At 40.6% G+C, this 57,671-nt stretch carries 44 protein-coding genes and 3 pseudogenes (1 of these 47 running past the window's edge); 27 read left to right on the top strand and 20 right to left on the bottom strand.

Features of this window, described 5'->3' with window-relative positions:
* The 3 genes in view from ACFE93_RS01185 to ACFE93_RS01175 are tightly spaced (at most 29 nt apart) and all read left to right on the top strand, a layout consistent with a single transcriptional unit that may run on beyond the window.
* Positions 1 to 137 carry the final stretch of a VWA domain-containing protein gene (locus ACFE93_RS01185; RefSeq protein WP_375471638.1) on the top strand. It extends 1,120 nt beyond the left edge of the window, so only the last 137 of its 1,257 coding nucleotides appear in the window; the start codon falls outside the window, past its left edge; its stop codon occupies positions 135 to 137.
* Between the two features lie 12 nt (positions 138 to 149).
* The gene (locus ACFE93_RS01180; RefSeq protein WP_375471637.1) at positions 150 to 1,430 is read left to right on the top strand and encodes a VWA domain-containing protein; all 1,281 of its coding nucleotides are present in this window, start codon (positions 150 to 152) and stop codon (positions 1,428 to 1,430) included.
* Between the two features lie 29 nt (positions 1,431 to 1,459).
* Positions 1,460 to 2,158, top strand: a complete 699-nt coding sequence (locus tag ACFE93_RS01175) for a hypothetical protein (RefSeq protein ID WP_375471636.1) — start codon at positions 1,460 to 1,462, stop codon at positions 2,156 to 2,158.
* Between the two features lie 203 nt (positions 2,159 to 2,361).
* Here the strand turns inward: ACFE93_RS01175 and ACFE93_RS01170 are convergent, their stop codons facing one another.
* On the bottom strand, positions 2,362 to 2,973 hold the full coding sequence (locus ACFE93_RS01170; RefSeq protein ID WP_375471635.1) for a hypothetical protein: 612 nt from the start codon (positions 2,971 to 2,973) through the stop codon (positions 2,362 to 2,364).
* A 573-nt stretch (positions 2,974 to 3,546) separates the two neighbouring features.
* Entirely contained in the window at positions 3,547 to 3,660 is a 114-nt protein-coding gene (locus ACFE93_RS01165; RefSeq protein WP_375471701.1) for a hypothetical protein, read from the bottom strand.
* Between the two features lie 93 nt (positions 3,661 to 3,753).
* On the opposite strand from ACFE93_RS01165, the gene ACFE93_RS01160 reads away from it, so the two are divergent.
* Positions 3,754 to 4,140 (top strand): VOC family protein, encoded by a 387-nt coding sequence (locus ACFE93_RS01160; RefSeq protein WP_375471634.1) that lies wholly within the window; start codon positions 3,754 to 3,756, stop codon positions 4,138 to 4,140.
* 133 nt (positions 4,141 to 4,273) lie between these two features.
* Here ACFE93_RS01160 and ACFE93_RS01155 read toward each other — a convergent pair whose 3' ends face one another.
* Together ACFE93_RS01155 and ACFE93_RS01150 are read right to left on the bottom strand one after the other, a co-directional pair.
* Positions 4,274 to 4,873 carry a Uma2 family endonuclease gene (locus tag ACFE93_RS01155; protein WP_375471633.1) on the bottom strand — a complete coding sequence of 200 codons (600 nt, stop codon included), beginning with the start codon at positions 4,871 to 4,873 and terminating at the stop codon, positions 4,274 to 4,276.
* A 46-nt stretch (positions 4,874 to 4,919) separates the two neighbouring features.
* Complete coding sequence (locus tag ACFE93_RS01150; RefSeq protein WP_375471632.1) at positions 4,920 to 5,489, bottom strand: hypothetical protein; 570 nt, start codon at positions 5,487 to 5,489, stop codon at positions 4,920 to 4,922.
* Between the two features lie 288 nt (positions 5,490 to 5,777).
* Here ACFE93_RS01150 and ACFE93_RS01145 point away from each other — a divergent pair, with 288 nt between their 5' ends.
* Positions 5,778 to 6,797, top strand: a complete 1,020-nt coding sequence (locus ACFE93_RS01145) for a saccharopine dehydrogenase-like oxidoreductase (RefSeq protein WP_375471631.1) — start codon at positions 5,778 to 5,780, stop codon at positions 6,795 to 6,797.
* Between the two features lie 86 nt (positions 6,798 to 6,883).
* Entirely contained in the window at positions 6,884 to 7,828 is a 945-nt protein-coding gene (locus ACFE93_RS01140; protein WP_375471630.1) for an alpha/beta fold hydrolase, read from the top strand.
* A 142-nt stretch (positions 7,829 to 7,970) separates the two neighbouring features.
* On the opposite strand, the gene ACFE93_RS01135 is transcribed toward ACFE93_RS01140, so the two are convergent.
* Positions 7,971 to 8,336 carry a phospholipid-binding protein gene (locus ACFE93_RS01135; protein WP_375471629.1) on the bottom strand — a complete coding sequence of 122 codons (366 nt, stop codon included), beginning with the start codon at positions 8,334 to 8,336 and terminating at the stop codon, positions 7,971 to 7,973.
* Positions 8,337 to 8,605: 269 nt separating this feature from the next.
* Here ACFE93_RS01135 and ilvN point away from each other — a divergent pair, with 269 nt between their 5' ends.
* The 4 genes and pseudogenes from ilvN to ACFE93_RS01115 all read left to right on the top strand — a co-directional run bounded on the left by ilvN (position 8,606) and on the right by ACFE93_RS01115 (position 12,518).
* Positions 8,606 to 9,124: an acetolactate synthase small subunit gene (gene ilvN / locus ACFE93_RS01130; protein WP_104905365.1), complete on the top strand. Its 519-nt coding sequence runs from the start codon at positions 8,606 to 8,608 to the stop codon at positions 9,122 to 9,124.
* Positions 9,125 to 9,556: 432 nt separating this feature from the next.
* Positions 9,557 to 11,101, top strand: a complete 1,545-nt coding sequence (locus ACFE93_RS01125) for a protein kinase (RefSeq protein WP_375471628.1) — start codon at positions 9,557 to 9,559, stop codon at positions 11,099 to 11,101.
* A gap of 251 nt (positions 11,102 to 11,352) precedes the next feature.
* Positions 11,353 to 11,562: pseudogene (locus tag ACFE93_RS01120) on the top strand (transposase); the annotation flags it as partial.
* 257 nt (positions 11,563 to 11,819) lie between these two features.
* The gene (locus ACFE93_RS01115; RefSeq protein WP_375471627.1) at positions 11,820 to 12,518 is read left to right on the top strand and encodes a hypothetical protein; all 699 of its coding nucleotides are present in this window, start codon (positions 11,820 to 11,822) and stop codon (positions 12,516 to 12,518) included.
* A 13-nt stretch (positions 12,519 to 12,531) separates the two neighbouring features.
* Here ACFE93_RS01115 and ACFE93_RS01110 read toward each other — a convergent pair whose 3' ends face one another.
* Entirely contained in the window at positions 12,532 to 13,038 is a 507-nt protein-coding gene (locus tag ACFE93_RS01110) for a hypothetical protein (protein ID WP_375471626.1), read from the bottom strand.
* 559 nt (positions 13,039 to 13,597) lie between these two features.
* Between ACFE93_RS01110 and ACFE93_RS01105 the strand changes: the two genes are divergently transcribed.
* A complete protein-coding gene (locus ACFE93_RS01105) occupies positions 13,598 to 14,185 on the top strand; it encodes a L,D-transpeptidase (RefSeq protein ID WP_375471625.1) in 588 nt (195 codons plus the stop codon).
* Positions 14,186 to 14,239: 54 nt separating this feature from the next.
* On the opposite strand, the gene ACFE93_RS01100 is transcribed toward ACFE93_RS01105, so the two are convergent.
* The 5 genes from ACFE93_RS01100 to ACFE93_RS01080 form a co-directional block, all read right to left on the bottom strand.
* Positions 14,240 to 15,373, bottom strand: coding sequence for a YbjN domain-containing protein (locus ACFE93_RS01100; RefSeq protein WP_375471624.1), 1,134 nt, complete (start codon positions 15,371 to 15,373; stop codon positions 14,240 to 14,242).
* Between the two features lie 104 nt (positions 15,374 to 15,477).
* Positions 15,478 to 16,809, bottom strand: a complete 1,332-nt coding sequence (locus tag ACFE93_RS01095) for a hypothetical protein (RefSeq protein ID WP_375471623.1) — start codon at positions 16,807 to 16,809, stop codon at positions 15,478 to 15,480.
* Between the two features lie 46 nt (positions 16,810 to 16,855).
* Positions 16,856 to 22,819: a DUF4157 domain-containing protein gene (locus ACFE93_RS01090; RefSeq protein ID WP_375471622.1), complete on the bottom strand. Its 5,964-nt coding sequence runs from the start codon at positions 22,817 to 22,819 to the stop codon at positions 16,856 to 16,858.
* 267 nt (positions 22,820 to 23,086) lie between these two features.
* Positions 23,087 to 24,877: a DVUA0089 family protein gene (locus ACFE93_RS01085; RefSeq protein ID WP_375471621.1), complete on the bottom strand. Its 1,791-nt coding sequence runs from the start codon at positions 24,875 to 24,877 to the stop codon at positions 23,087 to 23,089.
* A 1,055-nt stretch (positions 24,878 to 25,932) separates the two neighbouring features.
* On the bottom strand, positions 25,933 to 26,544 hold the full coding sequence (locus ACFE93_RS01080) for a glutathione S-transferase family protein (RefSeq protein ID WP_375471620.1): 612 nt from the start codon (positions 26,542 to 26,544) through the stop codon (positions 25,933 to 25,935).
* A gap of 209 nt (positions 26,545 to 26,753) precedes the next feature.
* On the opposite strand from ACFE93_RS01080, the gene ACFE93_RS01075 reads away from it, so the two are divergent.
* From ACFE93_RS01075 to ACFE93_RS01060, 4 genes are all read left to right on the top strand, one after another.
* On the top strand, positions 26,754 to 27,455 hold the full coding sequence (locus ACFE93_RS01075; protein ID WP_375471700.1) for an SOS response-associated peptidase: 702 nt from the start codon (positions 26,754 to 26,756) through the stop codon (positions 27,453 to 27,455).
* A 214-nt stretch (positions 27,456 to 27,669) separates the two neighbouring features.
* Positions 27,670 to 28,191, top strand: a complete 522-nt coding sequence (locus ACFE93_RS01070; protein ID WP_335197227.1) for a photosystem I assembly protein Ycf3 — start codon at positions 27,670 to 27,672, stop codon at positions 28,189 to 28,191.
* Positions 28,192 to 28,319: 128 nt separating this feature from the next.
* The gene (gene gatC / locus ACFE93_RS01065) at positions 28,320 to 28,610 is read left to right on the top strand and encodes an Asp-tRNA(Asn)/Glu-tRNA(Gln) amidotransferase subunit GatC (protein ID WP_375471619.1); all 291 of its coding nucleotides are present in this window, start codon (positions 28,320 to 28,322) and stop codon (positions 28,608 to 28,610) included.
* 135 nt (positions 28,611 to 28,745) lie between these two features.
* Entirely contained in the window at positions 28,746 to 29,006 is a 261-nt protein-coding gene (locus ACFE93_RS01060) for a MoaD/ThiS family protein (RefSeq protein WP_375471618.1), read from the top strand.
* Positions 29,007 to 29,047: 41 nt separating this feature from the next.
* Here the strand turns inward: ACFE93_RS01060 and ACFE93_RS01055 are convergent, their stop codons facing one another.
* From ACFE93_RS01055 to ACFE93_RS01040, 4 genes are all read right to left on the bottom strand, one after another.
* Positions 29,048 to 29,905, bottom strand: coding sequence for a lysophospholipid acyltransferase family protein (locus tag ACFE93_RS01055; RefSeq protein WP_375471617.1), 858 nt, complete (start codon positions 29,903 to 29,905; stop codon positions 29,048 to 29,050).
* A gap of 552 nt (positions 29,906 to 30,457) precedes the next feature.
* Complete coding sequence (locus tag ACFE93_RS01050; protein WP_375471616.1) at positions 30,458 to 31,894, bottom strand: carotenoid oxygenase family protein; 1,437 nt, start codon at positions 31,892 to 31,894, stop codon at positions 30,458 to 30,460.
* A gap of 86 nt (positions 31,895 to 31,980) precedes the next feature.
* Complete coding sequence (locus ACFE93_RS01045) at positions 31,981 to 32,178, bottom strand: type IV secretion system DNA-binding domain-containing protein (protein WP_375471615.1); 198 nt, start codon at positions 32,176 to 32,178, stop codon at positions 31,981 to 31,983.
* The gene (locus ACFE93_RS01040; protein WP_375471614.1) at positions 32,175 to 32,348 is read right to left on the bottom strand and encodes a hypothetical protein; all 174 of its coding nucleotides are present in this window, start codon (positions 32,346 to 32,348) and stop codon (positions 32,175 to 32,177) included. The genes ACFE93_RS01045 and ACFE93_RS01040 overlap by 4 nt, the downstream gene beginning before the upstream one ends.
* 832 nt (positions 32,349 to 33,180) lie before the next feature.
* Between ACFE93_RS01040 and ACFE93_RS01035 the strand changes: the two genes are divergently transcribed.
* The 6 genes from ACFE93_RS01035 (at position 33,181) to ACFE93_RS01010 (ending at position 44,003) form a co-directional block, all read left to right on the top strand.
* Complete coding sequence (locus ACFE93_RS01035; RefSeq protein ID WP_375471613.1) at positions 33,181 to 33,471, top strand: hypothetical protein; 291 nt, start codon at positions 33,181 to 33,183, stop codon at positions 33,469 to 33,471.
* A gap of 515 nt (positions 33,472 to 33,986) precedes the next feature.
* A complete protein-coding gene (locus ACFE93_RS01030) occupies positions 33,987 to 34,241 on the top strand; it encodes a hypothetical protein (protein ID WP_375471612.1) in 255 nt (84 codons plus the stop codon).
* Between the two features lie 92 nt (positions 34,242 to 34,333).
* A complete protein-coding gene (locus tag ACFE93_RS01025) occupies positions 34,334 to 34,591 on the top strand; it encodes a hypothetical protein (RefSeq protein ID WP_375471611.1) in 258 nt (85 codons plus the stop codon).
* A 671-nt stretch (positions 34,592 to 35,262) separates the two neighbouring features.
* On the top strand, positions 35,263 to 36,702 hold the full coding sequence (locus ACFE93_RS01020; RefSeq protein WP_375471610.1) for an NHLP bacteriocin system secretion protein: 1,440 nt from the start codon (positions 35,263 to 35,265) through the stop codon (positions 36,700 to 36,702).
* A gap of 149 nt (positions 36,703 to 36,851) precedes the next feature.
* Positions 36,852 to 42,128 (top strand): NHLP family bacteriocin export ABC transporter peptidase/permease/ATPase subunit, encoded by a 5,277-nt coding sequence (locus ACFE93_RS01015; protein WP_375471609.1) that lies wholly within the window; start codon positions 36,852 to 36,854, stop codon positions 42,126 to 42,128.
* A gap of 321 nt (positions 42,129 to 42,449) precedes the next feature.
* Positions 42,450 to 44,003, top strand: a complete 1,554-nt coding sequence (locus ACFE93_RS01010; protein ID WP_375471608.1) for a YcjF family protein — start codon at positions 42,450 to 42,452, stop codon at positions 44,001 to 44,003.
* A 104-nt stretch (positions 44,004 to 44,107) separates the two neighbouring features.
* On the opposite strand, the gene ACFE93_RS01005 is transcribed toward ACFE93_RS01010, so the two are convergent.
* Both ACFE93_RS01005 and ACFE93_RS01000 read right to left on the bottom strand, forming a co-directional pair.
* Complete coding sequence (locus ACFE93_RS01005; protein ID WP_375470922.1) at positions 44,108 to 44,233, bottom strand: type II toxin-antitoxin system ParD family antitoxin; 126 nt, start codon at positions 44,231 to 44,233, stop codon at positions 44,108 to 44,110.
* Between the two features lie 312 nt (positions 44,234 to 44,545).
* Positions 44,546 to 45,544 (bottom strand): DUF2806 domain-containing protein, encoded by a 999-nt coding sequence (locus tag ACFE93_RS01000; RefSeq protein ID WP_375471607.1) that lies wholly within the window; start codon positions 45,542 to 45,544, stop codon positions 44,546 to 44,548.
* A gap of 361 nt (positions 45,545 to 45,905) precedes the next feature.
* Here ACFE93_RS01000 and ACFE93_RS00995 point away from each other — a divergent pair, with 361 nt between their 5' ends.
* Positions 45,906 to 47,681: a protein kinase gene (locus ACFE93_RS00995; protein WP_375471606.1), complete on the top strand. Its 1,776-nt coding sequence runs from the start codon at positions 45,906 to 45,908 to the stop codon at positions 47,679 to 47,681.
* 144 nt (positions 47,682 to 47,825) lie between these two features.
* On the opposite strand, the gene ACFE93_RS00990 is transcribed toward ACFE93_RS00995, so the two are convergent.
* The gene (locus ACFE93_RS00990; protein WP_375471605.1) at positions 47,826 to 48,566 is read right to left on the bottom strand and encodes an SDR family oxidoreductase; all 741 of its coding nucleotides are present in this window, start codon (positions 48,564 to 48,566) and stop codon (positions 47,826 to 47,828) included.
* A 225-nt stretch (positions 48,567 to 48,791) separates the two neighbouring features.
* Between ACFE93_RS00990 and ACFE93_RS00985 the strand changes: the two genes are divergently transcribed.
* Positions 48,792 to 49,748, top strand: coding sequence for an aldo/keto reductase (locus tag ACFE93_RS00985; protein WP_375471604.1), 957 nt, complete (start codon positions 48,792 to 48,794; stop codon positions 49,746 to 49,748).
* A gap of 86 nt (positions 49,749 to 49,834) precedes the next feature.
* Here ACFE93_RS00985 and ACFE93_RS00980 read toward each other — a convergent pair whose 3' ends face one another.
* Both ACFE93_RS00980 and ACFE93_RS00975 read right to left on the bottom strand, forming a co-directional pair.
* Positions 49,835 to 50,491 (bottom strand): class I SAM-dependent methyltransferase, encoded by a 657-nt coding sequence (locus ACFE93_RS00980; RefSeq protein WP_375471603.1) that lies wholly within the window; start codon positions 50,489 to 50,491, stop codon positions 49,835 to 49,837.
* A 442-nt stretch (positions 50,492 to 50,933) separates the two neighbouring features.
* Positions 50,934 to 51,153 (bottom strand): annotated as a pseudogene (locus ACFE93_RS00975) (ABC transporter); the annotation flags it as partial.
* Between the two features lie 219 nt (positions 51,154 to 51,372).
* Between ACFE93_RS00975 and ACFE93_RS00970 the strand changes: the two are divergent.
* From ACFE93_RS00970 to ACFE93_RS00955, 4 genes and pseudogenes are all read left to right on the top strand, one after another.
* Positions 51,373 to 52,455 carry a peptidoglycan-binding protein gene (locus ACFE93_RS00970; protein ID WP_375471602.1) on the top strand — a complete coding sequence of 361 codons (1,083 nt, stop codon included), beginning with the start codon at positions 51,373 to 51,375 and terminating at the stop codon, positions 52,453 to 52,455.
* A 418-nt stretch (positions 52,456 to 52,873) separates the two neighbouring features.
* Positions 52,874 to 55,039: a glycosyltransferase gene (locus ACFE93_RS00965; protein ID WP_375471601.1), complete on the top strand. Its 2,166-nt coding sequence runs from the start codon at positions 52,874 to 52,876 to the stop codon at positions 55,037 to 55,039.
* Positions 55,040 to 55,078: 39 nt separating this feature from the next.
* On the top strand, positions 55,079 to 56,446 hold the full coding sequence (locus ACFE93_RS00960; protein WP_375471600.1) for a glycosyltransferase: 1,368 nt from the start codon (positions 55,079 to 55,081) through the stop codon (positions 56,444 to 56,446).
* A 303-nt stretch (positions 56,447 to 56,749) separates the two neighbouring features.
* Positions 56,750 to 56,872 (top strand): annotated as a pseudogene (locus ACFE93_RS00955) (ISAs1 family transposase); the annotation flags it as partial.
* Positions 56,873 to 57,671 lie beyond the last annotated feature (799 nt).

Below are 57,671 nucleotides of genomic sequence, written 5' to 3'. Positions count from 1 at the left end.
TGGGAGATACTGGGGCGGCGACGGTGTTGCAAACTTCTGCCACCCAGCTACAATCTGGTGGAGATTTATCTGAAAGCGATCGCAAGAAAACCAGAATTGTCTCTAAAACAGTTTTGCAAGATACCCCTCCCCAGTAAACTCAGGTTTAGATGAAAGTTAAATTGCTCTCGGCGTTAAATGACAATAATGTTGATCTGGCTCAAACAAGTAGCCAACGTCAACTAGCAATAACGATTTTTGCGATCGCTGGTGAGCTTGACCAAAATCTCCCCCTTAATCTCTGCTTGATTTTGGATAGAAGTGGTTCCATGCATGGACAACCAATTAAAACGGTGATCCAAGCTGTGGAAGGATTAATCGATCGGTTGAAAGTAGGCGATCGCATCTCAGTTGTGGCTTTTTCCGGGACTGCGGAAGTCATTATTCCTAACCAAGCGATCGAAGACCCTGAAAGCATCAAATCTCAAATCAAAAGCAAACTGACTGCTAGCGGCGGTACTGCGATCGCTGATGGTTTGGAACTGGGAATTACAGAATTGATGAAGGGTACAAGAGGCGCTGTTTCCCAAGCGTTTCTGCTGACGGATGGACATGGTGAAAGCGGTTTGCGGATTTGGAAATGGGATATTGGGCGAGATGACAACAAGCGCTGTCTTAAACTGGCGCAAAAGGCTGCCAAGCTGAACCTAACTATCAACACTTTCGGATTTGGTAATAGCTGGAATCAGGATTTGCTAGAAAACATTGCCGATGTCGGTGGTGGGACTCTAGCCCATATTGAACGTCCCGAACAAGCTGTGGAGCAGTTTAGTCGGCTGTTTGGGCGGATTAAATCGATTGGGCTAACTAATGCCTACTTGTTGTTATCTCTAGTGCCCAATGTCCGATTAGCAGAACTTAAACCCATTGCCCAAGTTGCCCCAGACACAATCGAGTTACCAGTGGAACCCGAAGCTGATGGTAGCTTTGCTGTGCGTTTGGGAGATTTGATGCAGGATGTAGAACGGGTAGTTTTGGCGAACATTTATCTGGGACAATTGCCAGAAGGTAAACAAGCGATCGCGCATCTGCAAATCCGTTATGATGACCCGTTGGTTAACGAACAAGGCTTACTTTCGCCCTTGATGCCAGTGTATGCAGATGTGGTGCGGGCGTATCAACCAGATTCTAATCCGCAGGTACAACAGTCTATTTTAGCATTAGCGAAGTATCGCCAAACCCAGTTAGCCGAGGCTAAATTGCAACAAGGCGATCGCACTGGTGCAGCCACGATGTTACAAACGGCTGCTAAAACCGCTTTACAAATCGGAGATAAAGGGGCAGCGACAGTGTTGCAAACCTCAGCCACTCGCTTGCAAGCTGGGGAACAACTTTCCGAAGCAGACCTCAAGAAAACTAGGATTGTATCAAAGACTGTTTTACAGGAATAATAAAAATTGACTTTGTTTGGAGGTGCAGAATGTCAACAATAACCTCTATTCTTGATAAGATTGCAATCCTTGCAGAACAGAGTGGTTACATAGGCTGTCTTGAATACTGGAGTGTTTGTGGCGGTTATAATCCAGATTATCCTCCAAGGTTAAGTGTTGAGCAGATCCAGGAACTTACTCAGAATTATCCGTTTCATTTACCATTAGAACTTTGCGAACTATACCAAAGGGGTAATAGTTGTTTGCCTATTGGTGTCAACCCCAACAAAAATTGGGATTCCTTTGACAGTTATTTTCAATTTGAATTTCCATTGGAAGATGACGATTTTTTCTCATTAGGAGAAGCAATTAATATATATCGCTCTATAGCCTCTTGGTTAAAGAAAGACAAACACAAATTACAGATATCAAGAAACACAAATAATAGCCAGCAAAAAGTTCTAGCTTCTCTCCTGAATAGCAATAATTTTTCTTCACGCTTATTTCCCATTTCTAGCACGGAGAATGGCTTATACGTTGTAGTCGGTAATGAAAAACAACAGAAAACATCACCAATACTCTTTTTATGGGAAGATTTAGTAATTTCTATGAAATGGTCAAGCCTTACTTACATGATGCTAGGAATAGCAGAAGTCATGGAAAGAAAGATGCAGTCACCAAAGCCTAATGGGTATGAAATCGAAGCTATTTGGCACAAGTATGCTGTCGCAGAGAGTAGTAATCCCTGACGGGGCAACAGTTTCATAGCGGTTAGCTAGTTCAATGATGCGGTGTCCTACTTAGACGATGCAAAAATTAAGACTTGCTGTAGTGAGCGATTCATCGCTCAAAACAAGGATTTTTAGGACTAGAGTCCTTACTACAACCTTTAATTTATTTACACGTAGTTACTTAATAAATATTTTTTATGTTTTTTCATTTGCGTAGTTAGTTAAATCGGTAATACTTGTATTGTTTCAGGAGGGCATTTTACTACACCATTTATGTATTCTGGACGCGAGGGTACACGCCCAAAGTCATTACTTTGACAGACAATACTTATCAGTTTCACTTGCTTGTCCCCAGAAATGCGAACAGCAAAACTCGCTCCAACATACCACCTAAGTTCAAAGCCAAACATACCACCACAGTCGTCTTGAACGCCATAGCTATAAACAGCATCAATAGTTGTTTTAGAGAGAACGTTAGTATCTGTTTCAGTATAGTATCGATAACATATTTGTGTTCCAAAAATTGGTGGAAATGAACCATAGTTAGTTGCTACTTCATCAGGAGGTATAAAAAAGTTTTTGTTCTTTAAGAAGTAGTTCCTTTGAATTTTAATCTTAGATATAATATGCTTTTCTGCTTCTTTCTCCAGTCTTGATATTTTCTCATCCATCGCCTTATTTTCATCTTCCTTCTCACACCCAACAACAAAGAAACTCAGCAGAATAATGCTAAAAATTAAAAGTTTTAGAGAAGGGTAAATAAATTTATTAGTATAATTACGAATCGGTTTTAACTTTCCCAAGTGTCGCAGATGCTTCAATTTTTCCAACATAAAGCGAATGGGCTGAAAAATTAAATATAACTACGTGACAATAGTAATGTCAAGGTATTAAATCTATATCGTAAGCAGCAATTGAAAGATTCTTGTTGAATGAAGCGATCGCAATCTAACGGCTCAACAATACACCAAAATCAATGCGTGAATTACTTAAGTAAACAAGCAAACTGGGGTTTGAGAAAGTAAAAGCTCTTTTTACTTGCGGAAAACACCAAAATGAGAAAGCAAACTGGGGTTTGAGAAAGTAAAAGCTTCTTTTGCTTGCGGAAAACACCAAAATGAGAAAGCAAACTGGGGTTTGAGAAAGTAAAAGCTCTTTTTACTTGCGGAAAACACCAAAATGAGAAAGCAAACTGGGGTTTGAGAAAGTAAAATGTCATTTTGAGAAAGCAATATGCCTTTTTGCTTATTGAATATGAAGTTTTGAGAAAGCAATATGCCTTTTGGCTGATTAAATATAAATTTAAGTTAAATATACGAAAAGTTAGACATCAGGTAACAGATGATTTCTGCATCTTTAGCTTCAGACATCGCAATTTCACCCACGTCGATACGAAAATCATCGTCCTATATTTCTTCATACCAAAATGTAGCAGTTCTAATCTGATCTACAGTAATAAATATTGCTCTACGTAAATCAGCGTCTTTAAGGTTGATGGCATCAAGGTTTGTATTTTCCAGATTAGCACTTTCCTAAAGCCCTCATCTTGCAAAGACTAGCAAAACTCTGCTAAAAGTGCTACAGGTAAATGGTTGTTAGCTTGAAAAGTACACATGAAAACCACTGGCATTCATCATGTAGCTATTATTTGTTCTGACTACGATCGCTCCAAAGCATTTTATGTCCAAACTTTAGGCTTTTCGATTATTCAAGAGACTTTTCGCGCCGCCAGAAATTCTTATAAATTAGATTTAAAAGTTGCAGAAAATACGCAAATCGAACTATTCTCTTTCCCAAATCCTCCAGAACGGCCTAGTAAACCAGAGTCTTGTGGTTTAAGACATCTTGCTTTTCAAGTTGATGATGTAGAAGAAACTGTTTTTTATTTAAAATCCAAAGGGTTAGAGGTAGAAAATATCAGAATTGATGAAATTACAGGCAAGAAATATACTTTTTTTAAAGACCCAGATAATTTACCATTAGAAATTTATGAGCGTTAAAATTAGTTGCTAACAGGCAAAGTTGTCATTACTATAAATAATGAAGCGATGTCTACGATAGGCTACGCCTACGTACCATCCTAATTAAACGTTATTACTGCCAAAATCGCTACATTCAAAACTCTGCCTACACTTAACGAGGCAGAATGTCATCTAAGCGAAGTTGAATACCAGGTAAAAGTAGCGAGTTAATTAATTGGTTGAGTCGGTATTGTTGTTGAGTATAACTGTCTTCAACCAATTTACAAACGGTAAATGTAGGTTGTTTGGGTTTTCCAATAAATGCTATACCACCCAATCCTCGATAATCCACAATCCAATATTCAGGGATGCCTAAAAGCGCATATTCTTCAACCTTTCTTGCATAGTCGGTTTCCCAGTTAGTGCTAACGACTTCCACCACCAATTTAATTGAGCGTCCAAGAGTAATTACAGGTTCTCGCTGCCAAAGGGGTTCACGGTCGAGAACCGTTTCATCAAGAACCACAATATCAGGACGACGAACTGTAGCTGTATCAGCAAAAGGGTAAATCAAACAAGTGCGAGGAATAAACCAGGGGTCTGCAACAAGGTAGATGCCAATTTGGGTTGCAAGTTTGCCACTCACCGTTTCATGCCGGCCAGTGGGTTCCATGTCAATTAGTTCTCCGTCTGCTAGTTCATAGCGGGGATTGTCTTGATAGTGGGAGAGAAAATCTTCAAATGTGAGGGTTTTTGGGGAGATATATGTCATGAAAGTCAATCTCCTGAAGGGAAGTTTTTTTGATTATAAGTCAACTTTACGGCATAAAATTTATCTCATTTTTTGGGGGACAGTAAATACTTCTACCAAAAGAATCGCCAGTTTCTGCATCCGTTACTTCCACAAGTTTAGCGTTATCAGTACAGACGCTTCTACCTCTAGACATTCTCAACTCACCTTGGACAAAACCAGTCACTATCCACACCATTCGGTTGTTAGAAATCGATGATTTGTACTCTCCTGTTTTGGCTGCAAATTCCTCATACATTGTAAGTTTTGCTTCTGTGATTTGCATCTTACTAGACTTTTTGAGAACACTTTCAATCGTCATCAAACGGCTTGTTGGTAAGCTATTATTTGCAGGGTATGTTCGTACTATTGAGTAGAATGGTATTGGTGGATTGACTTGCTTTTTTGTCTGTACTGGTTTAGCTATGACTGTCTGCACTAGCAAAAAAGTAGTAGTGGTAGCAAATATAAAAGCAGATAACGAAGTTATTGTAAAAATATTAAACATAGTGCAAATACGCTTCATAATACTCAGAATGCTAACAACCTCATACCACTTTAAGCGATCGCCTCCGTAAGTCTTTGTATCATCGCGCAACTCTATTCTGTTAGAATATCAAGTTTAGCCAGTATTCTTAAGCTTTATTCGGGGTTGCCAGTTGCGACCATTGCTTTAAATCTGGTATATTCCTAGTCAAAAAACTCAAAAGCGATCGCTTAGAGATAAATAGAGATAAATATCTGCAATATCCAGCCAAAGAACCCAGGATAATGAATCATAATTAATCTCTATAGCTTTGAGTTATCAGCCATCAGCCACCAGTTACCAGCCGGAAGCTGAGATGCGGAATCCTCAAGGCTTTTGATTCAACTTAAGGAATTAACTATGAATTCTGAAAAAATCAAAAATTCTCTAAATATTTCGCCAGCGATACGTGTGGGAGTACTGGGTTTCGGCGGACTCGGACAAGCAGCCGCTAAGGTAGTTGCTGGCAAAAGAGAAATGATTTTAGTTGCAGCAGCAGATCATAAAGGCTACGCTTATGCTGCTGAAGGTTTAAATACTGAAGAATCCATTGCAATCTATCAGTCCCAAGGTTCGGTCGGTTATTTAGAGCCAATTGGTACATTAACAAATCAAAGTATTCAAGATTTAATCGAAATAGCTGAAGTAGATGGGTATTTTTTGGCTTTACCTAACCTACCAAATGATTTTATTCCCACTGTCGCTAAGGAATTTATCAAATCTGGTTGGCGTGGGGTACTAGTAGATGCAATTAAACGCACCACTGCTGTAGAACAACTACTAGCGATGAAAGATGAACTGCAAGCAGCCGGCATTACCTACATGACAGGATGTGGTGCTACACCTGGACTATTAACAGCAGCAGCAGCTTTAGCCGCCCAAAGCTACGCCGAAATTCATCATGTTGAAATTACTTTTGGGGTGGGAATTGCTAACTGGGAAGCTTACCGCGCCACTGTTCGGGAGGACATCGGCCATATTCCTGGTTACACCGTGGAAATTGCGAGGGCGATGACTGACGCCCAAGTAGAAGCACTATTAGATAAAACTAATGGCGTGCTGACCTTGACAAATATGGAACACGCTGACGATGTGATGTTAGAAATAGCCGGGATAGTAGGGCGCGATCGCGTTACAGTTGGTGGTGTAGTCGATACCCGCAATTCCAAAAAGCCCCTCAGCACGAATGTTAAGGTAACAGGACGTACCTTTGAAGGAAAGATTTCCATCCATACATTTACTCTCGGAGATGAAACCAGCATGGCAGCCAATGTCTGCGGCCCTGCTTTTGGCTATCTCAAAGCTGGCAGACAATTGCACCAACGCGGCATTTATGGAATATTCACAGCTGCCGAAATTATGCCCCAATTTGTTAGGTAAATAGGGAATGGGGACTGGGGACTGGGGACTGGGAATACCCAATCCCCAATCCCCAATTCTTATAATGGTATTTCAGCGCTGATAAATTGGAGGTAAGTGCGATCGCTACGGTACACTGGCAGGAACGGGTTGGTAATCAAAGAGATTGGATTTGGCGCGGCTGGCAAACCCGCTACACTTACATTCGCCCTAGCCAAAGTCACCCCAATACAACACCCCTAATTCTGTTACATGGCTTTGGTGCTTCCATTGGTCATTGGCGACATAATTTAGACGTGTTGGGTGAGCATCACACAGTTTACGCCATAGATATGTTAGGTTTTGGCGCTTCTGAAAAAGCCGCAGCTAATTACAGTATCGAACTCTGGGTTGAGCAGGTTTACGATTTCTGGAAAACATTTATCCGTCAACCAGCGATATTAATAGGCAATTCCAACGGTTCACTGATAGCTATGGCCGCCGCCGCCGCCCACCCCGATATGGTGCTGGGTATGGTAATGATGAGTTTACCCGACCCGTCATTAGAACAAGAAGCAATTCCTCCTGTGCTGCGTCCGCTTGTCATAGCAATTAAAAATGTTGTTGCTTCGCCCTTAATACTTAAACCTGTGTTTAACTTCGTGCGCCGTCCTGGGGTGCTGCGTCGCTGGGCTAGTCTCGCCTACGCTAAACCAGAGGCGATTACCGATGAACTGATAGAAATCTTAGCAGGGCCTCCCCAAGACCGGGGTTCTGCGAGGGCGTTTAGTGCTTTGTTCAAAGCTGCGATCGGAATTAATTTTAGTCCCAGTGTCAAGACAGTATTACCAACCTTAACAATTCCGATGCTTTTAATTTGGGGGCAAAAAGATCGGTTTGTTCCACCAGCCTTGGCTAGCCAATTTGCCCAATATAATGAAAAGTTGGAACTGCTAAATCTGGAGGATGTAGGGCATTGTCCCCATGATGAATGTCCAGAACAAGTTAACCAAGCGATTTTAGATTGGATTGAAAGATGGATTGGCGATCGCCAACCATTGGTTGTTCCCTAAATGTTATGCAATGGGAGCGATCGCATCAGCAGTAACTAGTACAGGACTGCGTAAATAAACATACCATTTCAAATGGCGCGAAAGCCTAGAATACAATACTTTTGACTTTTGACTTTTGACTTTTGACTTCCGCGCAGCGGTACTAGCCAATCGTCGCCTGATTAGTGTCAACATCTGTAGCACCATTTACAGAACTTGCCACAGAAATCATTTTATTGAGAATTTCTTGACTGGGGACTTTACCTTTCAACACTACAGTGCTACCCGTCTGAGCTACCCAAAGGGTATTAACATCGTCGAGTTGGGGATCTTCATCAAATGCCAACGCTACCCGCTTTGCTAAACCACTTTGGTCATATTCTCCGCTTAACCCTAGACGTTCTGGAGGTATTGATTGCGTAGCACTAGCGACATCACTACTAGGAGCTTGCTGTACAGCCTGTGGAGCCGGATTTACTTCTGCATTTTGAGGTTTTTCCATTCCAAACAATCTTTGTAGCCAACCCATAAAAACTTGTCTCCTACTAGAGGCTTATCAAATCTGAGTATAAAAGCTTTACAAAAATGCTGCATCTGCCAACAAAAAGATATACATTCAATCAAATTCTTGCTTGCGGTAGGATTTCTAAACAATTTCTCAATTGAGAATGCAATGAGTGCAGCTCTTAAGTTTACAATAGGAGGTCGCACTGAAAATTTAGTGCGGTAGTAGGTCTAGCGTTGCCCTTTGCTAGTGTCTGCGTTACTCAATTCCTGCTCTAGCCTCTGTTGGCGAAGATGAAACATACCCTTTCAGTTCTCGTAGAAGATGAGGCGGGTGTTCTTTCCCGCATTTCTAGTTTATTTGCGCGTCGCGGCTTTAATATTGAAAGCCTTGCTGTTGGCCCTGCCGAACAAGGAGGAGTCTCCCGAATTACAATGGTTGTCCCTGGTGACGATCGCATTATCGAGCAACTCACGAAGCAACTGTACAAGTTAGTCAATGTCCTAAAAGTCCAGGACATTACCGAAACTCCTTGTGTCGAGCGGGAATTGATGCTTTTGAAGGTGAATGCTAGTAGCAGCAATCGCTCAGAAGTGATCGAATTGTCTCAGATTTTCCGGGCGCGAGTCGTGGACGTGGCGGAAGATTCTCTCACCTTAGAAGTTGTGGGAGATCCAGGTAAAATGGTAGCGATCGTGCAAGTATTACAAAAATTTGGTTTGAAAGAAATCGCCCGCACTGGCAAAATTGCCCTAACTCGTGAATCAGGCGTGAATACCGAGTTACTCAAATCTTTGGAAGCAAAGGTTTAGTTGGGAATTTAAATCAAGATTCAGAAATACTCAACCGCAGCTGAAGTCATAGTGGCAATTGTTACTATGACTTCTGCTTAGGGATTAGTACCGCTGCGCAAAAGTCAAAAGTCAAAAGTATTGTATTCCGGGCTTTCGCGCCATTTTGAATGATATGTTTATTTACGCCGTGTTGTACTAGCAAAAAAAGAAATATCCAACTAACCTTCAATTTTGGCGTTCCCGCTTCTCCTGTCAAAGACGCTACGCTAACGGGTTGCTGTAGGCATCGCTTCTTCTGGTGATACGTTACTATAGATGACACGCACGCATCATGCCTGGCAGGTATTCATCCATCATCGTGACGTTGGCGTAAATCACCCGTTGTATTTTTTTAGTTAAAACTGCCATAAATTAAATTATATATACCTTATTTAATGCTGTATAAATCTAATGCATCCTCTTGGCACAGTACTCCGCAGTCGTTATAAAATTATTCATCCCTTGGGAAGCGGCGGATTTGGGGAGACATATTTGGCAGAAGATTTGGATATACCTACAACTCCTAAGCCTAAATGTGTTGTCAAACATCTGAAGCCACAAAACCAGAATGAAGCACTTCTGAAGATTGCTAAAGGTTTATTTAACCGGGAAGCTGAAATTTTATATCGCTTAGACAACATTCACAATCAAGTTCCCAAACTATTCGCCCATTTTGAAGAAAATGGCGAATTTTACCTAGTACAAGAATTTATTGATGGGCATAACTTAAGCAAAGAAATAATAGCAGGTCAGCCTTGGGGTGAAGCAGAAGTAAAAAAACTGCTCAGGGATGTTTTAGAAGTTTTAGTATTTATCCATCAACAAAGTATCATTCATCGTGATATTAAGCCACAGAATATCATGCGTCGTCATCAAGACGGAAAGATTGTGCTGATTGATTTTGGAGCAGTAAAAGAAATTAAAGGCTTGGAGACGAATACTCAAGGTCTAGTCACATCAAGCATCCTGATTGGCACAAATGGCTATATGCCAGATGAACAAGCTAATGGCAAGCCCAAACTATCTAGCGATGTGTATGCAGTAGGTATGCTAGGAATTCAAGCACTGACAGGCGTACCGCCTCAAAATTTACCCGAAGATCCCGTAACAGGTGAAATAATTTGGCGGGATCGGGCGAATGTCAGCGACAGATTTGTCGAGGTGTTAACAAATATGGTGCGCTCTCACTTTAGCCAGCGTTACCAAACAGCAGCAGAAGCGTTACAAGCACTTACTCAATCAACACCATCACCAAAACCAAAGTCAGATCGCCAGCGATCGCAATCTAATCGGAAAGTTATGGTAACAGGCGGAGCAGTTTTACTTGGATGTATCATGTCTTTGTATGTAGTGTCTAGATATTTTGCTCAATCACCAACTCCTCCAAATCCACAAGCAGTTACTCCACAACCGCAAACAGTTACTCCAAAACCGCTTTCTACAATCAACAAATTTTCTCAGCTACCTTGCGATAGCGATCAACAGCTATCCTCACCCCCTACAGCTACAGGCAAACCAACCTGGGAAACTAACGTCTATAGATATTACGGGCAGATCAATCCAAAAACGAAAGAAGCCAACGGTAGAGGGTTGATGGCTTTTAAGCAGAATGATTTTCAATACTATGGAGACTTTAAAAATAATAAACGTAATGGTTGTGGGAGATTCTCACATCCGGCAAAAAGTAATATTAACTATTATTTAGGACAGTTTGAAAATGATCAACCTCAAGGGCTGGGATATTTAAAATTGAGAAACGGAAATGAATATAGAGGAAACTTTGCTAAAAATAAGTGTCAAGGAGAAGGAGTATATATATATGCAGATAAAACTGAGCGACATGGAATCTGGCGTGAAGATAAGTTAGAAGGAAGTGACTTATTATGTAATAAGGAGCCTTCACCTTCAGCATCTAGTATGCTAACTATCAGCTTTCTCAGCCTAAAACCCTTTTAACAGTTTTCAGCTTATTTACTTAGGTAACAGTTTTCCCATCAATTGGGCTTTTATGCGTTAATAGCGGATTTAAATTCCTCATATCGAATTGCATTCAAAGACAGTAAATTCAGTAAACCGAAAAGTTCTGCGATTGCTCTGTGATAGATATTGCTTAATTGTTCAGATTGGAAGCACATATAATTTACCAACTGATGTTTGTGGAAAGCACAGATAGTTTGTAAATTGGGTTGATCCCACTTGATTTAAGTACAACGGTTAGATGGTTTGGTGAAATAGTTTGTTATTTTGATGAAAAAATTACCAGTGTTACTGTAGAAGAGATTAATAATTAACTTAAGTTAATTAAAAGACTTGGATATGGCTTTCGTGGCTTCAGCAATTTTAGATTACGCAGTTTATTAAACTGGCACTTTACTATTAATTTTCCACAAAAGTGGCGAAATATCCTAAAATATTAAGAAATACTTAAGTTTATTTTCGTTTATGCTAATTAAATACATCTAATGGTTTATACTTAGTCTATTAACAGTGTTTTAATAAGATTAAATATTTATACTGAATTATCCATAATTACGTACTTATATGTATTTTATAACTATGCCAAACTATAAGGTTGATACCGTTATTTATAAGTATTAAGTAAGTACCATTTTCCAAAGAATTAGTATTTATGAATGAATTTTAGGTTGTATACATTACAAAAGAAAGGTATTTTATGAAGATAAAATTTATACTTTATACTTCTTGTTTACTTGTTTCTACAAGTTTAGGTGTTCTTCCAATACAGCAAATACTAGGGCAAGAAGCATCGCCAGCATCTCCTGAACCAAACACTGTACCAGGTTCCCCAACAGAACCATCCTCTACGCCAACTACTTCACCATCTCCTACACCAACTGCTGTACCAGCTCCCACAACAACACCAAATACGATACCAACTTCTACAGAATTCTCCCAACTACCTTGCGATCAAGATCAACAGCTATCCTCGCCCCCCCCAGCCACAGGCAAACCAACCTGGGAAACTAACGTCTATAAATATTACGGGCAGATCAGTCTAAAAACGAAAGAAGCCAATGGTAGAGGGTTAATGATTTTTAAGCAGAATCAATTTCAGTACTATGGAGAGTTTAAAAATAATAAACGTAGTGGTTGTGGGAGATTATCATATCCGGTAGAAAGTAATATTAACTATTATTTAGGGCAGTTTACAAATGATGAGTTGCAAGGGCTGGGATATTTAAAATTGAGAAACGGAAACGAATATAGAGGAAACTTTGCTAAGAATAAATGTCAAGGAAAAGGAGTATATATATTTACAGATAAAACTGAGAAAGATGGACTCTGGCGTGAAGATAAGTTAGAAGGAAGCGATAATTTATCGTGTAAAGAGTTTAACCGTAATTATCGATAGTATGCACATCAATCTAATTAATTAAGTTTGACATTCCAGTGACGTGCATCTGAAGTAAATTCATAAAGCAAAGGTTATTAAAGAAGATGAAAATTAGACTTTCTGCTACTGCTTTAGTTGTTTTCACAAGTTTGAGTTGTTTTCCAACGCAACGATTACTGGCCCAAGAAGCACTTCCTGTTGCAGGACCGGCAATAGCATCAAACAACAATAATAGTAATAATAATATTATTGATGGATTACCTACTGCGGGGCCTGCCATACAGCCAGAAAGTAGACGTTCTTCATCACGCCCAACAGTCATTAGTAGAGCAGAATCTAGAAGGTCATCAAGGCGTTCAACAGCCATTAGTAGAGAGGAACCTAGAAGGTCATCAAGGCGTTCAACAGCCATTAGTAGACCAGAATCTAGACCACGAGTTAGACTAGTAACGGACACACCACAGAGACAAACTCCTCCAAGAAGGAGAATAAAACAACCTGCTACACCAGCTCCAAAAGCACCTTCAGTCTCTCCCAATTTCCCAATAAGACTATGGTAAAACTATAGGTTTATAAAGGGCAAAATGGAAAGCTAAAAATTAGAATTTAGAAATTAAGCTTGCTGATTGTTTAATTTTGGCTTATTGATAGAAGGCATGTTTTAAGCTAGTATGAAGATAGAACAATATTTCAATTAGCCTGATTAAAGCTTTAAGCATTGCCTCAGAGGTTGTTTGAAAAGTGTTTCGCTGTGAATTTATATACTTTCAGATCCCCCCAACCCCCTAAAAAGGAGGAAACTGGAATCAAAGCCTCCCAATATTATCAGGGACTTTAGAGAGTTCTAAAACTTTTTGATAGCGACAAAACGACTTTTCAAACATCCTCTTAGATTTGGAATTGTACAATATATGCCCTTAGATGAATCAGATAATACTAATTCACTTATACGCTCATTAAGAAAGCCAGAAATAACAAGGGTTTAAAGTGTGTATGTGTAGCATTCTTTTTTGAAATTGGTATAGTTTCTTAAAGTTGATTAACAAAAGTGATTATTTTAATTTAAATAGCTAGCTTTGCTCGAAGCTGAATAATTTATGCAAAACAAGATAATCAAAAAGAACCTAGAACTTTGTACTGGTTTAAGTATTGGTTTGAGTGCAATTGCACTATTGTTCTGGCTGCAATCACAGCGTACTGCTAGAGTGAGTATTGAGAAACATGCAGATTTCCAAAAAACAATTGAGAAGCCAGCATTTCCTATAGTCAAGCCAACTGTTCCCGCAGCTTCTAAACAACACATCCATCTAGTACTTAAACGAAGTATGCGGAAGCTTTATGTATATAAAGGAGACAGTTTACAAGCTAGCTATCCAGTCGCGGTTGGTAAACCAGGGTGGGAAACGCCAATAGGAAAGTTCAAAGTTATTGAGATGCTGAAAAATCCAGATTGGACACATCCTCAAACTGGAAAATTAGTTCTTCCTGGTGTAAATAATCCCTTGGGGGAACGCTGGATTGCATTTTGGAATGTTGGCAGAAAATACATCGGATTTCATGGTACTCCTGATAGAACATCTGTCGGGCAAGCAGCTTCTCATGGTTGCGTTCGGATGTATAACGAGGATGTTCGTGAACTGTATGAAATGGTCAAACTTAGTACAACTGTTATAGTAGAACCTTAATTTGGGCTTACTCTATACAAATGTACTAAAAATCTTCAATGCTGAATAATTGGCTTACCTTTCAACTTGAGCGATCGCTTCTTCTGGTAAGACATTACCATAGATTACAGACATTATCCCTGGCAGGTATTCATCCATCATCGTGACATTGGCGTAAACCACCCGTTGAATAAGTGCAAAACTGAGTCTGTCACCTTCGACATCAATGCTGGTTTTATAACTAATTTCCCCGTCGGTAAAATCTAGCTCAAAGTTGCCGATCATCATACCAGAATTAGCTCTGGTTATAAACTCTGCTACAACCAGCCGCTTATTTTCTGGCGCGTTGACTGGACAAATTGAATAAAAAACGAATTTATTTTGTTCATTTCTGGCTCTAGCGTAACAATTCCATGTGCCATTTTCGCCTTGGAACGGTATTTGTAAAGCTGGCTGTCCTGGAAGTTGTACAAACGGCCAATTATCAGCTTGGAAGAAATTTATTATAGCTTCAAAAATATTACCATCTGTAGGGGATAAGGGCGAATTTGCCTCTATTTTTTGTGTTATCTCATCTGTATTAATATCAGCGAATTCAGTCAAAAATTTATCGATTCCTTCTAGCATTTTGGCAGCAGATTTTTGAGTTTTGGCTGACAAATTCGTCTCAGTCCAATCTTTAAAAAAGTTAAGAATACCTTCAGCAATTCCTTCACCGTTCGTGCTTGTTTGAGTCAGATTTTCTGGACTAATATAAGACCAAAGAGTACGATAGCCGATTTCGCCTGATTCTTGTTGCTGTTTAACAGATAAACCCAACCAACTTTCAGTGAAGAGGATTTGGTTATTAGGTTTTTCTTGGCTTAAATTCAAGATATGTTTTGCAGTTTCATCAATGTTGAGGGTGTGTTCTGCAAGGAGTGGTAATAAATCGGGTTTCAGACTGACTTCAATAGTGATGTCTGGTTCGCTGAAGAATTTACCAGATGATAGAGGGTTACGCGCATCTGGTTTGAGATTGAATAAGGCTGCGGTGTCGATGCGTTGGTAAAGTTGTGGGTTGACTTGGAAGGTGAGGCGACACCCGATGAGTTCGTTGTCTTGTTTGGTGAGAGTGAGGGCGATCGCGCGAATGGTTAAGGGAGATTGCGAGGAGTCGTGTAGGGTTAAGTCGGTTTCTAAGGGAGATAGTTCAGCCTTGGCTACCATACAACATTTTCCTTCATTTAATAAGCTTGTTTTTCTGTTATTACTCGGAAGTTTTTTGATATTTTTACAAGTAATAACTAGCCCACAGGCTTACAAGGATCGTACTACTCTATTGCTTCTATTACCTCTCTGTTCTGAAGTTGAAACGCTACAATATGACCAAGCATTTCGGCATAAGAATTGAAGGCTATATTCACTGATTCAAAAAGAGGGCGACCATCATATTGATTGTCCCATATATCTTCCTCTGTGTATTCGTATACGCGCTGATCTTTAGGAGTGTCAAGCTTAATGGCTAGGGTTGACCGTCCTGTTTCGAGCCATTCGCCTACAGGAAACAGACCATCTTGACTGATTAAGTCTCTTTGTTCATCATTGTTATACCCTCTCAGTCCAAGACTGTACCAGATTTGATCCAATTGTTCAGAACGCGGAGACCACCCGTCAAATTGATCGAATCGAACCCACACGAGTTTACCGTACATCACATAAGCAAGCGTTTGCCTAATATCTCGTAGCCATTTCGGTAGCTTGACCTGCTCAGACACTTCAACACTATTAAGTAACTCAGTATCTTCTTTGTAAAATTGGAGTGTTGGGAACCGCTTAATAAAACGCAAGAGTGCTTGTTTAGTCGTTTTTGGCAATTTAGATGCGTTGACCCAGGCTTTGGCCTCTTCAGCATTGCCCTGGGTGTAATGTTTCTTGACGGCAAAAAGACTCTCCGATTCAGTAGGTACTGACTCACCGTAGACAGCTGTGAAAAGACCATCGACCGAAAAATCAGGACTGTGCATCTCTGGTCTGAGAATACCAGGGTCAATGTACATGAAATCACAATCTAGGTTGGGAATCGATGGAATCCCAGGACGAACTAGGACTGAATGACCTTCATGCACTCCAAAGCAGCCCCGTTGACCACGCGCTCGAAGTTGACAAGTTAGTTCCCAGTCCCATTTATTTGAGAATTCAATCATCGGGGGTTGTTGCCATCGCCTACTGGGTGACTCTAGCAACCGAGGTCTCAGTTCGTTATAGCTTGTTTCGTTCCACGGGTTGCCAATTAGTACCCCCCGCCTAAGGCTGGGCAAGGCCATCAGTGGAGTCAAATCCTCGACAAGCGTAAACATGATTTCAATTATTTCGAGGTTAGTACAAGTTGTGATTGCTGTAATATCTTCAATGGGAGAGCATGTCACCCTAAGCGTTGTCAGGTTGTCCAGACCTGTTATATCACTCAGGTTGTTTATATTAGAAGCATGAATTTCTAATTGTTCGAGATTTTGGCAATGGCAAAGCAATGAAATATCTGCTGCTGAAGATATTTTTAGCGGTCCCTTGAGTGCCTGCAATTCATCAACTCTAAAAGGTGAAGGATGCTCTAATACAGTTTCTAGTGCCTGGTTTAGCCCAGAATCCTTTGTTTCAAGACTCATTAAATTCTCCCTCCGTTATCTATCAAAGCTTTTGCTGCAAGTTTATCTATTTAGGAAATCTCACTTTCCATTTTGTAAAATCACCTTTAACTTTGGGAATCTCTCTTTGTTGTTGAGCCTCAAGGTCATTTAAAGAAAGAGGGTTGTTTTTAGCATCGCAATGTCCGTCATAGGTGGTGCCCCTATCCACGGGGGTTCCATCCCAAATAGTACTATCAAAATGTTTTTCAATGTCTTGAAGTAGCTGCTTGAGGCTATTATTCTTAGAGAAGAAGCCCCGTAGCGTATCGTGCCACTCCTTTTGCTTGTCGGTCTCCTGTTTTGGACCTTGAGGAGGACGTGAGGTATACACTGCCCCACTATGACCTTGAAGAATTTCTAAGTTTTTACCAGTGGGCCCATTAATTATACGGTTCGCATAATTTAGCTTAAATATGAGAAACTTTGTTGAGGTTCGTACTTCATGTTGAAAGTCAATCCAATCAGTACCATGAATATACGTATTAGGATCTGAAGCACGCAAAATCACATCTTTTATCATATTGCTTGGTAACCACTCGTGCTTACCTGGGTCGGCATCGCGGAACTGGTCTTTAAGCCAACTATTGCTCTTTTGATCTAAGTTCCATGTAGTAATGAATTTTTGCCACTCTGGTGTGTTCCGATCGGCCTGATTCGTCATATACTTCATGAAGCCAATAATACCTCCTTTGTCCTTCACCTTGTTTTTAAGGTCAGTATCGACGCCAGCAGCACGAGTATCAGAGACCTGAGCCACATGATGAGCTTTATCCTGCTCACCAATAATTACATAAGAATTTGGCGACTCTTGAAGCCTAGCAATAATTTTCTGTTGTTTAGTAAGTTTATCAAGAGCAGCCGATGCGTTATCTTCGTTTTTGAATCTTAGGCTAAAGCCTTGCGAGTCCTTCTTATCCTTGAAAAAGTCAATAAAGTGTTTCCTTTGGAAAGGTTGGGGAGAAATCCATTTATACTCGTAGCCTTTATCATTCTTGAATCTGGGATTGGCGCTCATATCAACTGGAGCAAAGTCTGAATCTTTCGCAAAGAGATTGAATCTTTCTTGTGGTGTGACAGGAGAAACCTCATGTGCAGCGATATCCAGTAAAGTAATTATCTGCGTCAAATGAGCAGCTAGTTGTTGTTCTAACTGATTGATTTGTTGCTGCACAATTCCGTCATTTTGCTCATTGCCTCGCTTTCTTTTTCTTGCAATCAACCTGATATCTCTGTTTAATGCTTCCGCGCTTTCAATATGCCTGATAGCATTTTGGTTGCCTGTTTCTTCGGCCTTCTTTTTAAATTTTGAAAGATTTTGATTAAGATCCTGAGCTCTGCCACTTGCCATCATTACATTGACGCTCGAACCTTTGAGGACAACCCAGAGTTCGTGCTTTTCGTCAGGCGCATCGAAGTGAATAGTAGGCCCTATCTGCCCATCCTTCAAACCAGCTTTACTTTTCTCATTCTGGTCAGTCTTTTTCTTTTCATCTTTGTTCTTCACATCGTTCTTATTACTGCCCCGCTCTTTGGCGGCGTCTCTCTTCTCCCCTAGCTTCTGACCTAGCTTGCTCTGCTTAAACCTATCTTTCACCGCCCCCTTCTTATCTTCAATCCAATTCTGAGCTGCTGCTTTCTTATCATTAACCCATTGTTGACTAGCTTCCTTCTTATCCTCTATCCACTGCTTACTAGCTTTATATTTCTCTTTCGCTGATTCTGTAACGGCTCCTACCTTCTTGCCGAACTTGCTATTTTTGAACTTGTTACTGACACCCTCTTTTTTATCCTCTACCCACTGTTCGGCTGCTGCTTTCTTATCATTAACCCAATTTTGACCAGCTTCCTTCTTATCCTCAACCCACTGCTTACCTGCTTTATATTTTTCCTTCGCCGAATCTTTCAGTTCTCCAGCCTTCTTACCAAACTTGCTATTCTTAACCTTGTTCCCAACTTTCTTAAACGCCTTCGCGCCTTTATCAATTACCCAATCAACTGCTTTTTCCATTGGTTTACGCAGCTTCTTGAATATTGCCTGAATCTTGCCAGCAATTCCATCCAAGCCCAAAAGACTTGCCAAGAAACTGATAACTACAGGTAAAGATTTAGCAAGGGCATTTTCAACACCCTTGATTGCTTGATCGATCGCACCACTAGCGATCGCACCAATCGCATCCAGTATCGCATTAATTAAATCGGCAATCTGCTGGGCGCGTTCAATAAAGAATTTGATAATCTCATAAATCGCCTTGGCGGCTTTCACAAAGGCTGAAGCCGGGGTCAACAGGCTGAGAATCCACTCAATCCCGGCTGTAATCACTTTTTCAATGATAAAGTTCTTGATGGGTTCGATCACCAAGGCATTGAGGTCGCCCATCTTCTCTTGGACAAACTGCCACATCCCAGCCACTCCCTGACTGGCTAAGACTTGAAATACATCAACAGTTTGTTCCAACCGACTAACCTTTTCTTCACCCAATCGTTTCACAGCTTGGGCACGAATTGCTTCATAAGTGAAGCCCAAAAGCTGCATGGCTAGGCTAAAGATCCCTTTGAGGTCGAAGTTTTCTGGCATTTGAATACCAGTTTCTGCCATTGTGCCTGTTAGCCAGCCGATTAATCCTTGCTGGAGGTGCTTCCCGATATTATTCATGAAGTTGAGGAAGCCTTGCTTCAGCGCCTGGATCAAATTAGTCAAGAAACCAATCGGGTTTTTAAGGATTTGCCCAACTACGCCAGCAACTCGTGCTAGCACTTCCAAGAGCATTTTGGTCAGTTCAATGATCGTCTTGATGACTCCCACGATGAAGTCGAAAGCTTTTTGAATAAAACCTTTATTTGCTGCCTTCATCTCTTCAATACGGGCATCAACAGCTTCCAGGTTTTCTTTGTACTTCTGGGCTAGGGTGTCAATTAGCTCATCTTGCTTATCGTCAACACTTTGTTGCAATTCTTCAAATTTGCTGTCAATATCTGCGGCGGCTTGTTGACCAACTCCTTTTAAGTCTTGCGGCAGTTGGTTAACATAATTCTGAATCTCCTGTTTCCCACTAGCAATTTCTGCTTTAGCTTGGGTCAGTCCTTTACTGATAATGGCGACAACGTTATTAATTACACCATCCATCTGATTAATATAAAGCTGCCGTCCCTCTTGATAGAAAGCGTTCACCTTTGACGGCATACCAAACAATTTGTCCCACACCCATTTTGCTGGGCCTAAAATGCCACTATAGCGATCGCTCTTATATTTGTCCATCCGCTTGCCAACGTAATCCTCGAAGGCTTTCTTGGCGTCAGCAGCACCAGTATCAAAGGCTTGTATAACTTGCCCATCTAGTTCGCTGAGGGTTTTCTCAACTTTGCCTTTGGTCTTGTCATAAATCTTATTAATATCACCAGCAACTTTTACCCGTGCTTGCTCATCTTTGCCCTTGGCTCCCACCTGCTGCTCCCCTACCTGACCCAGATTTTGGGTACGGATACCGTGCATTGCTTGCAAATGCTGTTGGGCTGTAGCTTCTGCCGTAGCTTGAGCCGTTGCTAGTATGCCTTGCTCTTGCTGGCGATATTGTGGCGGCGCTTCTTGTGCATTAGTTTGAGCATCTTTCTTGGCTGCGAGTGCCCCTTGAAACTCCGGTTCATTGGAGTTTGCTAGTTGCTCCTCGGTAATATCCGCCTCTTTCATCTGCTGGTCAAGTTTTTTACTGTCATCTTGCAGTGGTGCCTCGACTTCACCTTGTCCCTTAGATTTGGGTGCAGCTTTATTTGCATCAACGCCTGTTGGCGATGTCCCTGGCTCATTCTTTGGCAGTGGTGTTACTTGTTTAGCCTCAATACCACTGGCATCAGGTTTTTCTTTGGTTTTCTCTTCTAGCTGACCCTGAGAGCTTTTCTGTTCTTCTTTAACCTGGCCACTCAAATCGCCTTTAACAGAGTCAAGTTTGTTGTTATTTTTAAAGTTATCTGCCTCTTCCAGGTTCTTGGGAGCCATATCAGCAATGCGCTCCATCAATTTGGCTTTGAAGGCGGCAGCGTCAAATCCTGGTGTTGGGGCTTGTTGCATCTCTCCAACTTGATTGGCTTGTGCTTTGCTGTCTACTTCATTACCTGGGGGTTGGGCTGCCGCTTGGGCTTCTTGGGCTTTACTATTGGCAGGTAGGTGTTTTTTATGTTGTCCTGCGACCTCTTTTGTTGTGCCGACTACCGCTTGAAATGCTGGGTCATCTTGAGGGGAAGTGGGAGCTTTTTTACCATCAGCTGCTGCATCAGGTAATTTTACTGTTGTGCTGGCTACATTTGCTCCTGGTAATCCGGCGATCGCTTTCCCTGCGTTTCCTCCAGGTAAATCTGCAGCTCCCTTACCGACATCTGCTCCTGGTAATCCTCCTTTGCTTTGAGCTTGCTGTTGAGAATCGACCTTTTCTGTATTAACTTTGGTATCTTTTGACTCAGGTTCTTTTAGTTTATTTACCCCAACCTCAACCTGTTTCTGAGTTACTGCTGCACTAACCTTTTTTGTCGGGGGTGGATCTGTTGCCGCGTTCCCACCATCATCTGGGGGTGTGGGGGTAGCTTGATGTTTTTCTGTTGTAGCCTGATTTTGTTGTTCGCCGTTTTCTGTATCAGTTTTGGATTCTAAATTTTTTTGGTTATCTTCGTCACTTGGTTTTTGGAAATTCTCCCGCAGTTGGATAGCTAGCCCATGCGCCGCAGAGGTTGTCGGTAGAGCTTTTGTCTGGAGTTTATTTTCTTTTGGTGCTACATGAAGATATTTTGGCTGTACTGCACTGCCATTTTGCTGGACAACGTGCGTCAACTCATGGGCCAGTAATTCTTTGCCTGCATCACTTCCAGGTGAATATTCGCCTTGACGGAAAAACACATCCTGCCCTGTGGTGAAAGCACGAGCTTGTATAGATTCATTTAAGCTATTAGATTGAGCATCAGTATGAACGCGGACACTACTGAAATCAGCCCCAAATGCTTGCTCCATTGGTTGCTTGATATCATCTGCAAGCGGCTGCCCATTTCCACGTGCTTGTTGGATAGAAGTTTCAAGCTCAGATGTTGCTGCTGTTCTTCCTCCACCCTGACGCTGCACTAAAGGAGTAATAGAACCCGCCAGGGATTTCATTTGTAATTGGTCTTCTTCCTCTGGCGATGCCTCCCGTTGGATAGACTGCACAGGTTCGCTCATTCTCTGCATCACCAATTGGGCGACACTATCAGCTTCCTGCTCATAAATGTCTCCAGGCTGGTTAACTGTCAGTTTTGTTTGTGGACGCCGCAGTGATATTCGACTAATGTCATGTACAAGTGGTTTGTTTGGGGATTTTACCTCATTCACTATCTGGGATGAAGTACCAAGCGACTTCATTTGCAATTCTTCTTCCTCTGGTAGTTCCTCCCGTTGCAGCGAGGGAATTTCTCCCATAGATTTCATTTGTACTTCTTCTAGCAGTTCCTCACGCTGAATACTGCCCTTTGGTTTCATTTGCAATTCATCTTCTTCATCAGGTAATTCTTCTCGCTGAAGTTGCTCGCTCTGTGGCTGATGAATTCTTTGCATCACCTGACGTGCTGTTTGGTCAGCTTCTTGCTCGTACCGATCTCCCGGCTCCCCAATCGTCAGTTTTGCCTGAATTGGTGTTGGTGTATCTGGTCTTCTGACTGGAATATTGGCAAAGTTATGACCAAATCGAGTAGCTTTTTCCAGTCGAGAATTCAACGATCGATCCATCTTGGCTTGCAATACAGTCAGCCGTTCTTGTCCCTCTGGCGAAATCGTCCCATGTTTGGCTTGTAATTCCAATCCAGTTACTTCCATCTTTTCTTCTGCAAACGCTTCATTCTCTACATCCGTTTGTGTCACGGGCGTAAAAGATGCTTTTTGAGTTTGACCACCAAACGATCTATACGCCAATTGAGAAGTTTGTTCTGATGCTTGGGAATTAGAAAAACTGGATGAGGGACTTTTGAGGGATTTCATTGGTTTTATTGCAACTATTGACGATTCAATTTGTCTAGGTGATTAGTTTTGATTATCATTTACCCAAAATTGCAATTATCAAGATAATTTTAGAACGCTAATCAATTAGAAACAATTAAGATGTGTTGCTCCTGGAGATAAGTACTGGTTTGTAAATAGTCTCATGTCGGATAAAGGAGAACACGCTGCCGTGTTCCCCTAGTTACGAGGAAAAGTATCCTTGAATCTGCCTTCTGATATTAGTACTTTCTTAAGTTGACAATGTTTTTATGCAAAACTGACTCCTAGTGTATAAGAAAAATCAGGATTAGAACTGCTACCAGAGAAAGTTCCGCCATCTTCAGGCAAGAAAGCATATTTACTCACTGAAATGTAGTACGTACCTGCACTCAGGGAACTGGTAATTAATGACGAATTGCTACCGTTACTATCGTCATTCCTTTCCAGTACTTTCCCAATCCCAGTATCGTCAAACAGTCCCAGATCTGTATCTCCTGATGTCACTGTCTTAATAGTGACAGTTCCTGGATTTGCTAAAGAAAATTTAAAAAAGTCGAAATCGGGATTGTCCCCTGGTTGAACTGTGGCAATCTGGGCTGAAAGATTAATGTTTGAGCCTGATGATAAGGAACCTAACCCTTCAGCAGTTGCCAGTGTGTTGTTTGTACCTTCTCCAGGATTTTCCCCTTCAAAGAAAAGGAAGTCATCACTATCAAGTCTGAGATTGTTTTTCCCCAGCGTAATACCGATGAACTCATCTGGTTCTGCTCCCGGTTTGTCTGAAAATATTCGTGTATTGCTGCCAACAACTTGCAGGCGATAGTCCTGTAAAGATCCTTTGAGTTCAATTCGATCTTGGCTAGAGTCGAAGTCAGTAATAGTAGCATAGTCCCCAAAACCAGGATTTGCGCTGTTGTTATCGTCGTAGAAAATATTTACAGCGTCCCCCAGGATAAATCTATCTGCCCCAGTCCCACCAGTTAAGGTATCAGTTTCTCCTAATCCGGGTGGAAGGGGACTACCAGGAAAAGTACCGATGAGGATATCGTTTCCAGATCCCCCATTGAGTATTTCATTACCCGGTCCACCTTGTAGGCTATCATTACCGTCCTCACCATTGAGGATATCATCGCCATTACTACCGTCTAGCGTATCATCACCTACTCTTCCATTTAGAGTGTTATTAGAAGTGTTACCAAAAAGGAAGTTGTTAAGACTGTTACCTGTCCCAGTAATGTTGCCACCTTCTCTGAGCCTCAGGTTCTCCAGATTGGCTCCTAGTGTGTAGTTGACAGAAGATCGGACGGTATCTATGCCTGAATTCGCAGCCTCTGTAATGGTATCAAGAGTAGTGTCAACGACGTAAGTATCATCACCTGCCCCCCCATTCAAACTGTCAATACCTAAACCGCCATCAAGTGTGTCATTGCCATTATTACCGGATAATCGGTTATTTTGGTTATCGCCAGCAATGCTGTCATTTCCATTTGTGCCGATGACATTATCAAAGTTGACTGCGGTAAATGACAATGTTCCCAAACCAGGAACTTTATTAGCAGCCAAACTTTGGGTTTGCAGGTTAACGGTGATAAATACCCCAGGCAAAGATTGGGATGCATCTATGGTGTTGTTGGCAACCTTAGCATTAGCAATAACCTTTTCTACTTTAAAGAGTTGGTCTTTTCCCAATCCCCCAGCTTTTTGAATGGTTCCAACACCTGACAAGGTAATAGTTTGACCTAATTGACTATAATCTGCGGTATCAATGCCATCTCCACCATCAATGTTGTCGTTACCCTGACTGCCTTTGAAGGTGTCACTGCCTGCACCACCTTTTAAAGTATCGTTTCCTGTGCCCCCATCAAGTGTATCATTGCCATCTCCACCGCTGAGACTGTCGTTCGCCGTCCCACCTGCAAGGGAATCGTTACCAGCCAAACCATTCAAGATATCGTTGCCGGAGGTACTATTGGCATTACCACCACTAGCCCAGCCAACTATGGTATCATTTCCTGAACTCCCATTTATCGTGTCAGGATTTGTAGTACCGAAAGCCATATTATTTCTCCTAAATTTCTCACTAAATATGTTAAGTTCAGCATCAATCAAAAAACTGTTTATCAGTTCAATGTAGATTACTTGTCATTTGCGTAATTTCATTTTAAAAAACATCAACTATATAGTTAGGAACTTCTCAAGAAAAAATATCCAATTAGTTACTGGGGGCTGATCCGAAAAGCCAGCCCTTGGTTGCGAGCGAAACGCCTACTCTAAAAAATCAGATAATTTATTTCTTGATAATCCATTAATTTATTACGCAAATGATTAAGTAATTAGGTCAAATATTTTGGTTTTTTTTCCAAGTTGAACCCATGCTGTAATTATTTAATTATCATGAAGTACAAGGTTACATGAACCTCTTTACTAAATCTTCAAAATACTTAAGAAATCCAATTCATAATACATTGATATATATTTGTAAACCTTAAATTAAACATTTTTTAAAATCTACTGATTTATTTGGTTAATTTGTCAGTTTTTTTAGCTTGATGGGGTTTGTGATTAAGTTAGGTTTCGAGATCATTTCTTTTTGTTAAACAACTATCATGTTTAATAATAAAAAACTATTTATGTATTAAAGAAAGATTTTTTAAATATATAAGTTAAATTGATATATATCCAGAATATTTTTATGCTTAATAACACTTTAGCTTTACATAAATTTTATATGCTTTTTTGGAAATTAGCGATCTCTGCGGTTTTTGCTAGTCTACGCATACCCACAAAAACCATCTAAACAAATGTCAATGAATAAAAGCCGATCTCAAACACATGTTTCAGATTGTGTACTAACAAAAGTAATAGAAAAGTACTAATTTCAGATAAAAACTCATGCACCAAGCTGTGAGATGATAAATATGAATATTTAGTCATATATTGCTTCCTACAGATCAATACATCCCGAATCTGTATTTGGAGCAATAGCCTATGTAGGATTGAAAGGGGACTGAAGCCAAACCAGAGCGCGTAAATTGGGGACTATTGAAAATTTGAATGGAGATTCAAAACTGAAGACAAGAAACTATAAATAGGATACTTGCAAAATCTAATTTTTATGCTTGTGTAATACTGATATACCTTGGTTGAGTTTTGACTCTTTCTATCCAAGCTTGGATAGCAGGATATTGTGTTAAATCAAATCCACCTTCATCAGCTACATGAGTATAAGCAAACAAGGCAATATCAGCAATCGTATAACGTTCTCCCACAAAAAAATCTTGAGAAGTTAAGTGTTTATCCATCAAGTTAAGTGCTGCATAGCCTGGTTTGCGTTTTTGTTTGATAGCTTCACTATATTCTTCAGTTTTACCTAAAATAGAAATCCAAAATCTTGATGTAGCAATAAAAGGCTCATGGCTATATTGTTCAAAACATAACCATTGCAGCACCTGCGCTCGTAAAAAGCGGTCATAAGGTAAAAACTCTGTACCTTCACTCAGATAAACCAATATGGCATTTGATTCTGCCAAATATTTCCCTGGCTCGATTTCCAAAACAGGTATCTTACCGTTAGGATTTTTACTTAAAAATTCTGGTGTTCGAGTCTCGCCTTTCAAGATGTTAAGCTCTATCCTCTCAAAAGGCATACCTAGTTGTGTCAATAAAAGACGTATCTTATAACCATTACCAGAAGGTAAAAAATCGTACAGATGCAGTATTGCCATGTTAAAATACAGTTAGGAATATGTTGAGAAGTGTTGAGAAGTGAAGGTTCAAAATACAATATTCTACCAAAAGATTTTCCCGAAACCGGATATTTTTTTTGTATTTAGTATCTGAACGTACTACAGAAAATTATTTGAGAAAATAAAAAAATAATATATTTTTTTCTAGATTGAGATGTTTAATTTAGTTAGTGGTCGAAAATAAAACTATGTGTGGAAGATTTACTCTAAACCAGTCGGCAACAGGATTGTCTGAAGTTTTTCATGTCGAGTCAGTTCCTGATTTGGCAGCCGAATATAACATTGCGCCTACGCAAATGGTGGCGACAGTGTTACAAAATCCTGAAAGCGAAAAGCGGGAATTTAAGCAGTTGCATTGGGGATTAATTCCGTCATGGGCGAAAGATGCAGGAATGGGGGCAAAGCTGATTAATGCTAGGGCAGAAACTGTTGCCGAAAAACCTGCTTTTCGTTCGGCTTTTAAGCACAGACGCTGTTTAGTGCTAGCTGATGGCTTTTATGAGTGGCAACGCCAACAAGGTAAGAAGCAGCCATTTTATTTTCGTCTTCAAGATGGGCAACCCTTTGCTTTTGCAGGTTTGTGGGAGAGATGGCGATCGCCTGCTAACGAAGAAATAATCTCTTGTACAATTTTGACAACGGCAGCTAACGAATTACTCCAACCCATCCACGAGCGGATGCCAGTGATTCTGGAGCAGCAAGATTACGATTTATGGCTAGATTCCCAAGTGGAAACGCCTCAAACCCTACAGCAGCTATTGCGTCCCTATCCAGCGCCAGCAATGATTGCATATCCAGTTAGCACCTTGGTAAACAACTCTCGACATAATAGTTCAGAATGTATCGTACCCCTCAGTGAGAAGAATGCCCCCGCAAATCAGTTAAATTAGCTATTGAGTGAACTATAGAATTGGGGAGACAAGCAGACAAGGGGATAAAAAAGCGTTTTCCCAATGCCCCATGCCCTTCAGGAGTGCTGAGTGCTGAGTGGAGAATCTCACTTCCTTACTCGCTTGCCGAGGAACTCGAAACGGGCTAAACCCTAGCTTTCCACTAACGGAACTGTTTTGCCCAATGCCCCATGTTTAATACCCAGAGACAAATATGCCAAGAACACAAAAAAACGATAATTTTATTGACAAATCCTTTACTGTAATGGCAGATATTATTCTGAAGATCCTGCCAACTAACAAAAAAGCTAAAGAAGCGTTTGTTTATTATCGAGATGGGATGTCGGCCCAAGCAGAAGGGGAATATGCTGAGGCATTGGAGTACTATGAAGAAGCTCTAACACTAGAGGAAGATACCAACGATCGCGGCTATATTTTCTACAATATGGGGCTAATTTATGCCAGCAATGGCGACCACGACAAGGCTTTAGAACTATATCACAAGGCAATTGAGTTAAACCCACGTATGCCCCAAGCCTTGAACAACATCGCTGTGATTTACCACTACCAAGGCGAAAAAGAAAAAGAAGCTGGAGATAACGAGGCTGGCGAAGCGCTTTTTGACCAAGCAGCAGACTATTGGATTCGTGCGATTCGCATGGCCCCCAATAACTACGTCGAAGCTCAAAACTGGCTGAAAACCACCGGGCGATCGCAAATTGACGTATTCTTCTAAAAGTGATGAGTTAGGAATTATTAATCAATCACTCCTAACTCTTATATAGACGCGATTAATCGCGTCTCTAACTCCTAACTTTTGTACAGACGCGATTAATCGCGTCTCTAACTCCTAACTAGAAAAAGATGATTGACCAAGAACAAGTTCACAAAGTAGCTAATCTTGCTCGTTTAGAATTGACTTCACAAGAAGAGGAACAATTCACTACCCAGTTGGGAAGTATTCTGGACTATATCGAACAATTGAATGAACTTGATGTCAGTAATGTGCTGCCAACAACACGGGCAATTGATGTCAGCAATATCACACGAAAGGATGAATTGCAACCCTATCCTGAGCGGGAAAGTATTCTCAATAGTGCGCCGGAACAGGAAGGCGAATTTTTCAAAGTACCGAAAATCCTCAATGCTGAATAGTCAAACAATTTGGGATTTTAGATTTGTTTCACGCACAAAGGGCAGGGAAGTAAAACATACATAAGTTGTGTTAAACATTTGTTTATATTATTGGTAACTATTAAAACACTTGCTCGTACTGCCAAAGTATGTTATATGTCTAAATCTCTAATCACCGTTACCGTCAAATTGTTCGCTGCTTATCAAGAAGCCTTTAGGGTTTCGGAACTAGTGCTGGAATTTCCTAATAGTATGCCAGTCAAAGCAGTATGCGATCGCCTCATAGCTGAACGCCCTGAACTCTCACAATGGCGAGATATAACCCGTTTTGGGATTAATTTGATATTTGTCGAACCAGATACCCTACTACAAGATGGGGATGAGGTTGTGTTGATTCCACCAGTTAGCGGTGGTTAGGAAAACAGTTAGGAGTTAGGAGTGATAAATTAAAGATTCATTCAAAGAGAATTGGTCTTAGCAGTTAGCTTTATTAAGTTATCTAACTCTTGCTGCATCTGACTAACAACTAATTCATAACATTCATTGACATAGTGGCGATCGCTAGCTGCTTCAGAACCGTAGCGTTCAAATACAATTGGCGGACAAACTTGCGTATATATGGGCACTGGTAATGGAATATTAGGCAATGGGCCAATTCCTAATCCCCAAGGCAGTCCGAGATAAATTGGAAAAACTTCTGGATCGATACCTAATAGCCAAGGCATTCCCCACTCATGGAGTTGCTGCACAACTTTGTAGCAGTCAGCAATTATAATGAGTGTATCGTGAGCGCCCCAGGAAATCATAGGCACAATCGGCACATTTTCCCGTAACGCTAACTTGATAAATCCTTGTCGCCCCGCCAAGTAGATTTTGTTACGTAAATAATTCGGTCGGAAGAGATCTTCGGCTCCACCGGGATAAACTAGTAGACTCGCTCCAGAGCGTAAGGCAGTGTAAGCCATTTTTGGATGAGCGAAGATTGCTCCAGCCTTAGCGACTAGTTGCGCTAGTGGCGTGCTAACTTGCCAAACCTTGGGATGCATCAAACCATAAACTGGTTTCTCTACACCAAATCTTCGGAACCAGTCGTACATCATCATTGACATATCAGGGGCCGCGAGTCCCCCATTGTGCGAACCAACAAGTAAGACTTTTTCTTGGGGTGGAATATTATCCCAGCCACTAGTTTGAACTCGAAAATAGTAGTGATACAAAAAGCCAAACAGGGGCATTAGAGATTCTATGAACTTTGGATCTCGCTCATCCAAAGACCAACCGGGTTTTTTGTTTAAGAAATGTTGCTTTTTTGACATTGAGGCATTTTAACAGGATTGGCAAAGTTAAAACAATCCTTTTTTTAGATATAACTCAATACGGTTGGGTTAAGGCTAAAACTCTGTTATTAAAGTCAACGTATAGCAATCCTAAATGAGATTCAAACTCATGGTATTTTTATATAAGAGAGTAAAAATGTTACCTTCATAATGCTCAGTTTTAAGGAAGTAGAGGGGCTTGTTGGGTGTAAACCTATGCGCGACAGAAATCCTTGGACTATGTGGATAGTGGTTGTAGTGGCTGTTAGTGCAACGGCGATAGGCATTCACAATTTTGAATGGTTCTTAAATGTTACTTGTCTGGTAGATACTATGCCCACTACCAGTAGACATTGCAAGCATCTGCGCTAGCTTTAGTAAGCTCCTTTATATAACTGGGATTATTTCATGTTTATTTGAATACGACCCGAAGCTGACAATCACTCCGCTAAGTAGTAATGCTATGGGGTTTCTCCTCATATTTTGGACTTATTTTCAGATACCAATATGTAGGATACTACGTTTTTATACTTGGTAATTATTTTTTAATTGTTATGCTGGGTTCCAAGTGCCGTGGAAGCTGTGGGGAATGACGCTAGGTAATCCTAGTTTGCAAACGGGTTCTGCATCTAGGCGATCGCTATCAAATACCCAAACTTCACTACTATGAGAAATACCATCGTATACAACAGTTAGCACCCAGCCTTGCTCAGGGTTTTGGGCATCTTGGGCGTGGATCGGTTCTGAAGGATAGTGGTTTTCTCCTAAGTCTGCTTCAGTGAGAGTTTCGGTTTTGTAGTCGAAGCGGGCGATCACACTGAACAATTCTTTATCTGTATCCGTTCTTTGGGGCATTAATGATATGTAAGTATAGCGCCAAGGTTGCCCAACTTGCGATCGCTGCACTATAGGAAATTCACAAATCCGGTTGACAACTTCCTGTATTGCTGTTATTTTACCAGATTGGGGATTGAGGCGTACTTGCCACAATGTTCCTCTATAAACTGTGTGCGTCTCACCACTTGCGAATTCTCTGAGATACTCATTAGTTTGGTGAAAATCTGCATATCGCACCATGTCCAGAATCACGGAACCGTCTTTATCTTCATAGCCGTTGCCAAAATGCCAATTGAACCAGGCATCTGTTTCACCACGACTCACTAAGGATAAGTTTTCCCGGTCAAAGATTAACACCTGGGTTCCTAACTGAGGTTTCCACAACAGAGATTCACTAAAGGTAGTCACACCTAGCAAAAGTGAAAGCATTTTCATCCGCATTGGTGGCATGAAAAACACCAGATACCTTTGAGTTAAAACAAAATCATGCATTATAGAGCCGCGATCTAGCTTAAAAGCAGTTTTTTGGATAATTTTGCCAGTAGCATCGCTTTTGTAGAGATTCAGTTGTACAGAACTTCCAATGCTGATTCCAAAGTTAAAAATCTCACCTGTTTGTGAATCACGCTTGTAATGAGCAGAATAAGGTAATCCGTTATCCAAAGCACCTAAATCATCCAATCCCTTCGTTTCTAAAGTATGCAAATCAAGAGCATAAGGATTGCTTACTTCCCATAGAGCCAACAATTTATCAGGTAAAGCCAACACTGAGGTATTCGCTGCATTCTTGATTTGTTGACCCCAGCGCTTCCAGATAGGGCCTGACGGATGCATCCCATAGACACCATAAATAAACCTATCCGCTTCAGTTTCAGCTAGATATTCTGCTGTTTGCACATAGCGATAGACTCCGGTAACTCCTGCATCTGTGAAATGAACGCCGAGAATTGCCCCATCTCCATCAAACCAGTGTCCCACACGATTGCCACCGCGTTCTAGCCGTGCGGGACCATTGCGGTAAAGTGTGCCACGCAAGCCATCTGGGATTTTGCCAGAAATAATTGACAGTTGAGTAAGGGGAAATTCTTTTGCCGGTTCTGCGATCGCACCAGCCCAAGAATTATTGATTGACTTTTTAGTGATAGTCTGCATATTAAAATATTGCCTGATACATTGATGTAGAACGATGTATTCTGACATTGTTGCAATTTTTGGCGTTGCAGAGAAGGCGGGATGATTTAGCAACTTACAAAATTCCTCCCCTGCCTCCTCTGCTGGTTATATACGAGGGTGGTGTCATCAGCGAATTTTTCAAGGATTTCGCCTAACCTGTCCAAACAGATATAGCGATCGCTCAGACTATTGCACATAATGGAAAGCATTTTAAGTATTGCTTGGGTCTTGCCAGAACCAGGGAACCCAAGAACATAAATCACAATGGTGCTAAGTCGTCTGGTAGTTGAATATCTACCTGCATAAAGTGTGAAGAGCAATTCAATACGGTAATTGCCAGATCAATTTTTAATGCCAGTTTTTTACTGGTTGTAAGCTGAAAAACATCTAATTTGCATAACCGAATTAAACATAACTCTTGTGGGGTGGGCATCTTGCCCGCCCTAATTATGCAAGTTAAATGTGGAACAGCTTACCAGACAATTTTATCCCTGGCGATGTCTGCGGTGGCAAGCTACGGAATATTGAACGCGGCTGATCAAATTCTTAGCGTAACTTTCAGACTAACTGCTTATTTTACACCTATTATCAGGTCGTATGTTAGGTAACTTTCAGACTAACTGTTTAGTTCACATCTATTGTCAGGTTATAAAAATGTTAGGAAGAAAAGTGAAAAAAGTGGGATTTAAAAAGTGAAAAAAGTGGGAAAAGTAGGATATTTCCTAAAACCTGTTGACAAGCTTTTAGATAAATTGCTATTTGTACATCACAAAGCATAAATGTCTATGTACTTTTTGGAGGAATTATAGAGAAGTCAGAATATTCTGACTTCTGAATTTCCTCATGTCACTTTTGTGTTTACAAAAAACCTATTTGTGCCAGAAGTTTGAATTGAGATTTGAGATTTTAGTGGTTCAGGTTCAGTGCTGTACTAAAGACGTATGATGCTGCCAACATTAGCAGTAATTTGGCAAGCATCGAACGAATGTTTTTACAGCTTTTGTTGATAATTCTCTTTTGTCGGATAGAAAAAACTAGTCGACAATCTTTTTTCATGAAAATCGTAGTATTAAACTTGTATTTACTAGAACCATTAGTAATAAATTTAGTAAAACTTAGATAAATAAAAATTAACAAATGACAAAAGTAAATGAATTAAGAAAAAATTAGATATTTTTTTATGACCTGTTGACAAACTATTAAATAAACTGTTATTTGTAAATACATCTTAGACACAAAATGTCTGCACACTTCTGGAGGAATTTATGGCTAATGTCAATCAAGTGAGTTTCAAATCTACCTGTAATCGAAAAGTTCTTGTCGAGGAATTGATAGATGGTGAATTAAAAGGAATAGTGGGAGGAATTACTGTCTCTTCGGATAATTCACAGATAATTACGGCGATTTCAACTGATGGAAATGATGCTGTTGTTCAAGACTCCAATCAGGACATTGTGAATACGAAGACTAAGCAAAGAACACGCAGAAGAAAATTATATACGTTTATAAATGGAGTAACGCAAACAACAGATGCAACAGTGACTTCAGCTGTTTAGCATTCACAGTAACTCAAATTAAACTCACGGTTTATGTACCCAATTGAAGGTACGTATCCCCAACTTCTAAAGAAGTTGGGGATATTATTTTTATGAATAATTTAAGATGTTACCCGTTGCCTAGTCAGCAAAGGTTTGTAAGACCTATAGTAATTTTTAAAAAGCTTGATTTTTAGATATACCTTATACTTATCCTACCTTTTTTAATTTGAATTAATGCCGATATTTGATATTTCTTAAAAGACCAATCTTTAAAAAACTCCTTAATAACTTCATCATTTCTTTATATAAAACTCTTTCAAAAAACTGTATTGTTTAAACATAGTGAAATTGCAAAAGCAACCAATAACAAATTGTCGTCAAGCACATATAAATTAGTGTGTTTTAACAATAAGTTTGATAATAAAAATCGTCAGATACTTATTATTTTAAGCATCTAAATATTTTTATTATTTGGTTAATTAAACTAAAGATTTCACTATTCCAAAACCATTTTGTATAAGGAAGGAATTTTTATGTCAGTTGTAACACTTGAACAAGAAACATTCGCAGTCATGACCGAGTTAGCTGATGAAGAAATCAGTGGAATTGTCGGAGGAGGCAAAGTAGAGATCGCTCCCAAGGCGAAAGTTGGCGTTGAAGCCAAAGGTAAGAACGTACAAGTATCCACTCAAATTGGTGCCGCGGCAGCAGTTGGTAAAGGAGATGCTAAGGTTTATCAAGGTTCAAATCAAGAGATTGATAATAGCAGAGACCGTGTGTACTTCTAGTACTAATAGGTACTAGGTTATCTCCATAGTACGCTCATACTGAGTTACTATTTCACTATTCCAAAACCATTTTGTACAAGGAAGGAATTTTTATGTCAGTTGTAACATTTGAACAAGAAACACTCGCAGTCATGACCGAGTTAGCTGATGAAGAAATCAGTGGAATTGTCGGAGGAGGCAAAGTAGATATCGATGCCAAGGCTAAAGTTGACGTTAATGCCAAAGGTAAGAACGTACAAGTATCCACTCAAATTGGAGCCGCAGTAGCAATTGGTGGAGGAGATGCCAAGGTTATTCAAAAATCAAATCAAGAGATTGATAATAGCAAAGACCGTGTGATCTTCTGGTAAGTATGAATAGGTACTAGGTTATTTCCATAGTACGCTCATGTTGAGTTACCACCTCAACCAAAAGTCACTTTAACGGTTTGTATTGCCAAAAATTTTCCCATTATGATTTGTATCATCACTACAAATCAAAACAACACTAAGCTAGCAAGCATGTAAGTTATGCATTATTTCGTTAAGAGAGTTATTAAACAGTAATCCTTTGCCAATTGCTACGAACAACTGACAAAGGACTACAAACGACCCTTACGAATAAGCTACAAACATCTTATAACATAGTGGTCTGACTATTATTGGCATCACAACCCTTCACAACGTTACACGAACATTGGCGGGTGTAAGCCGGATAATAACGAAAGGTCAAAGGGTAAGCGACCAATCATATTATCCCTTACTTCTTACCCACCCGTCAATGTTTTCATATAAAGATTACAAAATCGTTACTTCAACGAAAGTTACTCCTCATCTACGCAAAATTTAAAAATCAAAAATTTCATTTTCTCAGCTTTCGACCTCTCATTAGATGGTAGGTTGATTTTTGCATCTGAATATTAGTATCCCAAAGCAAACAAAACATATCCGCCTTCCGCTGAAGCCAGAAGGCAATTTTTTATTCAGTTGTCAGCCTAATACCCAATTCCCTCTGAGTGCAATGCAAATTGGGATAATCTGTGATGATTAATCAAAAAAGCGACCTGTTCCGCAAAGAAGCTTTAGAGCGTGCTTCTTCCCCTGAAGAACTAGATCAAATTATGCAGGTAGTCAGCCCGAAAAAGTGGCTACCTCTAGTTGCTGTTGGTTCGTTAGTGGCAACAGGGATGACTTGGAGTTTTTTAGGTCGAATCCCAATTACAGTGACGGGTACTGGAATAATAGTCTATCCCAGTACAATTACCTCATTCCAGTCACCGATCGCAGGTAAATTGCGAACAATCAACGTCCGAGTTGGCGACTATGTAAATAGAGGAGATGTGCTGGCGACGCTAGACCAAAGCGAACTGATGAAACAGCTACAACTAGTACGCTCTAAATTAGGGCAACTACAAACAGAAGATAGCGCTGCTAGCTTAGTGCAAGTACAGCGGCAAAAGACAGACAAAGAAGCGATTAAACAGCAACGCCAATCTTTGCAGCAAAACCTCCAGGCCGTACAGAAACTAACACCGATTTTAAGAGAGAAAGGGCTAAATTCGATTCAACGCGATCGCGCCAATCAAACCCAAAGCTTACAAGCACTGCGGGATCTGTTACCTACCTTCAAACAGAGATTGACCAACCGCCAGCAGCTATTGCAAGAGGGGGCAATTTCTGGCGATACAGTCCTACAGTCACAGCAAGACTACTTAAATGCCATAACACAAATTAATGAAGCCGAATCGCAACTCAAGCAACTGGATGTCAAGGAAGCAGATGCTCAACGACAATACCTAGAGAATTTGAACTCAATTAAAGATTTGCAAGCTCAGTTAAAGCAACTAGATAGCAAAGAAGCGACTGCGGCGCAACAAGACTTAGAAACTGTAACCAACCGCAAAAAAGAAATTCAGGAAGTTCAGCGGAATATTGTTCAATTAGCACTGCAACTATCGAGCAACAGCTTAGTCAAGAGCAGTTACTCTGGACGAATTTTAGAAATCTCGGCAAGTCCGGGACAGGTTGTTTTACAGGGTACACCCATAGGAGCGATCGCCGCACAAAAGCGATCGGCTCAACCTGTAAGTGTAGCATTTTTTCCCGTTGGCAATGGTAAGCAAATTCAACCAGGGATGAAGTTACAAGTCACACCTAGTACAGTGCAACGCGAACGCTTTGGTGGCATCATCGGTGCTGTCACAGAAGTCTCAGCCTTTCCCGTGACTAAAGAAGGTGCATTAAGTGTAGTCGGCAATTCCGAATTCGTGGAAGCTTTGATGTCACAAGGGCCACAGATCCTAATTATGGCGCGACTGCAACCAGACAATTCGACCTTCAGCGAGTACAAATGGTCTTCTTCCCAAGGGCCGCAGATGAAAGTCACTTCTGGAACTACCACCTCAGTACAAGTCACTGTGGAAGAACGCGCCCCGATTACTTTTGTCCTGCCGATTCTAAGATCCTGGAGTGGCATTTCTTGATATTGGGGATGAGGCAGACAAATCAATTAAAAATTAAAAATTAAAAATTAAGAATCTATACTTCTGCCTTCTAACTCTTGTACAGACGCGAGGAATCGCGTCTCTCCAAAATAAATTAAGCCAAAGTTCAAATTTTAAAAAATATTTTTATGTTCTGGCGAAATCTGCAAAATATATTAGGGCGCTTGCGTAAAAACAAGCGGTGTCATACTCCTACTCTGTTGCAAATGGAGGTAGTAGAATGCGGCGCTGCTGCTTTGGGAATTATTTTAGGTTATTACAATCGCATTGTCCCGTTGACGGAACTGAGGCAAGCGTGCGGTGTCTCGCGGGATGGAGTTAGTGCCTTAAATATCTTGAAGGCTGCCAGAAATTATCGACTCAGCGCTAAAAGCTTTAAAACCAACTTAGCTGGCTTGTTGCAGTTAAAATTTCCCTACATTGTATTTTGGAACTTTAACCATTTTTTAGTAGTAGAGGGAATCGGCAAACAGCGAGTTTATCTCAACGATCCTGCTACTGGACGGCGCATCGTCTCCTTAGAAGAATTCAGCGGCGCATACACAGGTGTGGTGCTAGTTTTAGAGCCTGGTTCAGAGTTTCAACGCGGCGGACGCAAGCCTAGCACAATCTTAGCTTTGTGGTCACGGTTGCGAGGCTCCATTGGCGCATTACTTTACTGCGTGCTGGCAGGATTTTTGTTAGTAATTCCTGGACTGGCGCTACCTGCATTCTCCCAAGTATTTATAGACAACGTATTGATTGAGCATCGGTATGAATGGTTGCGTCCCCTAATTTTAGGCATGATCTTCACAGCCGGACTCAGTGGATTTTTGACACTGCTACAGTTGCAGTTTTTGCGTCAAATGAAAATTAAGTTGTCTGTGGGCATGAAAAGTCGGTATCTGTGGCACATTTTACGCCTACCCGTCAGTTTTTACGATCAGCGGTATGCTGGGGAAATCAGTAGCCGTATGCAACTCAACGACAGCATCGCCGACATGCTTTCGGGTGAATTAGCAACTACAGTGATTGCAGCAGTATCAGTATTTCTATATGTAATAGTGATGCTGCAATATGATGTTGTACTAACTTTAATTGCGATCGCCTTTGTCGCGATCAACCTTGCCGCTTTACAGTGGGTGAGAGGGCGGCGCACAGATGCCAATATTAAACTCATCCAAGAAGAAGGAAAAGTTCGCGGCGTAGAAATTTCTGGTCTTCAGAGTATGGAGACGCTAAAAGCATCTGGATTAGAGTCAGATTTCTTCTCCCGCTGGGGGGGTCACTATGCCAAAGCCATCAACACCCAGCAGGAATTAGAGCAAACAAACCAGACAATAGGTATTTTACCATCTTTTCTGTCAGCGATCGCTTCCATGCTGCTTTTAGCTGTAGGCGGTTTGCGAGTCATGGATGGAGCCTTGAGCATCGGCATGTTAATAGCCTTTCTCGGCATGATGCAAAGGTTTTTTGCCCCAGTAAGTAATCTCATCAGCCTGGGAAGCGAACTCCAAGAGATGGAAGGTAATCTGACTCGCCTCGATGATGTCTTACGTAACTCCATTGACCAGCAGTTGGAGCAGGGGAGCAGGGGGGCAGAGGGGCACAGGAGCAGAGGAGATGAGGGAGAAATAACTTTTAACTCCTCACTCAGCACTCAGCACTTAGCACTCAGCACTCTTAATTCCCCCTACCCTCTGCCCAAACTCCAGGGGTATGTTGAATTACACAATGTGACATTTGGTTATAGCCAAATTGCCCCGCCGCTGATTGAAAGTTTTAATCTCTCGCTCAAGCCGGGGCAACGAGTTGCCTTAGTAGGTGGGAGTGGTTCTGGTAAGTCTACTGTTGCCAAACTTTTATGTGGACTTTATGAATCGTGGCAGGGAGAAATTCGATTCGACGGCAAACCTAGAGAGCAAATTTCTCGCCAGGTACTAGCCAATTCTATTTCTGTCGTAGAGCAAGAGATTTTGTTATTTGCTGGCAGCGTTAGAGACAACTTGACGCTTTGGGATACTACCATACCTGACAGTCATCTTGTCCGAGCTTGTCAAGACGCAGCGCTTCACGATGTAATCCTTTCCCTGCCTGGAGGGTATCATGCTGACCTTTTGGAAGGTGCTACTAATTTGAGTGGTGGTCAGCGGCAGCGGCTAGAAATTGCCCGTGCTTTGGTGAATAATCCTAGTATCCTGATCATGGATGAAGCCACCAGTGCCCTGGATGCCGAAACAGAAAAGAACGTCAGTCGTAATCTGCGGTTGCGCGGTTGCACTTGCATCATCGTGGCGCATCGACTCTCGACTATCCGAGATTGTGATGAAATTATTGTCCTTGATCGCGGCAAGATAGTCCAACGGGGAAGCCATGAAGAATTGCAGCAAGTTCAAGGGCCGTACTTACAATTAATTCGCAGTGAGGGAGCAGAGGAGCAGGGGAGCAGAGGAGTAGGGGAAGAAATTACTCCCTTGTCCCCCTCATCCCTCTTATCCTTCGCAAATCTCAAAGGACAACACTATCGTTTTCAATGCAATGAATCGCTACTGCTAGATGACCCGGAAACAATTTGGCTAGTGAAATCTGGTTACTTGGCGCTATTTGCGATCGCAGTTAATGATGGCATTCCAGAAGGCACTCGTCGCTATTTATTTAGTAGCACAGCCGGACAGGCGATGTTTGCGATTGCACCAAGTTTAGGGGGCAAGCAGCAAGAGGTTTTAGCAGTGTCACTTGAGGAGACAGAAATTCTCAAAGTATCCAGAGCAGACTTTAACCAGTTGTTTGCTGACGCTAATAAAGAAGTAGTAACTCTAATAGAACGCTGGATTTATCAATTAGGTTCGGTACTTGCTGGTATCACTACGCCAACGACACCAACATCGCTGCCAAAAACCCGCCAGTTCTCCTTAGTCAAAGACCAAATCTTCCAGCCGCACCAAATATCGTGGGTGCAAATTTTCCAAGGGCGTGCTAGATGGATGGGGTTTGAGGAACTGGCGTTAACTTCTGCCTCTGGAATGTTGCCTTTGGCTGAAAATATGTGGTTACAAGCAGATAACACTGTCGAATTAAAAAGTGTTAACACCGCAGAAATCGCAGATATCAATTCCTTGTTAGGTGGTTTGTCCCAACTACAAACTTACTTCCTCCACTGCATTAACCTGCTGCAACGGCAGGAGATGGATGCAGAATTACTGAGATTTCAAGCCAGAGAACGTCTTGAGAGCCAAGTGATGCAAGAGACGTTAGCAGAATTAGCATCTGTATTGCCACAGCCAAAGTCAGACAGGCTAAATAATAGTTTAGGATTCAGTAGTAGTCTTGATGCAACTGACCCAGACCAAGCCTTACTAATTGCTGCTGGTGCTGTGGGACGAGCATTGGGAATTAAGATTCATCTGCCAGCTGCCTCAGAAAATTCTAATCGAGTCCAAGATCCTGTAGAAGCGATCGCTCGTGCTTCGCGTATCCGCGTGCGACGGATTCAGTTGCGGGACAACTGGTGGCAAAAGGATTGCGGGGCAATGTTGGCATTTACGCTGGCCGATAAACTGCCAGTGGCACTATTACCAGTGTCTGATACACGTTATGAACTCTACGTTCCTGGGGAACGAAGGCCTATCTCTGTCGATGCGCAGATAGCAGCAGCCCTAGCTAAAACTGCCTACGCATTCTATCGACCTTTACCTGATAAAAAGCTGAAAACTTTTGATTTACTTCAGTTTGCCCTCCAAGGACATTACAAAGAACTAATTATAGTTTTAGTAATGGGAATTACCATCAGTCTGTTAGGAATGCTGACACCTCAAGCTACAGCTATCCTGATCGACAGAGCGATCCCAGATGCTAATCGAGGCTTGTTGAGCCAAATTGCTGTTGGTCTGGTGGCTGCTGCCTTTGGCGGAATGCTGTTTCAACTAGCCCTTGGGTTTGCCACGATTAGGCTGGAAACTTTTGCCGATTCCTCCACCCAAGCCGCAGTGTGGGATCGATTGTTAAACTTGAAGGTTTCCTTTTTTCGCTCTTTCTCAGTTGGTGACTTGGATTCTAGAGTCACGGCTATTACTCAAATTCGCCAGCGACTGGGTAACACAGTCTTAAAAACAATCTTCTCCAGTTTGTTCTCCTTACTAAATCTGGGATTGTTATTTTACTACAATGTTTCCTTAGCTCTCATAGCTTGTGCAGTGGCACTAATAAATATTGCCGTCACTATCATCTCTGGTGTTCTAATTGTCCGTAAAGTTCGCCCATTACTAGAGCTACAAGGACAAATCTTTGGCGTGATGGTGCAGTTAATTAATGGAGTTGCCAAACTCCGAGTCGCCAAAGCTGAAACCCGCGCCTTTGCCTACTGGGGTAAACAGTATACGCATCAACTGAAATTAATGCTGAGTACCCAAGGCATTGAAGACAGCCTCGCAGTGATCAATCAAGTATTACCTGTGTTAACTACTGCTGCTCTCTTCTGGTTTGCTACGAGCTTAATTGGGCAGCCCCAAACTCTTAGAGGAGGTAGTTTATCCACTGGCACTTTTTTAGCATTCAACGTTGCTTTTGGCACGTTTATTAACGGAGCCACTAGCTTAAGTAGCACAGTTGTGGAAGTTTTGCAAGTTTTACCCTTATGGCAACGAGCCCAACCAATTTTGCAAGCTGAACCGGAAATTAGTTCTGCTCAAGCAGATCCGGGTAGGCTATCGGGCAAATTAGTTGTAGATCGGGTAACTTTCCGCTATCGCGATGATGGTCCCTTGACCTTGGATGATATCAACATTCGTGCTGAACCAGGAGAATTTATTGCCATTGTTGGGCCTTCTGGCAGCGGTAAATCAACTTTATTGAGGTTACTTTTGGGGTTTGAATTCCCAAAATCTGGCACGATTTACTACGACGGACAAGACTTAGCTTCTTTGGATGTCCATGCTGTACGCCGTCAATTGGGTGTGGTACTGCAAAATAGTCGGTTGATGTCAGCCTCTATTTTCGAGAATATTACCAGTGGTGCCTTGGTGACGATGGACGAAGCTTGGGAAGCAGCCCAGATGGCAGGTTTTGCAGATGATGTTGCAGCAATGCCGATGCAGATGCATACAATTGTTAGTGAGGGAGGTAGTAATCTTTCTGGTGGACAACGACAACGGCTGTTAATTGCTAGAGCGTTGGTGTTGAAACCCCGGATTTTGCTATTCGATGAGGCGACTAGTGCTTTAGATAACAGAACCCAGGCAATTGTCAGTGAAAGTTTACAACAGCTAAAGGTAACTAGGGTTGCGATCGCCCATCGCCTCAGTACTATTCAAAACGCTGACCGAATTTACGTACTTGCAAATGGTAAAGTAGTGCAGCAGGGTAGTTTTGTTGAACTAGGAAATCAATTAGGGCTATTTGCACAACTGATGATGCAACAGTTGCTTTAACTGGGTATTGGGAAGACAATACGCTTGGGTTAAGGCTAAAAACTAAAACTGGCGTAGGTTGGGTTGAGGAACGAAACCCAACATTATCGAGGCTTGGTTGGGTTGAGCAACAGCGAAACCCAACCTACTATTTTTCTTAACCCAAGCGTATTGATTGGGAAGATAGTAGGTAACCGAATTAACTTCGCTCCTATTTAAGCTTGCTCTCGTAATTTTTTTGAGTAATTTATTCTTTGCAAGTCCCCTACTCTGGTAAAAAATGCTGAAACTATTAAGATTAGAAGCATCTGCCTACTGAATACTTACTAAACTTTCCCACCCATGCCTCTGTCACGCATAGTAACGCTGATTGTCGGTCTGATCGTCATTTTGGGGCTAGTCCTATGGCTAATTGATTCCCTATCACGCCTCTATTGGCAATTGTCCTATTCGCCGTTGCTAGGCAATTTGTTGCTGTTATTGCTGATTCTCCTGATTGGAGCCTTGGTTGCAGCTTTTGTCTATTATGTATTGGTGATTCGGACTGGGGAAAAGCGATCGCGTCGCAACCCGAAGCGAGTGACTGCGGCGCAAGTTCCGGCTGCTAAATCTGATGCTGCTTCTACAACTCTCCAGGCTGTGCGGCAACAGGTAGCGCAAATTCAAGATGAAGTTACACGCCAAGCTTTATTAAGTCGATCGCGAGAGATTGAAGCCAACCTAGCACGGGGTGAAATTCAAGTAGTGGTATTTGGTACGGGGAGTGCTGGCAAAACTTCCCTGGTAAATGCGATTATGGGACGCATGGTTGGTCAGGTGGATGCACCGATGGGTACAACTCAGGTTGGAGAAACCTATTGTCTGCGGTTAAAGGGATTAGAACGCAAGATTTTAATTACGGATACGCCGGGAATTTTAGAAGCAGGGGTGGCGGGAACAGAACGGGAACAAATGGCGCGAGAACTGGCGACGGAAGCAGATTTACTGTTGTTTGTAGTAGATAATGATTTACGCCGCTCAGAATATGAGCCACTGCGGGGGTTGGCAGAAATTGGGAAGCGATCGCTCCTAGTTCTCAACAAAACTGATTTATATACAGATGAAGATAAAGAATCCATCCTCGCGAGATTGCGTCAACGGGTACGGGGATTTATTGCTACTAATGATGTGGTAGCGATCGCTGCTAATCCCCAACCTGCACAACTTGAAACTGGCGAAACCTTCCAACCAGAACCGGATATTGTGCCTTTGCTGCGGCGCACGGCTGCGGTTTTACGTGCTGAGGGTGAAGATTTGGTGGCGGATAATATTCTTTTGCAATCTCTGCGCTTGGGAGACGAGGCGCGAAAACTCATCGATGGCCAGCGTCGCCGTCAAGCTGACAAAATCGTAGAACGGTTTCAATGGATTGGCGCTGGTGTGGTATCAGTCACGCCTATACCAGTTGTAGATTTATTGGCGACAGCCGCAGTCAACGCTCAAATGGTTGTGGAAATTGGCAGAGTGTACGGCTGTGAATTGAATATGGAACGGGGACGAGAATTAGCCCTTTCTTTAGCGAAAACCATCGCTAGTTTAGGCATTGTCAAAGGAGCAATTCAATTATTATCTACAGCGTTGCAACTCAATGTTGCCACGTTTATTGTTGGTAGAGCAATTCAAGGCGTGACAGCAGCTTATTTAACACGAATTGCAGGTAAAAGTTTTATTGAATATTTTCGTCATGACCAAGATTGGGGTGATGGTGGAATGACAGAAGTTGTACAGCGACAGTTTCAGATTAATCGCCGAGATGAATTTATTAAAGCTTTTATTCAAGAAGCGATCGCGCGGGTAGTGAAGCCGTTAACAGAAAAATCTGAGGTGGTAGAGGAAGATACGGAAGCTAAGGGTTAGGAGATTCTGAGCATAGGAGGGCAATATTTATTTTTGGTAAATTACAGTTGATTTGTAACCGTTCACAGGGTTAAGGAGTGAATAAGGGTTACAGGCCAATGGCACTAAGAAAAGCCCAAGGCAGACAGTTTCAATGCTTTCACAATGACATCTTCAGCATTTTCATATCTACCTATAGCAATTCGGGTTTGTATAAATTGCTCGTATTCCGCTTGAAGTTGGATGTTCATAGTTTTTACCTCTAGTTAATTAAGAGCGTTACCTAGCCACATTTTCTGTAGCCTGTAAAACTCAGTTGCGGATTCTTGTCCTAATCTAATTTTTAAACCATTGTTCACCTCTGGCTACTCAAAAGCGTAAACTAAGAAATTCTAGTAATTAATTTCTTACCAAGGATGGTCAAAGCCTCATATATCAAGGGTATTTAAGAGGCAGTGCGGCATAGCTTTATTACCCGGTCGGGGCTGATTGCTTACTTTGATAGACAGCAATCTGCGCTACACCAAGATTGTTATACTGTGTGCATAATCGTTTTAACATAACTAAGCTGGTTCCTCAGTAACGATATATGTTTTGTCTCCTATCAATGGGTTTTCACCATCCTCTCTAATAATAGGTGCCCAAGCAATTTTCATACCTTCTCGCTTAAATTTTTGAGCAACAAATTCTATATATTCCATATCAGGCTGAACTGATATAAGTTTCAATAGTTCTGTACCTGCTTTTGTTAACACTCCAACTTTATTTTCGATTTTAGGCGTATCTTTCTCTCTTTCAAATAAGAGAATTAAAGAGGAGTAAAGTAAATTAGAGGTACTGCCGGAGGTACTAGCTTCAAAGGAAAAACCTAGAAAATCACTATCATTTATAAGACCAGCCTCTCTTAGATCAAGAATTTCAGAAAAGCCAATAGTATTATCTTTCTTAAAAATATATTCTTTTGGGTCAAGGTAAAAAGCTTTGTTCTTATCACTTAGGACATATTTCCCTAATTCAACAAAGTTTTCTGCTTCTTGTCGTGAAAGATTTTTCAATATCTCAAGAGTACGTAGCGAGAAAGAACCAGGTTTTGTAATCTCCCCAGCCAGGATTTTCCCCCACCAGTATTGGAGATCTTCTGTTGAAATTTTCTCTGCTATATCAAAGAAATGATTAATCCATTCTGGTTCTGGCTTCTGTTCTGGGATCTCACTTTTATTTGCTAGTTCCTCAGCAGCGTTTGCACATACGGATTCTATATTCTGTTGTTTTCGTAACTCCTGGTATTCACTACGGTTTGCCGCACGCTCAGGAAGTGAGAGGATCGGGCTAGGTGTCTCAGAAGATCCCATCATCTTAACTTTACCGTCTTCATAATCTGCACCACCAAGCAACTTACGGCTCTCAGCCATAGCTTCGGAAATAACTCGTATTTCGTAAGCTTTAGCCTCAGCATTTTTCTTGATCAGGTATGGGCGTGAAACTGCACCAAACCCTTCAGCCATTACTTCAATAAGTCTCTTCAGTGGTTCACTAATGCCAGCTAAATCTTTGATTTCCATTTACAGCTACGTATTTTTTATTTCCTAAAAATCGGTGTTTACAATGGTACAAATGTATTAATAAGAATTTAACCGTAAAAACACGTAAAATTAATTTTTTTGTGCCGGACTTGGCCAAAATATTCTGTACTCCTATCAATGCTTTCTTTCCTTAAAGTGCGATCGCCTTTGGTTATGTGGGAAACTAACTCTGGAGCGATCGCCGATAATGTTGCTATAAATTTTATTAAGTAAAAATACTTAAATAAATCCATTTTGGATTTTAGTAACAAAAGTTCAAGATATATATTTTTCAAGTATTCCGGAAATAGGAGGGAATGTCAGAAAAACTAAATAAAAGGACTTACTGAGTAACCAGGTCATGACCTACCACATAATCGGTAAATTACTACAAGGGCGTTACCAAATTGTCCAAAGCCTTGGTGCAGGGGTGTTTGGACAAACATACATTGCTGTAGACGTAGATTATCCAGAGAATCCCAAATGCGTTGTTAAACAGATTAAAGTTAGCAGTTCCGAATCTGGCTACTTGGAGATGCTGAGGTTACTGTTTCTGACTGAAACCCAAACTTTGAAACTTCTGGGAAGTCATGACCAAATTCCTGAATTCATCGCCTGTTTTGAAGAAAACCAGCGATTTTATTTAGTGCAAGAGTGGATTGAAGGACATGCGCTGACTGCGGAATTGCCCATCGATCAACAATGGGGCTGTCTGTGGAGTGAAAGCGAAGTTGTAGAATTCCTGATCGATGTCTTAGGTATTCTAGAATTTGTTCACTCTCAAGGTGTGATTCATTGCGATATCAAACCGGAAAACTTGATTAGACGTGATAGCGATGCCTCCGGCAAGGGCAAAGCCCTACGCAAGTTAGTTATGATTGACTTTGGCTCAATCCAGTCGATCGATTTTGGGATATGTGCAGAATTGCCCATTTATAGAATTCCCGTCACTTCATTGGGATACATACCGCCAGAGCAATTTATTGGTCAAACACAGCCCAACAGTGATATTTATGCTTTGGGTATGATTGCTATCCAGGCTTTAACAGGGCTAGAACCACTACAATTAAAAACCGATCCTTCTACTAATGAAATTTTTTGGCGTTCTCAAAACACGCCAGTTAATGATTATCTAGCTGCTGTTCTCAGCCAAATGATCCGCTATAATTACCAAGACCGCTTTCAGTCTGCGGGTGAAGTGCTGCGGGTACTCAAACAAATAATCTGGGAACCTCAGCCATCAGAAACATTAGAGGAAGATTCTCAATTTACCCTTGAAGTAGCGAAAAATTCTGCATTTGGAAAATCATCCCCATTATTAACGGGAATGAAAGTAGGATTGGCAGCTAATTCTTTAGTGATGGGATTTGGTGTATATTCTTTAGTTAATACTGCACCTGCATATTCAGAAACAGATACTTTATATAAAGCCACAAAAGAATATCAAGCAGGGGATTTGGAAGAAGCGATCGCACTCGCTAAATCAATTCCTTCCCACAGCAATGTTTATCCAGAAGCGCAAGCTACAATTGAAGAATGGCAAGAGCAATGGCAAGTAGCTGCACAGCAATACGAAATCGCACAAATAGCTTTTAAAGAAAGCAGATGGTCAGATGTTCTTCATGCTGCTGCTAAAGTTCCAAAGATTTTCTATTGGCAATCTAAAATAGATAAAATAGTTCAGCAAGCATCTGTAAACATTGAAATACAGACGCAAGATTTATTAGCAAAAGCTTACGAAAAAGCAGCTAAAAAAGATTTTTCTGCCGCTTTACAATATCTGCGTCAAATTCCTCAAGAAAGTCATGCGGGTGCTTTAGTTCAAGACAAGTTAGCTGAATACAATCGAAAGCGGCAGATCAGAGCAGCTTACTTTTTACAGAAAGCCAATAAACAAGCATCTATTGGTGATTTTGATAGAGCTGTAAAATTTCTCAAAAATATTCCCCAAGATACTCTAGTTTATGCTCAAGCTCAAGTCAAATTGAATGAGTATACTCAAAAACAACGTGTACTCACTAACAATCAAAAGATAGCTTCTGCAAAAAGAACAAATTTATTCATCCCGAAAAACTCAGTTACTAAGGTTGAATATCTTCAAGGAGTAAATTATCTTCAAGAAGTTAATATTCGGTAAATTTAGTAATTCGTTATGACTTTTGACTTTTGACTTTTGACTTCCCCAAAGGGGTTGACGCTCTTGCTAGCTTGCTTCCCCGTAGAGGAGCGATGGGGGACAAGGAGACAAGGAGAATAACCCATGCCCAATGCCCTCTAATTTTTACCAAGGAACCAGACCATTTTCATCAAAAAAACCTCCGCTAGAACCATCATCAGGTAGAGTAGCTAGTCTTACTGCTGCGATCGCACCTTGCTCAACAGTGCGATACCCTTGGTATTGATTAATGTCAGTTGCTGTAAAACCAGGATCGGCAGCATTGATTTTAATTGGGGTATCTTTAAGTTCGGCAGCCAATAAAACTGTAATTGCATTCACTGCTGTCTTTGATGAATTATAAGCAAGAAGTTTATAGTCAGCGAATTCATAATTTGGATCGGAGTTTTGAGTCAGAGAACCTAAACTACTTGATAAATTAACTATTCGCCCTGCTTTTGATTTCTTTAACAGTGGTAACAACGCTTTGGTAACTGCAAACACTCCAAATACATTCGTTTCATAAGTATGTCGCAGTGTTTCAATATCAACTTGACTAGGTGGAAGGCGATCGCCATCACTTAGTATTCCAGCATTGTTTACAAGGATATCAAGTTTTCCGAATTCGCTCTCGATTTGTTTACCCACAGAGTCGATTGTTTTTTGGTTGCTCACATCAAGTTGAATTGTTTGGGCATCGATCTGGCTGAGACGAAGTTTATTCGCCGCTTCTTCACCACGTCCTATATCTCTTGAACCAACAAGAACACTAGCACCTCTAGAACCTAGTTGACGGGCAATCTCATACCCAATACCTTTGTTTGCACCTGTAATCAGCGCAACTTTACCTTTTAAATCTTCTGACATATTACTTCTCTATTTTGATCGACGCTGACAACTATTACAATCTTTGAGCAAGTTTAGTATACAAGTAGTGTGTATCAACACAATATTCAAGATTTAGTAATTCTACACAAATAGTGATTGGCTGTCATGTTTGCGCTAGTAGTAATTCATACTTCAGATAGCTGTTGAGATAATATTTGCAGCCTAAAGTAGCAATTGACTCAAAAATTCTTGAAGAAAGTAGATATGCAAACCAAACAGCTTGGCAATTCAGAGCTTAACATTACCCCAATCGGCTTTGGAGCCTGGGCGATTGGTGGAGGTGGATGGGCTTTTGGCTGGGGAGAGCAAAATGACCAAGAATCGATCGCCGCGATCAATCGCGCTCTTGACCTCGGCGTTAATTGGATTGACACCGCAGCTGTATATGGTCTGGGGCATTCTGAAGAGGTTGTTGCTAAGGCGCTCAAAGGTCGATCTAATCGCCCCTACATTTTCACTAAATGTTCACTAATCTGGGATGAAAAGGGCGAAATTGGTCACAGCCTGAAGGCGGATTCTGTACGGGGGGAGGTTGAAGCTAGTCTGCGCCGACTCGACATTGAAACTATCGATCTCTACCAGATCCACTGGCCCAACCCTGACTCAGAAGTTGAAGAAGGCTGGACGACTCTTGCCAAGCTCAAGGATGAGGGTAAGGTTCGCAATATCGGGGTTTCAAACTTCAATGTAGAACAGTTGAAACGTATCCAGGAGATTGCACCAGTCACTTCATTGCAACCGCCTTATTCGCTGGTTAAGCGCGATGTCGAAAACGAGATTCTGCCTTTTTGTAAGGAAAATAACATAGGTGTGATTGTTTATTCACCTATGCAATCTGGTTTGCTTACAGGAAAGATGACACTTGAGCGGGTTGCCAATTTTCCAGATAATGATTGGCGCAAAAACAATAGTGAATTTCAGGAGCCACGTCTATCTCGTAACCTAAAGTTAGTCGAGGTGTTGCAACATATTGGTGAACAACACGATCGCTCACCAGGTGAGGTGGCGATCGCTTGGACTTTAAATAATCCGGCGGTGACTGCGGCGATCGTTGGCGGACGCAATCCCAAGCAGGTGGAAGGAATCATTGGTGCTGGAGACTTTCGCCTCAATCAGCAGGAACTAAACGATATTGACACTTTCCTGCGCGAGAATCCATAAAATCTCTGCTGGAAAACCTTACAAACCCTACGGCTTTAGCCGGGGGTTTATTTAATATTTTTATTCAGCAACCGCTAAAAGTTATTTCACTTTGTCGCTATGCCGATAATATGAGGACTAACAATTGGCAATTGTGCATCAAATCGCTCATAATGGATGCTACTAAAACCAGCTTTTCCTAATGCTATCCAAGTTTCTCTATCTGGATGACAACCATCACCTATCACTTGCCAAATTGGACTAATTGTGTTTTGTAGTTGTCGCAATAAACTTCCTTGAGGTGTTGCGACATGTTCAATAAATAAGAAGCGTCCACCAGGTTTAAGTACTCTTAAAATTGCCTGCAATGTATAATCTATATTCGGCACTGAACACAAAACTAATGTACTAACAACAGTATCTATGCTGTTATCTTCAGCATCTAACCATTCAGGATTACCACTGCGGAGGTCAATATTTAAACCCAGTTTTTCTGCTTGTTTTTGGAGAGAGGAATGCGTATGTGAATTTGGCTCAATTCCTATCCAGTGGATATCTTTAGGGTAGTAGGGTAAGTTAGGGCCTGTTCCAGGGTTAATTTCTAACACTTTACCTTGGAGATTAGCAAAAAGAGAACGTTTGCGATCGCTGACAATTTTATCATATTTACTGCTACTTGGAGTCATCATCCAAGCAAAGAAACGTTTTCCAAAGTTGACAAAAATCTGATTTTTTGAATCTCCAATAATTTGGTTTACAGTCATTATCTACTTCCTAATTTTTGAGGCGATAAATTGGTTTGCAAAACAACCATTTATAGCCTTAAGGTACAATACTTCGTGTTTCTTATACCTCACCCATTAGACTCACCTGATAGGATGAATTTAATTAACGTATTACGCCTAGCAACTGACCGCAAGATATCACAGAAAGGCCAAAAGGATTGAGGCGTCTATATATCAATACGCTTGGGTTAGCGCCAAAAACCTTAAACTGCATAAGTTGGGGAGCCACTGCGCCCTTACGGTTTCCTTTTAGCATTCTCGCTTTCTTCGCAAGTGGCGTTTGAGGAACGTAGCTTGCTTCCCGTTCGCGTAGCGTCTCCAAAGGAGAAGGGTAAACCAATATTTTTAGTGGTTTGTTGGGTTGAACGAAGTGAAACCCAATAGATTATCCTTAACCCAAGCGTATTGGTCTATATATATGGCGATGAGCGATCGCTATGGTTATATAATTTTGGATAATCATAGCCAGAGATTTTTGAATAGGCGCTTCAGTTTCATTGTCTACTGTAGAGCTATCCTCATCCCAAATCAGAATTGGCGGATCTTTGACAATAGCATGGGCGATGTTTGCGGTTTTTGCTAGCCTACGCAATTTGCTGTGGCTGACCTCCAGAAAGTTTGTGACCCCATTTGCCAACAAGTTAAAGAGATCGCTGCTTCCTATTTTAAGTAACCTTGCGAAAAGCTAACATAAATGCGGATGTTATAATCCAAAGTGGGTTTTGCAAAACAGCATTTCTTGGACTCTAATCGCTCTAATGAAGTACGAGATACCAAATTGGCGGCGGTCATAACTAAAATCGTACAACGAATAGTGACAGAAAAATTAGCTGAAAACAATTGTTTCATTCAAAAAAACTATGAGCTTTAAACTTCAAGCTTTGCAACTTCCTACTCTCCAGAAAAAATCCGAAGGGTTGATTGTAACTGCTTGGCAGAAATTTCTTTTAGATTATGACTTCTCCATTGCTGCCGTTGATGGGGATTTTGGGAATATTACAGATCAAGCAACTCGTGATTATCAGACTAGTAATGCTTTAACAGTAACGGGAATTGTCGATACTGCTACTTATAAAAAAGCCCTAGAGCAAGGTTTTGCGATTTATTTTGCTATCTATACCGATGGCGGGAAAAAATTATTAACCTATCTTAACTTTGGAGAGAATGAGGTCAAAGACTTACAAAAAAGTTTAACAGCGATCGCTCGTTTGAATCCGCCGTTAGTGGCTGATGGGGACTTTGGGCCCAACAGTACAAAAGGACTAGCTGAAACTTATAAAATAAGAGACATCAATTTTCGAGCCGAATTAGCTCAACAGCTTTCTAATACAACTAAAACCAAGCTAGGCATTGATTTTGAGTTAGCTTTAGACAACATAACTGAATACGCCAAAAAATTAAGACAACGACTGAGTGGAAAAGCCTGGGTTAATTTTTTCCCAGACAGCGACTTAATTGATGATTTAGCTTCTCCCTTCCGTCAAAAAGTACAAGCTTTTGAGCAAGCATTAAAAAATGCCGGAGCTAATATCGATATATCTTCAGTATTTCGTCCATCAGAAAGAGCTTATTTAATGCACTATGCTTTTCGTATTAGTAATAATGAAATTGCTGCCAAAGATGTTCCACCTATGCCTAATGTAGATATTAATTGGCTACATTACACCAATGCTGGTTCTGTCCAAGCTGCTAAAGAAATGGTGTCTGCTTATAATATTGCTTTTCGACCTGTTCTTACCTCTCGTCATACCCAAAGATTAGCAATTGATTGGGAAATTACTTGGTCAGGAACCTTAAATATCAAAAATGCTAGTGAAACTATAGTTAGTATTAATCAGCCACGAACGAGTTATGAAAATTCTACTTTATGGCAGGTTGGTCGTTCTTACGGTGTGATTAAATTATCTAGCGATCGCCCCCACTGGTCTAATGATGGACATTAATGGATAGAGGAACCGCATAAATGAGTGAAACGATCAAAATGTCAAATAGTAGAGGTAGTAATGAGACTCAGTATTTTTCTATATCCAAGAGCAATTGTATATTTAGCTACAACCGTCCTAATTTGGGGAAGTGGGAAAAGTGGGAAAAGTAGGATGTTTTGCAGTAGTCCTTGATTATCCTGCTATTAAGCTGTAACTTCTTGTATATTACATATTCATTATCAAGTTATACAGGTAATTGATAAATGTCATAAATATCGCACAATCTCATACAAAATATTTAAGAAGTATGCTCATTGGTTGTGAGTAAGTATAATTTAGCTGCGTTTGCTCTGCGTACATCATTGCACCAAAGCACTGAGCCAACAAGGATGTCACACCTTGAGGCTAAAAAATGAGGACAAGGAAAGATAAAATTTTGCCACCAAAGCGATTTTTAATAATCAACTTATTGACAGCTTTTCTAGTAGTCGGATCTACTATTTTCTGTTTAGTAGCTTACCTTCAGTCAGACTTCACACTTGAGTGTATTGTTGTCACACCTCAAAGTCTTTTCAATCTTCTAGAAGCTCCTGAATGCAGTTTTGCTTTATACTCTCCTTTTTTATCTGTTGTATTAGGATGTTATGTACTTCGCTTTGTTTCTCCTACCGCACGGTCAAAATTTGGGGTTACTTTTGTACTATTAGCACTTGTAATTCGTTATTTAACTTGGCGCTCATTTTCAAGTCTTGATCTATATTCATGGGCAGAAATATTTTTAGGATTAATTTTGTATAGTACTGAATTAATTGACCTAGCTGTGTTTGTTTTAACAAGAATAACTTCAATCTTTTCAACTAGTGAACAACGCTCAAAGGAAGCAGATCGACTGAGCCAAGATGTCTCCTCTGGTCGATATTTACCTTCAATCGATGTCTTAATTCCTACCTATGACGAGCCTGAGTTTGTAGTACGACGGACAGTCTTGGGTTGTTTGTCTATGGAGTATCCCAATAAGCAGGTTTACATTCTTGATGATACTCGCCGCCCTTTTATTCGTGACTTAGCTGAAAAGCTTGGCTGTAAGTACATTACTCGAAGTAATAATCAGTATGCAAAAGCTGGTAATTTGAATAATGCCTTACTTGAGACGAATGGTCAGTTAATTGCAGTCCTGGATGCTGACTTTGTCCCATTCAGAGATTTCTTGAGCAGAACTGTAGGTTTTTTTCAAGAATCTGATGTTGGCTTAGTTCAAACTCCTCAAAGCTTCTATAACCCCGATCACTACGCTAGAAATCTTTGCATAGATCACTTAGTACCTTATGATCTCGCTTCCTGTTTTGAAGTCAACTATTCTCAACGTGACTATCTTAATACTGCCACTTGCTTTGGAACGGGTTATCTTGTTAGAAGAGATGCTCTTAATCAAGTCGGCGGTTATTTCACAAAATGTATTAATGAAGATACTTCTACTTCTATAAGAATATTATTACAGGGCTATCGTGTCATTTTTCTTGATGAGAAATTAACTATCGGGGAGTCTCCTCGTACTTATATTGATCTTGTCAAACAGAGAGTACGGTGGCATCTTTCAGACTATCAAACTACCTTGTGTAGGGGCGACTTAGTTATCTGGCAAAAGCTGAGTTATTTTCAACTACCCTTCTTCATTATTTGGTACATTAGACCTTTCTTACCTCTTACTCGTACAATTTCTCTTTTTATACTACTAACTTGTATATTATTAGGGATTAAACCGTTTCTAGCAACATATAATGAATTTATTTTTTTCTGGCTACCTTGGCTTGCCGCTTCAATTATGAGTTATGGTTGGCTTTCTGAATATCGAACAACATTCCTTTGGCAAGGATTTTTCGATATGCTTTTACTCTACCCTTTGCTAAAATGCCAAATATCTGCATTTAAAAAACCATTTGGACAACCTTTCAATGTAACTCGAAAAGCAGTGCAATCAAGTAGAAAAGCTTATAATTTATCCCTAACTTATCCATTATTAATAGGAGTAATTATAATATTGGCTGTAATCCTAAATCAAGTTTTTTCAAGTTTGGCAAGTAATCAAATAATTTCTGACGAGATATTGATAATGGCGTTATTTCTCAGTTTTCCTGCATTTTTGATGTATCTTGCATTTTGGTCAGCTATCGATCAACCCGAAAACAGAGCAGTTGATCGATTTACTTTGCAATTGAATTGCCAAATTAAGTTTGATTCGGATTTAAAAAACGATTCCTATGACAAATTATCTAAGGGAATGACACTCAATTTGTCTGAACGAGGCGCTTATATTTCTCTATTGAACAAAACAACCGAATCTTTAGACGAGATAGTCTACTTCAACTTAAGTGAACATGACCTAAAAATCAAATCAAGAATTTGCCGAGTAGAAAAAAATAAAGAAAGGACTTTACTGGCACTAAATTTTTTTGATATGAGTTATCATCAGCATCAGAGATTGATAGAATTACTATATGCTAACAAAAATTATTTACAAACTAACACATTGGGTAGCTTAGAAACTCTTTTTGTTCTACTCGTATCATTATTAAACCCTAGTTTCCTAAGAAGAAACAAGTAATCATTAGTATAATGTAGTGTTTATGTAACTTCAAAAATTATGACTATTCATCACCGTATTATTCCCAATCAAATTTATAAAATTTTTGATAATCCAGGTGTATTTATATTCACAACAGGTTTTGAGCCTAGAAATGTTAGTTCTGAAGGCAAAAATGTTTTAGAGAGACTTGAAAAGTTTCTAAATCCTAATGACTGGTGTTTTGAAAGTTTATTATGGCATCTAACTTGGAACCATGCTATGACCTACTTTCGGCGTTGGAAGTATTTTGAATCCTTAGGTGTAAATTATGTCGTCATGGCTAATTCGCACTATGACGAATGGTGCTGCAAACTTTTGGGTATTCCAGTTCAGTTGATGCACAAGGGGCAGTTCATAGATGAGAGAGTTCTTACCTTAGCTAATCCCAATAGGGTTTGTAAATATGATGCAATTTATGCTGCTCGAGCCCATGTTGGGAAAAGAATGCACTTAGCTCAATCTGTAGACAAATTATTTGTGTTAACCTATTTGTGTCCTAGAAACTCATTAGGAGAATATGATTTAAATTTATTCGAGCCAAAAATTAAACATGCAGATTGGAATAAAAATTATATTGATCGTGTTGAGGAAATAGTTGACTTAATTCATCAATCTTGTTGTGCATTAGCTTTATCCAAAGCTGAAGGTATTATGTGGGCTGGTCTAGAAGCAGTTCTTTGTGGAATTCCTGTAGTGAGTACACCGTCTATAGGGGGAAGAGAATATTATCTAAATTCAGAAAATTCACTTACCGTTCGCTCAGATTCTACGGCCATTTATCAAGCAGTTGAATATTATAAGTCTCACCCTCCTTCTCCGAAAAAGGTTAGAGACTCAGCATTGAGAATTCTTCAACGTTGGAGAGAAGCTACAGCCCAATATTTTGCATCTAAAGTTTTGTATACAGGTGAATGGACTCCAAAACGAATAGAAGAACATCTTTTTAATTCAGAGAACGGGATAGGTCAGTTTCTCATTCTAGATTTACCTTTCACTCAACTGAAAAACAGTGCTACCTCTCTCACTAGCCAAGCAAGTGAGCAAGCTGAGTGTGAGATGTTCGATCAAGTGTTTGAATTATTGCAAGAGCAGTTAGAGCGATTGCCTAATTCAACCACCACTCTTAATCTCTACGTAGAGTTGGCTAAATTGCAAATTGATGCAGGGCAGCTTGATGCAGCATTCCAAACACAACAAGCTTTGTTGCAGCGGAGCGAATTCCATCTGCCATCTGGCTATTACCGGTCTGGTCTAATTGCAGAATATCGGCGGGAGCTTGAGCAAGCGCGAAACTACTATCAGCAAGTGATCGATTATGAACCCGGAAATTGGAATTTCAATGTTGTTCGGAAAGGAGCAAAACAGAAACTAGATAACCTGAAGTAGTTACTGCTTTAATTCCGGCTGTGTTGCAAGAATGGGTATTGTCAACTCATTTCCTTCTAGTGTTCCTTTCAAGTTCCATAACTTTTGTCAGTCAAGCAGTCCGTAGTAGCCATTTAAAAAAGATTGTATCCAAGAGTAATTCAAAAGCTCTATTAAAAAAATCCCCAGGGCAAACGCATCTAAATATTGACAAAGTGGTAAGTAGAGGTGCAGTCCTAATAGTACAAATTAACTACCAGAAGATTTAAGTGAGCGATCGCTAGTTAGTGTATTCTCATTGTCAAAGTAGAATTTACAGCAATTCCAAAGTTACTAAAGATATTAGAACTGTATGGATGTGTAATGACAATTGATGCAATTGGATGCCAGAAAGGAATTGTGAAGTTCATCACACAACAAAATGCAAATTATGTGATTACATTAAAAGTTTTAGCGTTAGCTTAAACTAGTATATCAAAACTTGAACTTAATATTTTACCTAAAATTTTCGTTATTTCTCCAGATTAAGCATACTTTTATCTACCAATTAATGAGCTTTTTTAATATTAGTAGATATCGATTTATCTAGAGATAAGCTAATTCATTTTCTGGAAGTATTTTTGATTTGCTTTATATATATAGCAATTTTTATGATTATTTATATCATTTTGAAATCTTTTTTAGTTTTTATTAGTAAATAAGATGCGTTCGCCCTAGCTCCACCAAGGCTTCAGAATAAGTCTTCGTGGGGGATTTCTATTTGCATCTCCCAATCTCTGCATATTCTTTGAGTACGGTAAACCGTATTTGCTCGTTAGTTCCCAAAGATTAATTAAATTGTTAAGTTTAATTACATAAATGAAAAAAAAGGCTGCAAACATTGCTAAATCGGAGAAATTATGAGAAACGCTAGTATCCTTGACGCTCGAGACAAGCTGAACAACTTTTTGTCACCCTTAGCAAGTCTTCTCCCTTGGCTCTAGAGTCATCTCCCAAAGGAGACGCCAAGGGCGAAAGCCTTCGACATGGCTTCGCTTAGAGCGAGTCCGCGAGCGTCACAAGCGTCATCAGCGTCACAGCCCATCGTTGACATTGCTTAGATTGGGCGAATATACCAGCATTTTGACCAGTGTTTAAATCAAGTTTCTCAAAGCCTTAAGGAAAATGAGAAACAGGGGAGGCTAGGTAAAACCAATGCCCAATGACGCCACTTGCTCTACTTGGGGAGACCCCAAGACCGCAGTGG

This window comes from uncultured Nostoc sp. (genome assembly GCF_964247315.1).
Taxonomy (GTDB): domain Bacteria; phylum Cyanobacteriota; class Cyanobacteriia; order Cyanobacteriales; family Nostocaceae; genus Nostoc.
The sequence above is the reverse complement of the archived record's forward strand: the minus strand, read 5'-3'. Positions and strand labels throughout refer to the sequence as shown.

Coding starts and splice junctions, on each gene's coding strand:
- ACFE93_RS01170 (WP_375471635.1), bottom strand. CDS start 2,973: ATGTTGGAAAAATTGAAGCATCTGCGACACTTGGGAAAGTTAAAACCG.
- ACFE93_RS01145 (WP_375471631.1), top strand. CDS start 5,778: ATGAATTCTGAAAAAATCAAAAATTCTCTAAATATTTCGCCAGCGATA.
- ACFE93_RS01075 (WP_375471700.1), top strand. CDS start 26,754: ATGTGTGGAAGATTTACTCTAAACCAGTCGGCAACAGGATTGTCTGAA.
- ACFE93_RS01125 (WP_375471628.1), top strand. CDS start 9,557: ATGCATCCTCTTGGCACAGTACTCCGCAGTCGTTATAAAATTATTCAT.
- ACFE93_RS00995 (WP_375471606.1), top strand. CDS start 45,906: ATGACCTACCACATAATCGGTAAATTACTACAAGGGCGTTACCAAATT.
- ACFE93_RS01000 (WP_375471607.1), bottom strand. CDS start 45,544: ATGGAAATCAAAGATTTAGCTGGCATTAGTGAACCACTGAAGAGACTT.
- ACFE93_RS01025 (WP_375471611.1), top strand. CDS start 34,334: ATGTCAGTTGTAACATTTGAACAAGAAACACTCGCAGTCATGACCGAG.
- ACFE93_RS01180 (WP_375471637.1), top strand. CDS start 150: ATGAAAGTTAAATTGCTCTCGGCGTTAAATGACAATAATGTTGATCTG.
- ACFE93_RS00985 (WP_375471604.1), top strand. CDS start 48,792: ATGCAAACCAAACAGCTTGGCAATTCAGAGCTTAACATTACCCCAATC.
- ACFE93_RS01055 (WP_375471617.1), bottom strand. CDS start 29,905: ATGTCAAAAAAGCAACATTTCTTAAACAAAAAACCCGGTTGGTCTTTG.
- ACFE93_RS01030 (WP_375471612.1), top strand. CDS start 33,987: ATGTCAGTTGTAACACTTGAACAAGAAACATTCGCAGTCATGACCGAG.
- ACFE93_RS01090 (WP_375471622.1), bottom strand. CDS start 22,819: ATGAAATCCCTCAAAAGTCCCTCATCCAGTTTTTCTAATTCCCAAGCA.
- ACFE93_RS01035 (WP_375471613.1), top strand. CDS start 33,181: ATGGCTAATGTCAATCAAGTGAGTTTCAAATCTACCTGTAATCGAAAA.
- ACFE93_RS00960 (WP_375471600.1), top strand. CDS start 55,079: ATGACTATTCATCACCGTATTATTCCCAATCAAATTTATAAAATTTTT.
- ACFE93_RS01080 (WP_375471620.1), bottom strand. CDS start 26,544: ATGGCAATACTGCATCTGTACGATTTTTTACCTTCTGGTAATGGTTAT.
- ACFE93_RS00990 (WP_375471605.1), bottom strand. CDS start 48,566: ATGTCAGAAGATTTAAAAGGTAAAGTTGCGCTGATTACAGGTGCAAAC.
- ACFE93_RS01105 (WP_375471625.1), top strand. CDS start 13,598: ATGCAAAACAAGATAATCAAAAAGAACCTAGAACTTTGTACTGGTTTA.
- ACFE93_RS01115 (WP_375471627.1), top strand. CDS start 11,820: ATGAAGATAAAATTTATACTTTATACTTCTTGTTTACTTGTTTCTACA.
- ACFE93_RS01040 (WP_375471614.1), bottom strand. CDS start 32,348: ATGCCCACCCCACAAGAGTTATGTTTAATTCGGTTATGCAAATTAGAT.
- ACFE93_RS01060 (WP_375471618.1), top strand. CDS start 28,746: ATGTCTAAATCTCTAATCACCGTTACCGTCAAATTGTTCGCTGCTTAT.
- ACFE93_RS01070 (WP_335197227.1), top strand. CDS start 27,670: ATGCCAAGAACACAAAAAAACGATAATTTTATTGACAAATCCTTTACT.
- ACFE93_RS01005 (WP_375470922.1), bottom strand. CDS start 44,233: ATGAACATCCAACTTCAAGCGGAATACGAGCAATTTATACAAACCCGA.
- ACFE93_RS01085 (WP_375471621.1), bottom strand. CDS start 24,877: ATGGCTTTCGGTACTACAAATCCTGACACGATAAATGGGAGTTCAGGA.
- ACFE93_RS01015 (WP_375471609.1), top strand. CDS start 36,852: ATGTTCTGGCGAAATCTGCAAAATATATTAGGGCGCTTGCGTAAAAAC.
- ACFE93_RS01160 (WP_375471634.1), top strand. CDS start 3,754: ATGAAAACCACTGGCATTCATCATGTAGCTATTATTTGTTCTGACTAC.
- ACFE93_RS01010 (WP_375471608.1), top strand. CDS start 42,450: ATGCCTCTGTCACGCATAGTAACGCTGATTGTCGGTCTGATCGTCATT.
- ACFE93_RS01050 (WP_375471616.1), bottom strand. CDS start 31,894: ATGCAGACTATCACTAAAAAGTCAATCAATAATTCTTGGGCTGGTGCG.
- ACFE93_RS01020 (WP_375471610.1), top strand. CDS start 35,263: ATGATTAATCAAAAAAGCGACCTGTTCCGCAAAGAAGCTTTAGAGCGT.
- ACFE93_RS01095 (WP_375471623.1), bottom strand. CDS start 16,809: ATGAGTCTTGAAACAAAGGATTCTGGGCTAAACCAGGCACTAGAAACT.
- ACFE93_RS01135 (WP_375471629.1), bottom strand. CDS start 8,336: ATGGGTTGGCTACAAAGATTGTTTGGAATGGAAAAACCTCAAAATGCA.
- ACFE93_RS00980 (WP_375471603.1), bottom strand. CDS start 50,491: ATGACTGTAAACCAAATTATTGGAGATTCAAAAAATCAGATTTTTGTC.
- ACFE93_RS01155 (WP_375471633.1), bottom strand. CDS start 4,873: ATGACATATATCTCCCCAAAAACCCTCACATTTGAAGATTTTCTCTCC.
- ACFE93_RS01175 (WP_375471636.1), top strand. CDS start 1,460: ATGTCAACAATAACCTCTATTCTTGATAAGATTGCAATCCTTGCAGAA.
- ACFE93_RS01100 (WP_375471624.1), bottom strand. CDS start 15,373: ATGGTAGCCAAGGCTGAACTATCTCCCTTAGAAACCGACTTAACCCTA.
- ilvN (WP_104905365.1), top strand. CDS start 8,606: ATGAAACATACCCTTTCAGTTCTCGTAGAAGATGAGGCGGGTGTTCTT.
- gatC (WP_375471619.1), top strand. CDS start 28,320: ATGATTGACCAAGAACAAGTTCACAAAGTAGCTAATCTTGCTCGTTTA.
- ACFE93_RS00970 (WP_375471602.1), top strand. CDS start 51,373: ATGAGCTTTAAACTTCAAGCTTTGCAACTTCCTACTCTCCAGAAAAAA.